The organism is Samsonia erythrinae, assembly GCF_004342665.1.
GTDB classification, from domain to species: domain Bacteria; phylum Pseudomonadota; class Gammaproteobacteria; order Enterobacterales; family Enterobacteriaceae; genus Samsonia; species Samsonia erythrinae.
Genome location: NZ_SMBY01000002.1, coordinates 115,344 through 173,014, shown reverse-complemented (window position 1 = coordinate 173,014; position 57,671 = coordinate 115,344). Strand labels below are relative to the sequence as shown.

The 57,671-nt window shown below is 53.6% G+C and carries 51 protein-coding genes, 1 tRNA gene, 2 pseudogenes and 1 CRISPR repeat array (2 of these 55 cut by a window edge); of the genes and pseudogenes, 24 read left to right on the top strand and 30 right to left on the bottom strand.

Translation table 11 applies throughout. The features are described from left to right. The 3 genes from EDC54_RS05185 to EDC54_RS05170 all read left to right on the top strand — a co-directional run. On the top strand, positions 1 to 33 hold the 3' end of the coding sequence (locus EDC54_RS05185; RefSeq protein WP_132453962.1) for an HNH endonuclease. 759 nt of this gene lie to the left of the window's left edge; the window shows 33 of its 792 coding nt (coding positions 760–792); the start codon falls outside the window, past its left edge; its stop codon occupies positions 31 to 33. Positions 34 to 324: 291 nt separating this feature from the next. Beyond that, positions 325 to 594, top strand: a complete 270-nt coding sequence (locus EDC54_RS05175) for a hypothetical protein (RefSeq protein WP_132453958.1) — start codon at positions 325 to 327, stop codon at positions 592 to 594. Between the two features lie 14 nt (positions 595 to 608). Then, positions 609 to 953, top strand: coding sequence for a type II toxin-antitoxin system RelE/ParE family toxin (locus EDC54_RS05170; RefSeq protein ID WP_132453956.1), 345 nt, complete (start codon positions 609 to 611; stop codon positions 951 to 953). Positions 954 to 987: 34 nt separating this feature from the next. Here the strand turns inward: EDC54_RS05170 and fos are convergent, their stop codons facing one another. Beyond that, positions 988 to 1,404, bottom strand: coding sequence for a fosfomycin resistance glutathione transferase (gene fos / locus EDC54_RS05165; RefSeq protein WP_132453954.1), 417 nt, complete (start codon positions 1,402 to 1,404; stop codon positions 988 to 990). A 138-nt stretch (positions 1,405 to 1,542) separates the two neighbouring features. Here fos and EDC54_RS05160 point away from each other — a divergent pair, with 138 nt between their 5' ends. Together EDC54_RS05160 and EDC54_RS05155 are read left to right on the top strand one after the other, a co-directional pair. Continuing rightward, positions 1,543 to 2,796 (top strand): hypothetical protein, encoded by a 1,254-nt coding sequence (locus EDC54_RS05160; RefSeq protein WP_132453952.1) that lies wholly within the window; start codon positions 1,543 to 1,545, stop codon positions 2,794 to 2,796. 454 nt (positions 2,797 to 3,250) lie between these two features. Then, positions 3,251 to 3,531: pseudogene (locus EDC54_RS05155) on the top strand (hypothetical protein). A gap of 241 nt (positions 3,532 to 3,772) precedes the next feature. Here EDC54_RS05155 and EDC54_RS05150 read toward each other — a convergent pair. From EDC54_RS05150 to EDC54_RS05140, 3 genes are read right to left on the bottom strand one after another with little or no spacing between them, the layout of a single operon-like run. Then, the gene (locus EDC54_RS05150; RefSeq protein ID WP_132453950.1) at positions 3,773 to 4,603 is read right to left on the bottom strand and encodes a hypothetical protein; all 831 of its coding nucleotides are present in this window, start codon (positions 4,601 to 4,603) and stop codon (positions 3,773 to 3,775) included. After that, complete coding sequence (locus tag EDC54_RS05145; RefSeq protein ID WP_132453948.1) at positions 4,600 to 6,240, bottom strand: hypothetical protein; 1,641 nt, start codon at positions 6,238 to 6,240, stop codon at positions 4,600 to 4,602. The genes EDC54_RS05150 and EDC54_RS05145 overlap by 4 nt, the downstream gene beginning before the upstream one ends. A gap of 17 nt (positions 6,241 to 6,257) precedes the next feature. Further along, positions 6,258 to 7,778: an OmpA family protein gene (locus EDC54_RS05140; protein ID WP_132453946.1), complete on the bottom strand. Its 1,521-nt coding sequence runs from the start codon at positions 7,776 to 7,778 to the stop codon at positions 6,258 to 6,260. A 732-nt stretch (positions 7,779 to 8,510) separates the two neighbouring features. Between EDC54_RS05140 and EDC54_RS05135 the strand changes: the two genes are divergently transcribed. Together EDC54_RS05135 and aspA are read left to right on the top strand one after the other, a co-directional pair. Then, positions 8,511 to 9,506, top strand: a complete 996-nt coding sequence (locus tag EDC54_RS05135; protein WP_132453944.1) for a LysR family transcriptional regulator — start codon at positions 8,511 to 8,513, stop codon at positions 9,504 to 9,506. 258 nt (positions 9,507 to 9,764) lie between these two features. Continuing rightward, the gene (gene aspA, locus EDC54_RS05130; RefSeq protein WP_132453942.1) at positions 9,765 to 11,204 is read left to right on the top strand and encodes an aspartate ammonia-lyase; all 1,440 of its coding nucleotides are present in this window, start codon (positions 9,765 to 9,767) and stop codon (positions 11,202 to 11,204) included. A gap of 103 nt (positions 11,205 to 11,307) precedes the next feature. Here aspA and EDC54_RS05125 read toward each other — a convergent pair whose 3' ends face one another. The 3 genes from EDC54_RS05125 to phnW form a co-directional block, all read right to left on the bottom strand. Continuing rightward, entirely contained in the window at positions 11,308 to 12,429 is a 1,122-nt protein-coding gene (locus tag EDC54_RS05125) for a ribosomal protein uL16 3-hydroxylase (RefSeq protein ID WP_132453940.1), read from the bottom strand. A gap of 190 nt (positions 12,430 to 12,619) precedes the next feature. Next, positions 12,620 to 13,429 carry a phosphonoacetaldehyde hydrolase gene (phnX, locus tag EDC54_RS05120; protein ID WP_132453938.1) on the bottom strand — a complete coding sequence of 270 codons (810 nt, stop codon included), beginning with the start codon at positions 13,427 to 13,429 and terminating at the stop codon, positions 12,620 to 12,622. Between the two features lie 9 nt (positions 13,430 to 13,438). Next, entirely contained in the window at positions 13,439 to 14,542 is a 1,104-nt protein-coding gene (phnW, locus tag EDC54_RS05115; RefSeq protein WP_132453936.1) for a 2-aminoethylphosphonate--pyruvate transaminase, read from the bottom strand. A gap of 139 nt (positions 14,543 to 14,681) precedes the next feature. Here phnW and phnR point away from each other — a divergent pair, with 139 nt between their 5' ends. From phnR to phnV, 5 genes are all read left to right on the top strand, one after another. Continuing rightward, complete coding sequence (phnR, locus tag EDC54_RS05110) at positions 14,682 to 15,401, top strand: phosphonate utilization transcriptional regulator PhnR (RefSeq protein WP_132453934.1); 720 nt, start codon at positions 14,682 to 14,684, stop codon at positions 15,399 to 15,401. A gap of 256 nt (positions 15,402 to 15,657) precedes the next feature. Next, positions 15,658 to 16,674: a 2-aminoethylphosphonate ABC transporter substrate-binding protein gene (gene phnS / locus EDC54_RS05105; RefSeq protein WP_132454432.1), complete on the top strand. Its 1,017-nt coding sequence runs from the start codon at positions 15,658 to 15,660 to the stop codon at positions 16,672 to 16,674. Positions 16,675 to 16,678: 4 nt separating this feature from the next. Then, entirely contained in the window at positions 16,679 to 17,788 is a 1,110-nt protein-coding gene (gene phnT, locus EDC54_RS05100; protein WP_132453932.1) for a 2-aminoethylphosphonate ABC transport system ATP-binding subunit PhnT, read from the top strand. A gap of 2 nt (positions 17,789 to 17,790) precedes the next feature. Next, positions 17,791 to 18,651 (top strand): 2-aminoethylphosphonate ABC transporter permease subunit, encoded by an 861-nt coding sequence (gene phnU / locus EDC54_RS05095; protein WP_132453930.1) that lies wholly within the window; start codon positions 17,791 to 17,793, stop codon positions 18,649 to 18,651. A 2-nt stretch (positions 18,652 to 18,653) separates the two neighbouring features. Then, on the top strand, positions 18,654 to 19,451 hold the full coding sequence (gene phnV / locus EDC54_RS05090) for a 2-aminoethylphosphonate ABC transport system, membrane component PhnV (RefSeq protein ID WP_132453928.1): 798 nt from the start codon (positions 18,654 to 18,656) through the stop codon (positions 19,449 to 19,451). Positions 19,452 to 19,660: 209 nt separating this feature from the next. Here phnV and EDC54_RS05085 read toward each other — a convergent pair. From EDC54_RS05085 to lptF, 4 genes and pseudogenes are all read right to left on the bottom strand, one after another. Then, a pseudogene (locus EDC54_RS05085) lies at positions 19,661 to 19,912 on the bottom strand (Arm DNA-binding domain-containing protein); the annotation flags it as partial. 219 nt (positions 19,913 to 20,131) lie between these two features. Beyond that, positions 20,132 to 20,216 (bottom strand) — tRNA-Leu (locus EDC54_RS05080). A 209-nt stretch (positions 20,217 to 20,425) separates the two neighbouring features. After that, positions 20,426 to 21,502, bottom strand: a complete 1,077-nt coding sequence (lptG, locus tag EDC54_RS05075) for an LPS export ABC transporter permease LptG (protein ID WP_132453926.1) — start codon at positions 21,500 to 21,502, stop codon at positions 20,426 to 20,428. Then, the gene (lptF, locus tag EDC54_RS05070; protein WP_132453924.1) at positions 21,502 to 22,617 is read right to left on the bottom strand and encodes an LPS export ABC transporter permease LptF; all 1,116 of its coding nucleotides are present in this window, start codon (positions 22,615 to 22,617) and stop codon (positions 21,502 to 21,504) included. Before lptF ends, lptG begins: the two co-directional genes overlap by 1 nt. Before the next feature lie 476 nt (positions 22,618 to 23,093). Here lptF and pepA point away from each other — a divergent pair, with 476 nt between their 5' ends. From pepA to EDC54_RS05050, 4 genes are all read left to right on the top strand, one after another. Beyond that, the gene (gene pepA / locus EDC54_RS05065) at positions 23,094 to 24,605 is read left to right on the top strand and encodes a leucyl aminopeptidase (protein ID WP_010284628.1); all 1,512 of its coding nucleotides are present in this window, start codon (positions 23,094 to 23,096) and stop codon (positions 24,603 to 24,605) included. A 103-nt stretch (positions 24,606 to 24,708) separates the two neighbouring features. Continuing rightward, positions 24,709 to 25,158, top strand: a complete 450-nt coding sequence (locus tag EDC54_RS05060) for a DNA polymerase III subunit chi (protein WP_132453922.1) — start codon at positions 24,709 to 24,711, stop codon at positions 25,156 to 25,158. A gap of 12 nt (positions 25,159 to 25,170) precedes the next feature. Further along, entirely contained in the window at positions 25,171 to 28,026 is a 2,856-nt protein-coding gene (locus EDC54_RS05055; protein WP_132453920.1) for a valine--tRNA ligase, read from the top strand. Positions 28,027 to 28,204: 178 nt separating this feature from the next. Further along, positions 28,205 to 28,855, top strand: coding sequence for a DUF421 domain-containing protein (locus EDC54_RS05050; protein WP_132453918.1), 651 nt, complete (start codon positions 28,205 to 28,207; stop codon positions 28,853 to 28,855). 26 nt (positions 28,856 to 28,881) lie between these two features. Here EDC54_RS05050 and EDC54_RS05045 read toward each other — a convergent pair whose 3' ends face one another. From EDC54_RS05045 to EDC54_RS05020, 8 genes are all read right to left on the bottom strand, one after another. Next, positions 28,882 to 29,094 (bottom strand): hypothetical protein, encoded by a 213-nt coding sequence (locus tag EDC54_RS05045; RefSeq protein WP_132453916.1) that lies wholly within the window; start codon positions 29,092 to 29,094, stop codon positions 28,882 to 28,884. Further along, positions 29,091 to 29,261 (bottom strand): hypothetical protein, encoded by a 171-nt coding sequence (locus EDC54_RS18005; protein WP_165904273.1) that lies wholly within the window; start codon positions 29,259 to 29,261, stop codon positions 29,091 to 29,093. Before EDC54_RS18005 ends, EDC54_RS05045 begins: the two co-directional genes overlap by 4 nt. Continuing rightward, a complete protein-coding gene (locus tag EDC54_RS18220) occupies positions 29,243 to 29,383 on the bottom strand; it encodes a VENN motif pre-toxin domain-containing protein (RefSeq protein WP_165904272.1) in 141 nt (46 codons plus the stop codon). The genes EDC54_RS18005 and EDC54_RS18220 overlap by 19 nt, the downstream gene beginning before the upstream one ends. A 66-nt stretch (positions 29,384 to 29,449) precedes the next feature. Then, positions 29,450 to 29,713: a hypothetical protein gene (locus EDC54_RS05040; RefSeq protein ID WP_132453914.1), complete on the bottom strand. Its 264-nt coding sequence runs from the start codon at positions 29,711 to 29,713 to the stop codon at positions 29,450 to 29,452. Then, positions 29,697 to 30,524 (bottom strand): VENN motif pre-toxin domain-containing protein, encoded by an 828-nt coding sequence (locus EDC54_RS05035; protein ID WP_230514470.1) that lies wholly within the window; start codon positions 30,522 to 30,524, stop codon positions 29,697 to 29,699. The genes EDC54_RS05040 and EDC54_RS05035 overlap by 17 nt, the downstream gene beginning before the upstream one ends. Positions 30,525 to 30,569: 45 nt before the next feature. Next, a complete protein-coding gene (locus tag EDC54_RS05030; RefSeq protein WP_132453910.1) occupies positions 30,570 to 30,824 on the bottom strand; it encodes a hypothetical protein in 255 nt (84 codons plus the stop codon). Continuing rightward, positions 30,821 to 37,807, bottom strand: a complete 6,987-nt coding sequence (locus EDC54_RS05025) for a hemagglutinin repeat-containing protein (RefSeq protein ID WP_132453908.1) — start codon at positions 37,805 to 37,807, stop codon at positions 30,821 to 30,823. Before EDC54_RS05025 ends, EDC54_RS05030 begins: the two co-directional genes overlap by 4 nt. Positions 37,808 to 37,876: 69 nt before the next feature. Continuing rightward, on the bottom strand, positions 37,877 to 39,529 hold the full coding sequence (locus EDC54_RS05020) for a ShlB/FhaC/HecB family hemolysin secretion/activation protein (RefSeq protein WP_230514469.1): 1,653 nt from the start codon (positions 39,527 to 39,529) through the stop codon (positions 37,877 to 37,879). Between the two features lie 7 nt (positions 39,530 to 39,536). Between EDC54_RS05020 and EDC54_RS17865 the strand changes: the two genes are divergently transcribed. Beyond that, positions 39,537 to 39,899: a hypothetical protein gene (locus EDC54_RS17865; RefSeq protein WP_165904269.1), complete on the top strand. Its 363-nt coding sequence runs from the start codon at positions 39,537 to 39,539 to the stop codon at positions 39,897 to 39,899. A 3-nt stretch (positions 39,900 to 39,902) separates the two neighbouring features. Here EDC54_RS17865 and EDC54_RS05015 read toward each other — a convergent pair whose 3' ends face one another. Together EDC54_RS05015 and EDC54_RS05010 are read right to left on the bottom strand one after the other, a co-directional pair. Continuing rightward, entirely contained in the window at positions 39,903 to 41,522 is a 1,620-nt protein-coding gene (locus tag EDC54_RS05015; RefSeq protein WP_132453904.1) for a methyl-accepting chemotaxis protein, read from the bottom strand. A 212-nt stretch (positions 41,523 to 41,734) separates the two neighbouring features. After that, on the bottom strand, positions 41,735 to 42,814 hold the full coding sequence (locus EDC54_RS05010) for an alpha/beta fold hydrolase (RefSeq protein ID WP_132453902.1): 1,080 nt from the start codon (positions 42,812 to 42,814) through the stop codon (positions 41,735 to 41,737). Between the two features lie 371 nt (positions 42,815 to 43,185). Between EDC54_RS05010 and EDC54_RS05005 the strand changes: the two genes are divergently transcribed. Next, a complete protein-coding gene (locus EDC54_RS05005; protein ID WP_132454430.1) occupies positions 43,186 to 43,689 on the top strand; it encodes a GNAT family N-acetyltransferase in 504 nt (167 codons plus the stop codon). A gap of 191 nt (positions 43,690 to 43,880) precedes the next feature. On the opposite strand, the gene rraB is transcribed toward EDC54_RS05005, so the two are convergent. After that, positions 43,881 to 44,306 (bottom strand): ribonuclease E inhibitor RraB, encoded by a 426-nt coding sequence (gene rraB, locus EDC54_RS05000; protein WP_132453900.1) that lies wholly within the window; start codon positions 44,304 to 44,306, stop codon positions 43,881 to 43,883. A 283-nt stretch (positions 44,307 to 44,589) separates the two neighbouring features. On the opposite strand from rraB, the gene argF reads away from it, so the two are divergent. Further along, positions 44,590 to 45,597 (top strand): ornithine carbamoyltransferase, encoded by a 1,008-nt coding sequence (argF, locus tag EDC54_RS04995; RefSeq protein WP_132454428.1) that lies wholly within the window; start codon positions 44,590 to 44,592, stop codon positions 45,595 to 45,597. Positions 45,598 to 45,644: 47 nt separating this feature from the next. On the opposite strand, the gene EDC54_RS04990 is transcribed toward argF, so the two are convergent. Further along, entirely contained in the window at positions 45,645 to 46,112 is a 468-nt protein-coding gene (locus tag EDC54_RS04990; protein WP_132453898.1) for a YhcH/YjgK/YiaL family protein, read from the bottom strand. A gap of 460 nt (positions 46,113 to 46,572) precedes the next feature. On the opposite strand from EDC54_RS04990, the gene pyrB reads away from it, so the two are divergent. From pyrB to nrdG, 5 genes are all read left to right on the top strand, one after another. Beyond that, positions 46,573 to 47,508, top strand: coding sequence for an aspartate carbamoyltransferase (gene pyrB / locus EDC54_RS04985; protein ID WP_132453896.1), 936 nt, complete (start codon positions 46,573 to 46,575; stop codon positions 47,506 to 47,508). 15 nt (positions 47,509 to 47,523) lie between these two features. Beyond that, positions 47,524 to 47,988, top strand: coding sequence for an aspartate carbamoyltransferase regulatory subunit (gene pyrI, locus EDC54_RS04980; protein ID WP_132453894.1), 465 nt, complete (start codon positions 47,524 to 47,526; stop codon positions 47,986 to 47,988). A 96-nt stretch (positions 47,989 to 48,084) separates the two neighbouring features. Then, positions 48,085 to 48,471 (top strand): 2-iminobutanoate/2-iminopropanoate deaminase, encoded by a 387-nt coding sequence (ridA, locus tag EDC54_RS04975; RefSeq protein ID WP_132453892.1) that lies wholly within the window; start codon positions 48,085 to 48,087, stop codon positions 48,469 to 48,471. Between the two features lie 421 nt (positions 48,472 to 48,892). Continuing rightward, positions 48,893 to 51,031: an anaerobic ribonucleoside-triphosphate reductase gene (gene nrdD, locus EDC54_RS04970; protein ID WP_132453890.1), complete on the top strand. Its 2,139-nt coding sequence runs from the start codon at positions 48,893 to 48,895 to the stop codon at positions 51,029 to 51,031. Positions 51,032 to 51,109: 78 nt separating this feature from the next. Next, a complete protein-coding gene (gene nrdG / locus EDC54_RS04965) occupies positions 51,110 to 51,574 on the top strand; it encodes an anaerobic ribonucleoside-triphosphate reductase-activating protein (protein WP_132453888.1) in 465 nt (154 codons plus the stop codon). Between the two features lie 9 nt (positions 51,575 to 51,583). Here the strand turns inward: nrdG and EDC54_RS04960 are convergent, their stop codons facing one another. The 7 genes from EDC54_RS04960 to cas7e all read right to left on the bottom strand — a co-directional run. Then, a complete protein-coding gene (locus EDC54_RS04960; protein WP_132453886.1) occupies positions 51,584 to 52,237 on the bottom strand; it encodes a Rossmann-fold NAD(P)-binding domain-containing protein in 654 nt (217 codons plus the stop codon). A gap of 53 nt (positions 52,238 to 52,290) precedes the next feature. After that, complete coding sequence (locus tag EDC54_RS04955) at positions 52,291 to 52,743, bottom strand: YhbP family protein (protein ID WP_380895342.1); 453 nt, start codon at positions 52,741 to 52,743, stop codon at positions 52,291 to 52,293. A gap of 246 nt (positions 52,744 to 52,989) precedes the next feature. Continuing rightward, a CRISPR array of direct repeats spans positions 52,990 to 54,665; the repeat unit is 29 nt; unit sequence CGGTTTATCCCCGCTGGCGCGGGGAACAC. 84 nt (positions 54,666 to 54,749) lie between these two features. Beyond that, positions 54,750 to 55,043: a type I-E CRISPR-associated endoribonuclease Cas2e gene (cas2e, locus tag EDC54_RS04950; RefSeq protein ID WP_132453882.1), complete on the bottom strand. Its 294-nt coding sequence runs from the start codon at positions 55,041 to 55,043 to the stop codon at positions 54,750 to 54,752. Next, positions 55,044 to 55,961, bottom strand: a complete 918-nt coding sequence (gene cas1e, locus EDC54_RS04945) for a type I-E CRISPR-associated endonuclease Cas1e (RefSeq protein ID WP_132453880.1) — start codon at positions 55,959 to 55,961, stop codon at positions 55,044 to 55,046. It lies immediately after the preceding gene. 27 nt (positions 55,962 to 55,988) lie between these two features. Beyond that, entirely contained in the window at positions 55,989 to 56,636 is a 648-nt protein-coding gene (gene cas6e / locus EDC54_RS04940) for a type I-E CRISPR-associated protein Cas6/Cse3/CasE (RefSeq protein ID WP_132453878.1), read from the bottom strand. Further along, positions 56,636 to 57,370 carry a type I-E CRISPR-associated protein Cas5/CasD gene (cas5e, locus tag EDC54_RS04935; RefSeq protein ID WP_132453876.1) on the bottom strand — a complete coding sequence of 245 codons (735 nt, stop codon included), beginning with the start codon at positions 57,368 to 57,370 and terminating at the stop codon, positions 56,636 to 56,638. Before cas5e ends, cas6e begins: the two co-directional genes overlap by 1 nt. Before the next feature lie 9 nt (positions 57,371 to 57,379). After that, positions 57,380 to 57,671 carry the end of a type I-E CRISPR-associated protein Cas7/Cse4/CasC gene (gene cas7e, locus EDC54_RS04930; RefSeq protein ID WP_132453874.1) on the bottom strand. Its footprint extends 776 nt past the window's final position, so only the last 292 of its 1,068 coding nucleotides appear in the window; the start codon falls outside the window, past its right edge; the stop codon is at positions 57,380 to 57,382.

Genomic DNA, 57,671 nt, shown 5'->3' with positions numbered 1-57,671 from the left:
CATCGTCAGCATATTTTTTTGGGTCGGGAGTAGGAAGACAAGGGGATCAGTCAGACAAAAACAGAAACCCAACGACGACGACCAGGTGCATAAGTATCTGGCTCGCTTTGAGCTGAGTTGGGAGGGATTGAAAGGGAAATAAATTTGTCGTGGTATTCGATCAGGGTATAAATTTGCCATAAATTTATACCCTGATTTACTGGTTAAGCTATAATCACCACAGTGCCTCCTTAGCAACCGAGAAGATGGAACTATCGCCATCACCCAATAGCGGGAACCTATCGCCTTTAACATTAACCAGTTGTTTTAATAAAGGAAAATGACATGACGGCAACAATATCTCAGAAGCTGGCTCGTGAGAGGCTCGGCAATCCCGAACTGTTCCAAGGCGGTGTTTATGTCACGAAAAATGGTTCTGCGGAGCTCTTCGTGCAGACGGCGGCAGAACGGGAAGCTGAATTGCGAGAGAGAGAAAGGGAAAGACAATCTAACGCGCTTTTGAAGCTGGTGATGACGGCCAAAAAAGAAATTAAAAACGGTCAGGGAATGTCCGCAGAGGAAGCCCTACAAAAATTACGTGAAGCGAGAACGTAATATAAGGAGTCGATGTGGCCAGTTCTTACACTATTAAAGTCGCCCCTGCGGCGGTCTGGTCTTTGCAGGATGCTGAGTCTTATAAATCTCACTATATTGGTATTAAACAAGCTGCTACGTGGTCTGAATCGTTGTTCTTATCATCCATACAGGCCATTTCCCAAGATCCTACACGCTACAGGCACAATGCAATGTTATCCGATAAGGGAATCGCGTTCCGTGAACGTCTCTCAGTAGAAGATGACTTTCGCTGTTTGTATGATGTTGATGAAGAAAATGGCGTCATAGAGATCCTGCTTTTCGTCAGCATGAAACAGGACCTTGAGAAAATGCTTTATCGTTATCATGTATTGAGCTGATTGATGCCGTAGATAGCACCGCTACTAAGCGGGTTCAGTTTGCGAATACCATGCCTTGGTAGGGATTTTCCCGACAGGCAGCTAGCCGCTGTTGGAGATCCCCAACGTGAACTTCCAGCTTGTGGCCGTCAGGATCCAGAAAATAAAACGAATCGCCTTCGCTGCGGTTCGTCTTCCATACGGAAATATTTTCCGCCATAAGCCGAGTGCAGAATGGTAAGAAATCAGCCTGTTCGATGCTAAACGCATAGTGCGTATAGTCACTGTCTTCTTTCGACAAACGCTGGCGAGCTGGATCCAATGAAAGACACAACCACAGATCACCACACGTCAGATAAGCTCCACTTTCCCAGCGTGCGTGTAGCGTCATCTGCAAAAGATTTTGATAAAAATCCAGACTTGCCGCCAGATCGGTTACCGCGAACGTCAGATGATTAAGACCTTTAAGCATAAGAGACCTTATGGAATGCGAGAAATTTTGTAAAAATTACCAATACCTTTACACTGAATACTGTTCCAATAACATTCGAACAATCAACGTATTCATCATACGAGTTTGTATAAAAATCTTTAACAAGGAAGTGTTCACATGGCTACTGAAGTAACGGAACAACATTCCGAAATTATTATCACAATCAAAAAACTCTTACCTCCAGTACTAAAATCATCGTTGACAGTCACCATCTGTTCTATTTCAGTCATCTGGTTTTATCTTTCATCGATGGGACGACTGGATGTTTTCGGTGAAACGATTGGATTTAATACACTACTGGGAATTGTTTTTGGATTCACTCTGGTCGCATTCTCCATATTTTGCACCTTGATATTTATATCTTCACTCATGCTAGTATTAGTTGTAACAGGTTACGAGAACAGCATAGTACCTTACTCAAAATTGAAAAATAACCTTAGTAGAATAGTTTTAGTAAACAGTTTGTCCTTTGGTCCTATCATAATTATTTTATCCTTTCTCTACGATGATGTAGGAAAAAATGGACTTTACTTTTTCCTCATCGGAATTATGCTGATCGCAGTGATTTCATACTTGGCATCCTATTTTATTTTTCATCGTTCAAAAGATAATCGTAATGGAAAAACCAATCTCAATAGTCGGTTTTTTCTGAATGTAATGCTCCCACTCGCCCTGGCCGTTCCATCACTTACACAGATCATCCCTTTATCGCTCCTACTCCCTAAAATGAGTTTTCAAGCTCAAGATGGCGAAATGGTGCAATGCATTTCAGCCATTATAATTTTCATTATTTTTGCGATCATATCTTTTTTCCCCGGTGCATTTTTTATTAGTGGTTACAGAAAAGGAAACATGCAACGCAGTACAATAATAACTGTTGTTACTGTGCCTTTATGCATACTGGTATTGTCTTCCTTTATTCCTGTTATACCAATAATGGTGACCAATGCCGCGATGAACCTTTCAGGGATTGCCGATTGGCGAGCGCACCATTACACAATTAAAAACGATGTCTATCCACACAGTATGTTTTCTGGAAAACTGTGGGGAACACATTATTACGCTGATATCCCCGATCGGTTCTTTATTGTAGGAATAGCAATGTTTTCCTTTGGTGATATAAAGTTAATATGTCCTACATCGATCAAACTAGCTCATGAAAAAAACATGCAGTTCGATCCTAAAAATAGTAAAGAGAACCAGAAAAAAAGCGAAACCTTCAAATCTGCCGCAATGCAATGTTTCCCTATCGATAAGAAAGATATCAAACAGTGGGATAGTCCATTAAGCGATCCTATTTTTTATGAAAAAGTGCGCTTAACAACACCTCACTCTCCTACTGATATCTTTCAGTATTTGAAAAAAAATTAGAAACAGAATAAAAAATCAATTGGCCACACCTCTTCCTCATTTCAGGGGAAACACGGGGGGGGAGGTTCCCGCGGGGGGCCTCCCCCTGTGGTCGCTCCGTGTATCGCGGTCTACTCGCATCAGCCTTTCCGACCATTTCTGCGAACTTCATTCCAAAACGCGTTGTAACTCTACTGTAAATCCATCCACCCTATTTCACGTTTTCCGTCGTTGGAATAGAGTCTCCGTGCTGCGGCAACATCCGCAACCGGGCTTGGAACCCCGAACTCTCAAGACTGAAAAACGCTTAGTTTTTTCAGGGGCTGCGTGCACACTCTTTATGGTGACGCAGGCAGGGCAACCGCAAGGTTGACCGGTCTTCTTGACAGCCGGGGTTCCAATCCTGTCTGTGTCACCCCCCAAGTTTGGAACCTTGTGTGGTGGCGGACTTAATTATCTCAAGGAAAAAATGACCATGATGGACACTCACGCCACACCCGCAGACAGCACCATTACCATTTTCCGCGATCTGATCGCCAGCCTGCCTTTCGCGCAGTTAGATGATATTCAGCTCTGCGACCTCGGCGCGATTGCCTCCGAATCGGTCGAAGGCCTATGCTACGGCCTGCATTACCTCGGCGACACGCTGCAAAATGACGTTGAACTGCCGTAAGAAAGCCTCAGCCAGCTCGGCGCGTACTCCAACACCACCGCGCACCTGATTCCGGCGCTGCTGGAATGTGCGAACAGGCGTAGCGCCATATGCGCACAGTAACGCCAGTGAGTAGTGCGTCTCTTATTACACAGTAAAAACAATTTATTAGGTCAAATAGAGGATAGCATTTTCCCTCGAACTTGCTCTCAATAAGGGAAGGGAACAGGCTAGGTATTTATCCTCAACTGAACGAAAAAAGAGCCGAATCGGTGATGCAGACCCGCTGAAAACAAAAAAGGGGCTAATGTCATTCATACATTAGCGCCTTTCAGTAGGAAAAAATTACTTAAGATCGATAGTCAGTTCAGGCGCACCGAAACTCACCACGGTAGCTTTAGACGCTGCGAAGTATTGCCGCCAGAAGACTTCAAGCTGCTGCATGATCTTGCCGGATCGATAGCTATTTTTCGAATCCGTATCGATCAGCCCCGCTCCTGCGATATACACATTCGCACCAGCGAAATCTGCCACCAGATTTTGCTTCTCGGCACGTGCCATCTCTTTTTCCGGCGCTAACAAACGAATACGGTTATTGCTGTAAAAGCTGCCAAATTCGCTATTTTCCAGCATATCGGACACCAGCAGAATTGTTTTACTGGTAGAAGAGGTCTCTTTCAGATCATCACCAATGCGCTTGAGACTATCCATAATCTCGCTTTTGGCGATGTTATCCCCGCGTTCAGCGAAACTTTCTGCCATTTTCTTCCCGATGTTTTGCGCAAAAAACTGCCTTTGCTGCACAAGACACCCATCCAATGATTTCAGGCTGTCCATCCCTAAGCTGTTGCGTACCTTCTGATCGGTAAACGGCATTTCCAGCTTGCCGTCAAATACGCGCTTCATGTAGTTATCCTGCAATAGCGCCGAAAACTGATACATCACAACATGATCGCCAGGCTGCACGTAACGAACCACTTGATTCCAGACCGATTTTTTCAGATCAATAGGCACCTTGACCGTCTGGTCGACAATCACCACCAGTTCCCGACCGCTGTCAGCCGGGCGATGTTGATCCAGTTTGGCAAAGCTATAGCAACTAGGGATATCGTTACGCTCTGCGGCCTGCGACACACAGGCTGCCCCCAGTAGCAGCAGCGAGAGTAGCATCCTCATACGTTCTCCTTCGGACGCGCCTTATTCAGTAACGCCTGCACGCGCTGACGTTTCTTCAAGGACTCCAACGACAGCCCCTGATCGTCAGCAATCAACTGTAGTTCTTCCTCGCTGAACAACGTCAAATCACCCAGTTCATGGATACGTTGTTTCTCATCATCGCTCTCCGACGTATTGACTGCTGCCGCAGTGACCGGCTGAGCAGGTTCAATGACCGTTGCTGTCGGTACGTGTGCCGCAGGCTGGCTAACCACCTCAGCAGGTACAGACTCAACGTGCTGAACCGCAACAGGTTGAGCAACAGGCGCGGGCTGTACCGGTTCGTTTTTCGTTTGTAAATGCGCAGTCAACTCTGCGTTTGAGCGTGCTTTATCACGCAGCTTGCCACTAATGTAATCATCAAACGTCGGTAGCGTGGTAAGCGGTTCACTCTGGCTATTGGTGCGCTTCATCATCAAACGATTTTGCAACGCGGTTAGCTTTTCTTGCCCATCGCGTTCCACACGCTCACGCCGCATCGCATGCCACGATGCAAACTCCTCAGAGCCGCTGAAGTTGCCGATATATTTCGCCGCTGCTTTGGACTCGATACCCGCAAATGAACGATAAATGCCAATCAAAATGCCTATCAGCTGTACGCCAACAAAAATGACGGACAGGATAATGAACGTCAGCTTGGAAGCAAATACGCGGTTGTCCACGATCTCTTGTGACGCCTGCATATCCGCTTTGGCATTGTCCGCTACCGCACCCGATGGCAGGTCAAACGGTGAAGCATCACTCGTTTGCACAACCTGTGAGAACGGCGAGCCGTTTACCGCCTGCGTATCCATAGCATTGATGGTCGCAGCACGTACCAGATAAGCGCCGACGGAGAAGAAAATGATCAGCGCCAATGCCACCGCCGTTGCCCAATACTGTGGCTTAACGTGTACATTGTGAGTTACGCGGTTCAACATCTGGATGTAGTTTGGTTCGTTGTCATCCAGACGAGTATTTTCCAGCGAGATTTCGTGGTTCTTACTCAACCCTTTCGCAGAGCCGCTGTGGCGCGCTTCCGAATACCAGTAGCGGATCTTCTTCAGCAACGTATTCTTATGCAGCTCGGCGCCCATCAGGTGGGTTGCGGGCACCAGTACCACGCCGATCAAGACAGAGATCACAACCGCCGAGAATTCAGCCTGGTTGGCGGAGATGTTATTGGCGATAAACGGCGACAGTACCAGCGCGAAGATAAACGCTTCCAGCAAAACCAACACCACGCTGCAACACCACAAAATCACCCCCGTTGGCTTACGTCCACGTTCATCCACCTTGTTCAGGTAGTTAACGCAGCGCAGGTAAAAATCCGCGTCCAGATTAGAGGTTTTATAGTACTGCCAATATTTGGCGCAGATCGCCTCTTCCGCCGGATACCATGCCAGCCCTCCGGTGCCATTGCGGCGTGGTTCGTTCGCACGTGACAGACGGGAAACATGGCCGATAAGCGGCAAGCCGCTCATGAGATTAAGGAAAAAATAGCTGACCTGATCCCACCAACGGATAAAAATCAGAACCAGCGCCATCAATGCCAATAACGGCCAGAAAATATAGCGGTAAAGCGAAATCGCCTCGGCGATGCTTTGAAATAATTCCATTATCAATACCTTCTAAATTAACTACGCACCGGGGTGTAGCTCGCGATGTATTCTTTACTGTGGTTGTTGTAAAACAGCTGACCTTGCTGCGCCTTACCGGCATTTTTCGGCACTAACAGATCTATGCAGGACAGCGCCTGTTGTGCCTCATTTTGCAGGTAAACCCGATACAAAATGCTGTCTTCGCCTTCCCAAGCATTCGCCACCGCATTTAATGGCGCATCTTCTTTGCGGTTACTTTTGGACTGGTAATCGCGCGTGACATAAACCTTAGGGTTTTCCACTACCGTGGCGCTATCACTCAGCACCTTCACCGGTGAGAGCGTCACCAAGTGGTTATTCACCAGCCCTGCCCAGGCGCGCCCGTTCATGCCCGGCAAATACTCACGGGTTTCATGGGTGTCTAATACCTTTCCGCTGGCCAGATTTTTAGCTTGCCCGCTGACGCGCACATTATCCGCCGCACAGCTTTTTAGCATGCTGCTGGCATTCGCTTCTGGAATCAGGCTAAACCCGCTGCTGCGCGGTTTGAGGCTCGCCGCCAAAACCGGTATGGAGGAATTGACTGGCTGCCCGCCAAAATCAACAAAGTTCTTGCTATTGGCTGGCTCGGCGGCTTTCTTCGTCGCTAGCGCGACTGACGGCTTCGTTTCTGTTGCTGACGTTACTGCCGCAGTCTGCGTTTCTGCTTTACGCGCGGAATCAGCTTTACGATTTGAAGATGATGGAGAAGGTTTCGCCTTGCGGCTTGATGTAGAGGAAGAACGCGCTGTCGACGTAGTCTGCTCAGCCGTGCCATAACGCAGATAAGCAAGGTTACTGCCTTCCTGTTCAAGACGCTGTTTTAACAGGGCTTCATTTGCCAGCCCTACAATTTCGACCCGCCGGTTGGCAGTCCGGCCTGTTACCGTGGCGTTATCGGCTACCGGACGAGCAGAGCCCGCGCCCTGAAAATACAATTTTTTCGCGTTCAGACCGGACTGCTCAAGTACCCGGCCGACATTCTGTGCGCGCTGTTCTGAAAGGCGCTGATTCCATTCTGCGCTCCCGGTGGCATCGGTATGTCCGACGACCAGAATCACACCACTCTGATCCCCCTCCTTCATCGCGACGGCTATTTTCCTGACCTGCCGTAAACCGTCGGCGGAAAGCCGCGCGCTATTGACATCGAACATGCCGCTGTCTTCAACCTGCGCCACCAGCCCGACGGTTTCAGTGCCGCTTTTCTCCTGAGACTTCAGCGAACGCGTGGTAATCGCGATATTTTCTTCCTGCGCAATTTTTGCCAGCGCTTCCTCTCGGTTCTGCCAGACATTCCCCAACGCACAGCCCGCAGCACCGCCTAACAGTCCGCCCGCGACGGCTTTTTTGGCATCGCCGGTAACCAGATAGGTAATTCCACCGCCTAACGCCGCCCCGCCAATACAGCCGATCGCCGTGCCATAGTTGCGGCCCGCTTCATGAAACGTCGCACAGCTCGTCGTCAGCGTCACAATGGCTGTCAGCAGGCTAATTCTTCTGACCTGATAATGCTTCACTTCGTATCCCTCATCCTTAGCCATCCCAAATGCGAAAAAATCCCGGCAAGCGGAATTATTTATCCTTTAATTAACCTATTCTTATGCCATCTTTTTTTGAGACACACCGCCAAGCAGGGTGAAATACCCCGCCGTTGTGCCTTCTGATAATCAGAATGGTTAATTAATTCAGCATAATTTTTCCGTACCCTTGCCTCCGCGCAGACTTCGCCGGACGGATAGACTACGAAAATCTGTTTTATATTTATCTCATTGAACAGGCATGAAAAATTGAAAAAACATGCCTGCGGATACAAGAAAGTCAAGAGAGTATTTCGTATTGTAACAAAGGTGTCAACACGCCCTTAAGGGGAAATGTTCGGGCTTAGTTCATTGAAATACAGACGCATTTTCTCCTGTTTCGCGGAAAATCAGCCGCTGTTTCCCCCGCAGCAACTTTCCTGCTCGCCGTTCCCGAATAAGGGGTGCTCAGGTGTTGCAAATTCGCCCGGTTTCCGCCGGGAACATCGACTTTTCCTTACTCGTTCGGAGACCGTAAAACACACACCACCGGATAGCTTCAGATCCGCTAAAGCTAGAAATAAGAAAAAATTAATCAGTGACGCAACCTGTATTTTTTCTGAAGTTAGCAGACTATTCTAGCCTCAGTTAGCGAGGTCGTCGTCAGCGAGATAAGGTAGACTAGCGCTTCATCTTTCGACGACATTCACCTTGCAGCGTAGGCAAACTCACATGGTTAAACGCACAGTGTCCGCCAATAAATCGATCGATATGTACGCCGTCTATGTTTTTGTGACGATGGCGGAAGCAGGCAGCATGACGGCCGCCGCCGCACGGTTAGGCCTGACGCCCTCTGCCATTTCGCAGACGATCCGGTTATTGGAAGAAGATTTCGGCGTCAAATTGGTTAACCGGGCCCGTCGCCCCTTTGTCCTGACGCCCTACGGCATTGCGTTGAAAAACCGCGGTGAAATCCTGACGGAGGAGATCGCGAACCTGAAGGCTCAGGTGCTGGAAGCGGGAAAAGGGATTAAGCCCGACTTACGCATCGGCCTGGTGGATTCCTTTGCCATCACCTGCGGTTCGGTGTTTACCAAGAGTTTGATGAAGAGTTCATCGCAATTGCTGATTCGTACCGGGCTCAGCCCGCAGCAGGGCGAAGCGTTAATGCGCCGCGAGCTGGATATGATCGTCACCAGCGATCCGTTGATCGACAGCGATAGCGTGGTGCGCCATCAGCTGTTTTCCGAGGGCTATTTCATTATCACGCCGCCGGATTACCGCAAACGCATCAAAACCGTTGAGGACATCCGCGAACTTTCCGCCGCGCTGCCGCTGGTGCGCTTTAATCGGAATTCGCAGCTTGGGATGCAGATTGAGCGCTATCTGCGCCGCATTGATATCCGCGTACCGAACATGCTCGAATTTGATAATGCGGATACCTTAACGTCGATGGTGGCGGCGGGCATCGGTTGGGCGGTAACCACCCCGCTCAGTTTCCTGCAATCCATTGCCCACTCCCGCGAGGTGCTAACGCATATGCCGGAACAGCTGAACATCAAGCGCTCGCTATATATCGTCGGTCATCGTGATGAATACAGCGCATTCTTTGAAGAAGCCTGCGATGTCACGCATGACATTATTAAAACGGTATTTATTCCGAAACTAAAAACACTGAACCGCGGAATAGAGAAGCTGATTGAGATCAGCCCGGAGAATACAAAATAGCATTCAGGTGTCAGGTATAACTATTCACGATTGGGAGACAGAACAAAAATGGAGGAATATATCCCCCCGTAGCCATTTAACGATGTTTATTCAACGTTCGTCTCCCCCGAGAACGCTTTTTGCCACGATTTTAGCAAAATCGTAATGGGTTCGTGTTGCCTGAAAACGAGAAACAGGACAGACGATCCATAAGAAAATGATAGCGTTAATATTGAATCGATGTCATGCGCATCGAAAATAGAGAAAAGGAAGAAACCTATGTCAGCCAATATTCGTATTGAAGAAGACCTGTTAGGTAGCCGAGAAGTTCCTGCCGATGCGTATTACGGTATCCATACGCTGCGTGCGATTGAAAATTTTTATATCAGCAATAATACCATCAGCGATATTCCAGAATTCGTGCGCGCGATGGTCATGGTAAAAAAAGCGGCCGCACTGGCGAATAAAGAACTGCAAACCATCCCGCGTAAAATTGCTGATACCATTATTCAAGCGTGCGATGAAGTGCTGAACAACGGTAAATGTCTGGACCAGTTCCCTATTGATGTCTATCAAGGCGGTGCGGGGACGTCAGTCAACATGAACACCAACGAAGTGCTGGCGAATATCGGTCTGGAATTGATGGGCCATCAGAAAGGTGAATACCAATACCTGAACCCGAACGACCATCTGAATAAATGCCAGTCCACCAACGATGCTTACCCGACGGGCTTCCGTATCGCGGTGTACACCTCTATTCTGAAACTGGTCGAAGCGATTACCCAGTTGAGCGATGGTTTTGAGCGTAAAGCGAAAGAATTCGAAAATATCCTGAAAATGGGGCGCACCCAGTTACAGGACGCGGTGCCGATGACGCTTGGTCAGGAATTCCACGCATTCAACGTGCTGCTGAAAGAAGAAAACCGTAACCTGCTCCGCACCGCCGAATTGCTACTGGAAGTAAACCTGGGCGCCACCGCCATCGGTACGCGCCTGAATACGCCGGATGAATACCAGAAACTGGCCGTTCAGCATCTGGCAAAAGTCAGCGGCCTGCCTTGCGTGCCGGCTGAAGACCTGATCGAAGCCACTTCCGACTGCGGCGCTTACGTGATGGTGCATAGCGCCCTGAAACGCGTCGCGGTTAAACTGTCGAAGATCTGTAACGACCTGCGCCTGCTCTCTTCCGGCCCACGCGCTGGCCTGAACGAAATCAACCTGCCGGAATTGCAGGCGGGCTCGTCCATTATGCCGGCCAAAGTCAACCCGGTTGTCCCCGAAGTCGTTAATCAGGTGTGCTTTAAAGTCATCGGTAACGACACCTGCGTTACCATGGCAGCAGAAGCCGGTCAGTTGCAGTTGAACGTCATGGAGCCGGTGATCGGTCAGGCGATGTTCGAATCCATCCAGATTTTGTCTAACGCCTGCTACAACCTGCTGGAAAAATGCGTCGACGGCATCACCGCGAACAAAGACGTGTGCGAAGCCTATGTCTTCAACTCCATCGGGATTGTGACCTACCTGAACCCGTTCATCGGCCACCACAATGGCGATATCGTGGGTAAAATCTGTGCTGAAACCGGTAAGAGCGTGCGTGAAGTCGTACTGGAACGCGGCCTGCTTACGGAAGATCAGCTGGACGACATTTTCTCCATCCAGAACCTGATGCATCCGGCTTATAAAGCCAAGCGCTACACCGACGAAAACGAAGCGATATAATTATCGTCTCCCCGTTATCGCCGAGCCCAGGGTTGAAAAACCCTGGGTTTTTTAATACGTCGCGCCGTGCCTTCACGCCACAATGCGCCGACGGCGCAGAACATTATTCGTCGAAAAACCAATACCCCTGATTCACCAGCCCGGTTAATTCAGCCACAAAAGCCGGATTCTCCAGCGCCTTACCCAGCTCGTTTTTACCGAGAACGGTGTAACGACATAACGCATCAGCCGCTTCCGGTTCGGCCATCTCCAGCGGTTCGCTGTTAATGAAGTAGCTACCGCCCACTTCCAGCACTCGCAGCCCGCTCAGACGCGTTAACACATTGCCGTCCATCAGCGCCCCTAAAATCTCATCCGGCTCGTAAGGCGGTTCTGCCGGTGCGATATCCAGCTCATGGCGCGGCGTCGTGACAAAGCGACCGAACCACTGCTTAAGCACTTCCGGCTGGTTAATTACGTCGATCATCATCTCGCGCAAGCGGTCAAACTCATACGCCTCAACTCGCCCCGGATGTTCCCGACAAGTTAAATCAGGATCGCTATAGTGCTCACCGCCCAGATCGTTTTCCAGCACGTAGTCGGCAAAACTACTGATTAAATCCCTGCCGTTCGGCCCGCGGAACCCCACGGAGTAATTGAGCGCGGTTTCATGAGTGAAACCATCATGCGGGAATCCGGGCGGAATATAGAGAATATCGCCCGGCTCAAGATCTTCATCAATGATTGGCGGGAAAGGATCGACATGCAACAGCGCGGGATGAGGGCAGAATTGACGCATCGGCAGTTTGTCCCCCACGCGCCAACGCCGTCTGCCCATCCCCTGAATGATGAATACGTCGTACTGATCGATATGCGGCCCAACGCCGCCGCCCGGTACAGAAAAGGAGATCATCAGGTCATCTAAACGCCAGTCCGGCAACACCCGGAACGGGCGAACAAGTTCAGCAGACGGCGAATGCCAGTGATTCACGGCCTGAGCCAATAGCGACCACCCGGTTTCACCCAGATGATCAAAATGTTCAAACGGCCCGTTGCTGGCCTGCCACTGCCCCTCTTTATGGCTGACCAGACGACTATCTACCTCCACTTCCATTGCCAGACCGGCAAGCTCATCCGGCGTAATCGGATCGACAAAATCCGGGAAGGCGTTCTTCAATACAACGGGTTGTTTTTGCCAGTATTTTTCTAAGAATTCGGGCCAGTTAAGGTTAAGTTGGTAAGCCATGCGTTCACACCAGTGAGAAGATAAACAGGCGAATTATAAAGAAGATAATGACAGCACCGCTTTGTCATTGGTCAAGCCAGAGCCTTCAATAAGGCAAAAACGAAGACAGTGATAATAGTCATTTTTAACGCATTCCCGGGGCACTTCATACAGGGGCAGGCAAGGCGTTTGCGCCGCCACCCGGGAAAATCTACGGGCGCTCGCCTTGCGCCAGACGGCGATTAATGTCGGCAATCACATCCGGTAAGTCCGCCAGCATCTCCACCACATAATGCGCTCCGGCGGCGTAGAGCTTCTCGGCGGCATGTTTGCGGCGGATGGCGATGTCTTCGGCGCTCATCTGCTGATATTCCTCCCATGTGGCACCGAATTCATTACCGGAAACCGCCAGACCCACACTCCACATGCCGGCGTTTAACCCTTCGGTAATTCCAGGGGCGGAATCATCGACCTTGACGCAGTGGGCAACCGAATCGATGCCCAGCGCAATGACGTTTTGCAGCGCCATCCACGGGCCCGGACGTCCCCCGACGGCGAGGTCGTCCGTCGCCACCCAATAGTCAGGCGCATATCCCTGCCCGGCAGCAGCGGGCACCAACTTTTCCATTACAAGGTGCGGATAGCCGGAACAAGAGCCAATCTTTATACCTTCAGCGCGCAGTGCGGCAATTGTGTCGACAACGCCAACGATTGGCGCAGAAAAATCGACGACTTTAGCGATTTGCAGCGGCATAAAGGCGGCGTAAATTGCGTCGATATCCGCAGCGTTCATCGCGCGGCCAAACCTAGCCTGCCAGCGGGCATTCACGGCAGGAAGTTTACCCAGCGCTTCAATATGCTGCCATTTACCGAGGCCCATCGGCACCCGCGCCTCTTCGAGGGTAATCTCCATATCAAAAGCCTGCCGGAAGGCGTCAACGAAAATCTGCGTCGGTGCAAAGGAGCCAAAGTCGACGGTGGTGCCTGCCCAATCAAGAATAACGGCGTTAATACGGTTCATGGCGGTTCCTTAATGTTGCCAGTACATGGCGTTTTTGATGGCCGCCAGCAGGGCGGTGATGTCGGCGTTGTACACTTCGCCGATGTTGCCGATACGGAAGCAGTTGCTTTGCGACACCTTACCCGGATAGATCACGAATCCCTGATCTTTGAGCTGCTGATAGAAATCATCAAAACGGTACTGCGGCGCATCCGGGGAGTAAAACGCGGTGATGATCGGTGAATGAAGGCTATCGTCGAGCAGCGGCTGAAAGCCTAACGCGCGCATTCCCGCCACCAGGCGACGCTGGTTAGCGCTGTAGCGCTGATAGCGCGCACTCACTCCCCCTTCTTCCGCCAACTCCTTCAGCGCTTGAGCAAAGGCCAGCACGGTATGGGTCGGCGAAGTGAAGCGCCACTTGCCGTGGTTATCTTCCATGCAGCGCCACTGGGCGAAGAGGTCAAGCGACAGCGAGCGAGAACGGCCTTCGCAGGTTGCCAGTTCAGCTTCTCGTGCAATCACGAAGGCAAACCCCGGAACCCCCTGGATACATTTGTTGGCGGAGCTGATCAGATAATCGATATTCAGCGCGGCCACATCCATGGGAATGCCGCCAAAGCTACTCATGGCATCGACGATATAGCGTTTGTCATAGCGTCGGGCCAGTACCGCTACCTCATCAATTGGATTGAGCATCCCGGTCGTCGTCTCACTGTGTACCATCGCAATATGCGTGATCGCCGGGTCGGTTTGCAGGATCTGTTCGATCGCCTCCGCGTCCGGCCGCGCGACTTCGCCGCAGTCGTAAGAATGGTGCGCGATGCTCATCAGTTGCGCCATCTCGATCATACGTGCGCCATAGGCGCCATTGCTGATAATCAACACTTTTCCCTGCGCACCAATAGCGCTCCTGAGCACCGCTTCAACCGCATAGCTACCGCTGCCTTGCAGCAGCACTGAGGTGTAGCCGTCGGCAGGCGTCGCCAGCTTAACCAAGCGTTGGCGGATGTCCTGAACCACGCCGAGGTTGTAGTCGTCGTCCCAGGTGCAGCTATCAAATAACATCGCCTCTTTTACTGTACGAGAAGTGGTCAGCGGTCCGGGAGTTAGTAGCAAATAGTTTCGTAAAATCATTGTCGTCACATTTGGTATATACCAGATGCGTTTTATAATGACGATCGTCCCCTGAAAAGGTCAAAGGGAAAGTCGCGCTGCAACAAAAAATTCATCTGATTATGTATAATGACCGCATCAAATTCGGCCGCGAGCAAACATGAAATCACCCTCTGGCGAGACGCCGCAGTATCTGCTGATCAAAGCGCAACTTCAGGCGCGTATTCAAAACGGCGCGTTGAAAAGCGGCGACAAACTGCCGTCCGAGCGCGAGCTGTGCGCGCTGTTCAATACCACGCGTATTACCGTGCGCGAGAGTCTGGCGCAGCTTGAGGCCAGCGGCGTTATTTACCGCGCCGACCGCCGCGGCTGGTTTGTTACGCCGGAGCGTCTGTGGCTCGATCCGACGCAGAACACCAACTTCCATAAGCTGTGTCTGGAGCAGGGGCGGGAGCCGAAAACGGTGTTGCTGGAAGGTCGTTTAGCCGCCGTTCCGCTGGATGTGATGGCGCCGCTGGCGCTGCAACCGTTCGACCAGGTTTACCTGCTCACCCGCTTGCGCTATGCCGACGGGCGGGCGATCTGCTACTGCGAAAACCACTGTCTGCCCGCCAGGGTTCCGGAGCTGCTGCGCCACGATCTTAACGGCAGCCTGACCGAGATTTATCAGACCCGCTATGACCTGATATATACCAGTATGCATCTGTCGTTCTATCCTACCTCAATGCCGCCGCAGGCCGCCGAAGCGCTGGGGGTGATGGAAGGACGTCCGGCACTGCTGTTGCGTCGCCTCAATTACGATCAGCACGGGCGAATTCTTGATTACGATATCGAGTACTGGCGTCACGATAGCCTGCGTATTGAAGTCGATACCCATTGATTTAGCTGGTTCCATTTGTGGGATCTCCCCCGTGGCGCTGCGCTGTCCGGGCTATCTTCTGCAATCGGCTAGCCCGGACAGGCGCGTAAAGCGCCGCCTCCGGGGAAATCCTTAGCACAGGTTCAATACGCCTAAGCCGCCCTCCCGCTTTAATCCTTTCGACACACTTCATTCATTGTCTTGTCATAAGTCCCCGGTAGCGTAAACACTAAACTGGTATAGACCATAAAAATCACCACTCGATGAGATTGATATGATGAAACGACTCACCCGACTTGCTCTGCTATCCGTTACCGTACTCGCCAGCGCCCCGGTTTGGGCCGATGGCGTGGTGACCGTTTATTCCGCCGACGGCCTGCACGATGGCGACAACAGCTGGTATCAGAACCAGTTCGACACCTTTACGAAGACAACGGGCATTAAAGTGCAGTACGTCGAAGGCGGCTCCGGGGCGATTGTTGAGCGCCTGTCAAAAGAGCGCACGAATCCGCAGGCTGACGTGCTGGTCACGGTACCGCCGTTTATTCAACGCGCTGCCAAAGAGCAATTACTGGCCGAATTTAAACCACAAAGCAGCGAGTACATCCCGGGTGTCCACGATCGCTACTCGCCGCTGGTTAACAACTACCTGACCTTCATCTACAACAGCAAGCTATTGAAAGCCGCTCCGGCGAGTTGGCAGGATCTGCTCGATAGTCGCTTCAAGAACAAACTACAGTACTCGACGCCGGGCCAGGCGGGCGACGGTACTGCGGTGATGTTGCAGGCGTTTCACAGCCTTGGTGGCAAAGATGCAGGGTTCGACTATCTCGGCAAGCTCCAGGCCAATAACGTTGGGCCGTCTGCCTCCACCGGTAAGCTGACCGCGCTGGTCAACAAAGGCGAGCTGTACGTCGCTAACGGCGATCTGCAAATGAATCTGTCGCAAATGGCGCGTAACCCGAATGTGCAAATCTTTTGGCCAGCGGATGCGAAAGGGGAACGCAGCGCGCTGGCGCTACCCTATACCATCGGTCTGGTGCAAAACGGTCCGAACAGCGAGAATGGTAAAAAGCTGATCAACTTCCTGCTCGACAAACCCGCTCAGGCCAGCGTAAGTGCGCTTTCCTGGGGGCTGCCGGTGCGCAGCGACGTGGCTCCGGAAGACGCCAACTTTAAGGCGGCGAAAGCCGCGTTGAACGGCGTGAAGAGCTGGGAACCCAACTGGGACGATGTTGCGACTTCACTGTCGGCGGATATTGCCCGCTGGCATACAGTGACGGACAGCGAGTAGCGTGATGTTGATGAAAACGACCGCCTCTTACTCCCCGTCGCTGGCGGGAACGTCCGGGATTACTCTCGACTCGCTACGCGTTTCTTATCACGGCAATGTGGTACTGAAACCGCTGACATTATCCATTGAACCCGGCGAAGTGTTGGCGCTCATCGGCCCCTCCGGCTCAGGAAAAACCACGGTGCTGCGGGCGATAGCCGGGTTTGTGCAGCCCGCCGGCGGTCGGATTTTGATTGGCGACACCGATGTCACCCACCTGCCGCCGTATAAACGCGGTCTTGGCATGGTGGTGCAAAACTACGCCCTGTTCCCCCATATGAAGGTAGAAGATAACGTCGCCTTTGGCCTGCGGGCGCAGAAGCAACCGAAAGCGTCAATGGCGGAACGGGTAAATGAAGCCCTGAAAATCGTCGGCATGGCGGATTACGCCAGTCGCTATCCACACCAGCTTTCCGGCGGCCAACAACAGCGAGTCGCCATCGCCCGCGCCATCGCCGTTCGTCCGCGCGTATTGCTGCTTGATGAGCCGCTCTCAGCGCTGGATGCGCAAATCCGCCACAATATGGTGGAAGAAATTGCCCGTCTGCACCACGAACTGCCGGAGTTGACGATCCTCTATGTCACCCACGATCAGACTGAAGCCCTGACCCTGGCGGACAAGATTGGCATCATGAAAGATGGCTCGCTGATTGCCCACGGTGAAACCCATCAGCTTTACCACTATCCGCCCAATCGTTTTACAGCCGAGTTTCTGGGGCGCGCTAATATCCTGCAGGCGATGGTGTTAAAAGAGACTGCTGGGCCAGGATTGGTTAGCGTCAGCTGCGGCGGCAGATTAATTAACGCCTTCAGCCATGGCGGTCAGCGCGGCAGCAATAAACTGCTATGCATCCGTCCTCAGCATCTGAGCCTAGCGCCAAGAACGGCTGTCAGCAACCAGCTTAACGCGACCCTGTCGTCGGTGCACTGGCAGGGAGATTTGACCCACCTGCTATGCGACGTGGCGGGAGAAGCGGTGCGCATCGTGATGACCCACGTGAACCCGCTGCCGCGCGCGGGGGACCATCTGGCACTCTATTTTGAACCCAACGATGCGGTTCTGATCGAGGTATAACCATGTCGCAAACACTCACGTTTGTGCGCCCAGCCCTGAACCTGCGGCCCACTCTGTGGCTACTGCCGCCGCTGCTGGTGCTGGCGACCCTATTCTTCAACCCGCTACTGCTGATCGCCGAGCAGGCGCTGCGCGATACCAGCGGCACCCTGAGTATGGAAACCTTCTGGCAGGTGGTGGCCTCCCCGCGCTTTATCAGCGCATTACTCAATACCCTGCAAATCGCGGTTTTCGCAACGCTGGGTTGCCTGCTGCTCGGCAGCGTGCTGGCGCTGATTCTGGTGTTTATCCCGTTTCCTGGTAACCAGTTGATTAGCCGGGTGATTGATACCTTTATTGCCCTGCCGACTTTTCTCATCACCCTGGCTTTCACCTTTATCTACGGTTCGGCGGGACTGCTTAACGGCACGCTGATGTCGTTGTTTGCTTTCGAACTGCCACCGGTCGATTTTCTCTACTCCATTCACGGAGTGATCCTGGCGGAAATCACCGTTTTCACCCCGCTGGTGATGCGCCCACTGATGGCCGGGCTACGGCAGATTGATAAAAGCCAGCTAGAGGCGGCAAGTATGCTCGGTGCCCATCCGTTGCGAGTTATCGGCCAGGTGATTTTTCCGGCGGTACTTCCGGCGCTGATGGCGGGCGGCAGCCTGTGCCTGCTGTTGACCACTAACGAGTTCGGCATCGTGCTGTTTATCGGCGCCAAAGGGGTCAATACCCTGCCGATGATGGTTTACAGTAAGGCTATTCTCGAATCGGACTACAGCGTGGCCTGCATGATTGCACTGATTAATATTCTGCTTTCGCTGGGGCTGTTCACGCTCTATCGGCTGGCTGCCGCACGTACCGGCATGAGGAACTAACGATGTTGATTTGGTCGCGTAAAGGCCGTACGGTAGCGGGCGCACTGGCGGTGACGCTGTTTACCGGTTTTTTTCTTTTGCCGCTGGCGGTGATTTTGATGTCCAGTCTGAGCCAGCAGTGGAACGGCCTACTGCCGTCCGGCTTTACCCTCGGGCATTTCGTTAACGCATTTCGTGGGGCGGCGTGGGATGCACTCTTTTCCAGCCTGATAGTCGGTTTTTGTGCCAGCCTGTTCGCGCTGCTATGCGGAATGTGGGCGGCGCTGGCTCTGCGCCAGTACGGTGCGAAGCTGCAAAAATACCTTGGGCTAGCGTTCTATTTGCCGAGCGCCATTCCCTCAGTGTCCGTGGGGCTAGGTATTCTGGTGGCTTTCAGTCACGGCCCGCTACAGATGAACGGCACCTTCTGGATCGTACTGGCGGCGCACTTCGTGCTGATTTCAGCATTTACCTTCAGTAACGTTTCTACCGGTCTGGCGCGGATTCCCGCCGATATCGAACATGTCGCCTCCAGCCTCGGGGCATCGCCGTGGTATCGCCTGCGTTATATAACGCTGCCGCTGATGAGCCCGTGGATGATCTCCGCGCTGGCGCTGAGCCTGTCGCTGTCGATGGGCGAACTGGGCGCGACGGTGATGATCTATCCACCGGGCTGGACGACGCTGCCGGTCACGATTTTCAGCCTCACCGACCGCGGCAACATTGCCGATGGCTCGGCGCTGACCATTGTATTAGTGGGCGTTACGCTGTTGCTGATGATTAAGCTTGAGCGCATCGCCCGCCGGCTTGGCCAGAGATAAAAGCGCAAAACGGTCGAACAATGCCCTTGTTGTTGGGTGATGACAGGGGAAAACGATCTGGCGGAAATGCGGCGGGGATATACAGAACTGTTGGTCGGCGATCGTCGGTAAGATCCGTTTATCTGCTCCCTTGATGGCTTCATCTCTTCTAACAGAACGAATGCCTGTCGGGATAACGGCACCAGATGTTCAGGCACTTCTTTGCGCTTTCCCGCTGGGTGTCTTCCCTTCAACAGTGGCAATTGTATCTCATCCCGTTGCTCTCTGGCCTTCGCCAGCGAGATCGGCGGATAGGCACCGAACGCAATCCGGCTTTCCTTACCTTCAAAGCGGTAGTTGAGATACCAGCTCTTAGAGCCGTTAGGACTCACCAAAAGATACAGGCTATGCGCGCGCGTCCGCAAGCTTATAGGCTTTATCATGGGCTTAGCGGTACGGGCAACAACGTCAGTCAGTGCCATAATTGGGGGGCAACTCATAATCGAAGTGAATTGACCCTCATCTTGACCCCCAAATCCTCTGGATGTCAATGGACGAAAAAAGACCACTGTGGATAAAACAGACAAAATCGCAGAGAGGAGAATGAAATTAAAATCTTTATATTACAGGTATATGTGGACGTTATTGAACGATTATGGACATAAAAAAAGCCACCCTGAGGTGACTTGATTTTCATACGATGGTGCCGAAGGCCGGACTCGAACCGGCACGTATTTCTACGGTTGATTTTGAATCAACTGCGTCTACCGATTTCGCCACTTCGGCACGAAGAGGTATGCGGAAAACGGGTGCATTATACCGTTTGACGGCCCATGCGCAACGTTAATCCACTCGCTGTCGAGTTAAGTGCTGAAAAAATCATCTTTGCGCCGCGTGTTGACCCTATCGCTTTCTACATCAACCGGTAACCTGATGACAAATAAAAAACGCAGGGCAGTTAACTCACCACCCTGCGCTTTCTGACTCGTTTGATGCTATCGGCGTTTTAGCAGCAGCATGATGCTGATAATCAGGAATACTGCACTGGGCAGAATCGCGCCGATTATTGGTGGGATGCCATAGACCAGGCTGAGTGGCCGGAAAATCTCATTTAGCAGGTAGAAGAGGAAGCCGAAACTGATGCCTATCACGATACGTGAACCCGCGGAGACGCTGCGCAGCGGGCCAAAGATGAAAGAAACCGCCATGAGCATCATCACCGCGACGGAGACGGGAGCAAAGATTTTGCTCCACATGTTCAGCTGGTAGCGGCTCGACTCCTGTCCGCTTTGTTTCAGATAGTTGGCATAATCATGCAACCCGCGGATCGACAGCGCATCCGGCTCCAGCGCCACGACACCCAGCTTATCGGGCGTCAGGTTGGTTTTCCATTCGCCGCTGAGCGTCTGGCTGCCGCCAATCTGTTTACCGTCGCTCAAATCCGATTCATCGACCTGTGACAGCTTCCAGACATTCCTGTCTTTTTCAAACTCGGCGGAGGCTGCGTAGCGCACAGAGAGCAGTTTGTTGCGATCGTCGAAGTGGTAGATATTGACGCCAGACAGCGTTTTATCGCCGACGACGCGTTCAATATAGATAAAATCATTGCCGTCTTTTGCCCACAACCCGCCCTGCGTAGAGATCATCGACCCACCGGAGATCATCTGCGAACGGTAGTTACGCGCCATCTGTTCCCCTTGCGGCGACACCCACTCGCCAATCGCCATCGTCAGCAACACCAGCGGGATCGCGGTTTTCATCACGGCGCTCGCAATCTGCAAGCGGGTAAAGCCGGAAGCCTGCATCACCACCAGTTCACTGCGGGTCGCAAGCTGACCCAGCCCGAGCAACGCGCCAAGCAGCGCTGCCATCGGGAAGAAGATCTCAATATCTTTGGGTACGCTGAGCAGCGTGTACAGCCCCGCTCCCAGAGCTGTGTACTCGCCCTGCCCGACTTTACGTAGTTGATCGACAAACTTGATGATGCCGGAAAGCGATACCAGCATGAACAGCGTCGTCATGATGGTGGTGAAGATCGTTTTACCAATATAGCGGTCCAAGACACCGAACATCAGGCCGCTCCTTGTGTTTTAAGGGGGCGAGGCGCAAAGCGAGCACGTAATTTACGCATCGGCACGGTATCCCACAGGTTAAGCATGACCGCGATACCGAAGTACACCAGATTCGTCAGCCATATCCATATCATCGGATCGATTTTTCCTTTACCGGCGTTAGACCGCAGCGAGCTTTGCAGCAGGAAGAAAATCAGATACAACAGCATCGCGGGTAACATGCTCAGCACCCGGCCCTGACGTGGGTTCACCACGCTCAACGGCACGACCATCAGCGCCATGATCAGCACCGAAAGAATTAACGTCAGTCGCCAGTGGAACTCGGCGCGCGCATCGTGGGCATTCGAATGCCAGAGCGTTCGCATATCCATTTGCTGCACGTCGCTATTATTCAGCGTCACCGTTTGGTGACCAATCACGGCCTGATAGTTGGTGAAATCCGTGATACGAAAATCACGCAACAACGCCGTGCCTTCGTAGCGCGAACCGTTATCCAGCGTCACAACCTGCGCACCGTCTTCGTTTTGTTTGATGTGACCGCGATCGGCCACGACAACCGAAGGCCGCGCGTTACCGCTTGGACGCAACTGTGCCAGAAAGACGTGCTCAAACGCCGATCCTTTGACATCACCGACAAACAGCACCGCGTTGCCGCCCTGAGCGGACTGGAACTGCCCTTCCACCAGCGCCGCCATACCGGGGTTCGCCTTCGCTTCAGCCAGTACTTCTTCCTGATGCCGCGACGACCACGGGCTGAGCCACGTGACGTTAATGGTTGCCACGATCGCGGTTAGCACCGCCAGAACTAAAGCGGCTTTCAGCAGCACGCGTTTGCCCAGCCCGCAGGCGTGCATAACGGTGATCTCGCTTTCTGTGTAAAGGCGGCCAAACGTCATCAATACGCCAAGAAACAAACTTAATGGCAGGATGAGTTGCACCATCTCCGGCACGCCCAGCCCCAACAGGGAGATAACCAAATTTGTCGGGATTTCGCCATCAACGGCCGCGCCCAGTATCCGCACTAATTTCTGGCAAAAGAAAATCAGTAACAGAATGAAAAGGATGGCCAATTGGCTCTTAAAAGTTTCCCGTACCAGATATCGAATGATGATCACGCTTAATTACGCCTGTGAAAACTTGTCTTTTTGCAGGAAAATCGATAGTTTCTTCGCTAACGCGCCATTTATACTCATTTTTGGCAGCCTTCTTAACTAAAACTATACCTTAAATAATTCGAGAGGCATGAAGGCGGCGACACAATCTCCCCCAGACGCTCATCAAAGCCAAAGCGACTGGGATGAGCAAGGACGAATCGGCTAAGCCGATTTGAACGCCGCCTGCGGCGGCCTGTCAGGGCGGGACTCAGAGATGAGCCGAGTATCGCCAACGCACATACAGCTTGAAATATAATGGGTATATTAGAACATATTGCGTTTGAGCTGTTGTATCAGAACCTGCTTATAGTCGCCAAACAGGTTCGTTATGTCGTTAAGATTAACACAGGTTATGTTAACGCAGCGGCGGGAAAGTATCACGGAATGTCACATTTTAACCGTTTCCCCGCCTTTGTCCTTAAGATTCAGGAGAGTACATGGAGTTCAGCGTAAAAAGCGGTAGCCCGGAAAAACAACGCAGTGCCTGCATTGTCGTCGGCGTGTTTGAACCGCGTCGTCTGTCCCCTATCGCCGAACAACTCGATAAAATCAGCGACGGCTATATCAGCGCGTTGCTTCGCCGTGGTGAACTGGAAGGCAAAGTAGGGCAATCACTGCTCTTGCACCATGTACCCAACATTCTTTCCGAGCGCATTTTGCTGATTGGCTGCGGTAAAGAGCGCGAGCTCGATGAGCGTCAGTACAAACAGGTCATCCAGAAAACGATCAACGCCCTGAATGAAACCGGCTCAATGGAAGCCGTCTGCTTCCTGACCGAGTTGCATGTGAAAGGTCGCAACACCTACTGGAAAGTGCGTCAGGCGGTCGAAACCGCGAAAGAGACGCTGTACACTTTCGATCAGCTCAAGAGCAATAAGGTCGAATTGCGCCGTCCGCTGCGCAAAATGGTGTTTAACGTGCCGACGCGCCGTGAGCTGACCAGCGGCGAACGCGCCATTCAGCACGGTCTGGCGATTGCGGCAGGGATCAAAGCGGCGAAAGATCTCGGTAACATGCCGCCGAATATCTGTAATGCCGCCTATCTGGCTTCACAAGCGCGTCAACTGGCCGACACCTACAGCCAGAATATTATCACCCGTGTGATTGGCGAACAGCAGATGAAAGAGCTAGGCATGAATGCCTATCTGGCGGTTGGTCAGGGCTCACAGAATGAATCGCTGATGTCCGTGATCGAATATAAAGGCGATCCGAACCCGGAAACCCGTCCAATCGTGCTGGTGGGTAAAGGGCTGACGTTCGATTCCGGCGGCATCTCCATCAAACCTGCCGACAGCATGGACGAAATGAAATACGACATGTGCGGCGCGGCGACGGTCTACGGCGTGATGCGCATGGCGGCGGAACTGGCGCTACCGTTGAATATCATCGGCGTACTGGCGGGGTGTGAAAACATGGTCGACGGACGCGCATACCGTCCGGGCGATGTGCTGACTACAATGTCCGGTCAAACGGTAGAAGTCCTGAACACCGATGCGGAAGGCCGTTTGGTCTTGTGTGATACGCTGACCTACGTTGAACGCTATGAGCCGGACGTGGTAATTGACGTGGCGACGCTGACCGGCGCGTGCGTGATTGCGCTGGGACACCACATCACCGGGCTGATGGCGAACCACAATCCACTGGCGCACGAGCTGTTGAGCGCGTCCGAGCAGTCTGGCGACCGCGCATGGCGTCTACCGCTGACCGACGAATTCCAGGAACAGCTGGAGTCCAATTTTGCCGATATGGCGAATATTGGTGGCCGTCCTGGCGGGGCGATTACCGCCGGCTGCTTCCTGTCGCGTTTTACGCGCAAGTACAGCTGGGCGCATCTGGATATCGCGGGCACCGCATGGCGTTCCGGCAAAGCCAAAGGCGCGACGGGTCGTCCGGTGGCGCTGCTATCACAGTTCCTGCTTAACCGTGCGGGGCAGAACGACGTAGAATAAGGCTTTCACGTCAACGACGGTGACCAACGCCGGCGATTGCCTTATCCTTATAAGTAACTGTCTTATGGGCCGGACTCTCCGGCCCTTATCAATAGTGTAAATCATGAAAAACGCAACGTTCTATCTTCTCGAACACGACAGCAAAAGCGGTGAGCTCAGCGCCCATGAGGCGCTGGCATGCGATCTGGCGGCAGAACGTTGGCGAGCAGGAAAGCGCGTACTGATTGCCTGCGAAGACGAGCAGCAGGCCATCAGGCTGGACGAGGCACTGTGGCAACGCGACCCCAACGCGTTCGTGCCGCATAATCTGGCTGGCGAAGGGCCGCGTCAGGGTGCGCCGGTCGAACTGGCATGGCCGCAGCGACGCGGCAATGCGCCACGGGATCTGTTGATCAGCCTGTTGCCGCAGTTCGCAGATTTTGCCACCGCTTTCCATGAAGTGATAGACTTTGTCCCTTACGACGAATCCTTAAAACAGTTGGCGCGCGACCGCTATAAAGCCTATCGCAGCGTCGGCTTCCGATTGACCACGGCTACGCCGCCAACTCACTGAATTTTGAGCATAATGGAAACGAAATATAACCCGCAAGATATCGAGCAGCCGCTCTACGAACACTGGGAAAAGCAAGGCTACTTCAAGCCGCACGGCGATACGAGTAAAGACAGTTTCAGCATCATGATCCCGCCGCCCAACGTCACCGGAAGCTTGCATATGGGCCATGCTTTTCAGCAAACCATTATGGATACGTTGATCCGCTATCAGCGTATGCAGGGCAAAAATACCCTGTGGCAGGCGGGCACAGACCACGCCGGTATCGCCACGCAGATGGTCGTTGAGCGCAAAATCGCCGCAGAAGAAGGCAAAACTCGCCATGACTATGGTCGTGACGCATTCATCGACAAAATCTGGCAGTGGAAAGGCGAATCCGGCGGCAACATTACCAATCAGATGCGTCGTCTGGGCAACTCCGTTGACTGGGAGCGCGAGCGCTTCACGATGGATGAAGGCCTGTCCAACGCAGTGAAAGAAGTTTTCGTCCGTCTGTATAAAGAAGACCTGATTTACCGCGGCAAGCGTCTGGTGAACTGGGATCCGAAGCTGCGCACTGCGATTTCCGATCTGGAAGTTGAAAACCGCGAAATGAAAGGGTCGATGTGGCACCTGCGCTATCCATTGGCCGACGGTGTGAAAACCGCTGAAGGGAAAGACTATCTGGTCGTCGCCACCACCCGCCCGGAAACCATGCTGGGTGATACCGGCGTCGCCGTTAACCCGGAAGATCCGCGTTATAAAGATCTGATCGGCAAAGAGGTGATCCTGCCGCTGGTTGGTCGTCGTATTCCGATCGTTGGCGATGAACATGCCGATATGGAAAAAGGCACCGGCTGCGTGAAGATCACGCCGGCGCACGACTTCAACGACTACGAAGTCGGTAAACGCCACCAGTTGCCGATGGTCAACATCCTGACGTTCGACGGTGACATCCGCCAGAGTGCTGAAATTTTTGATACCAATGGCGAAGTCAGCACCGTTTACAGCAGCGAAATTCCGGAAGCCTTCCAGGGTCTGGAGCGTTTTGCCGCACGCAAAGCGCTGGTAGTCGCCTTTGATGAGCTCGGCCTGCTGGAAGAGATCAAAGCGCACGATCTGACCGTTCCTTACGGCGACCGTGGTGGCGTCGTCATTGAACCAATGCTGACCGACCAGTGGTACGTGCGTGCTGCCGTGCTGGCTAAACCGGCGGTGGAAGCGGTGGAGGATGGTCGCATCCAGTTCGTGCCCAAACAGTACGAAAACATGTATTTCAGTTGGATGCGCGACATTCAGGACTGGTGTATTTCTCGTCAGTTGTGGTGGGGTCACCGTATCCCGGCCTGGTACGATGCCAATGGCAACGTCTACGTTGGCCGTAACGAAGCGGAAGTACGGAGTGAAAACCACCTCGCTGATGATGTCGTACTGAATCAGGATGAAGACGTGCTGGATACCTGGTTCTCATCCGGTCTGTGGACGTTCTCTACGCTGGGTTGGCCGGAGCAAACGCCGGAGCTGAAAGCCTTCCACCCAAGCAGCGTGATGGTCAGCGGCTTCGACATCATCTTTTTCTGGATTGCCCGCATGATCATGCTGACCATGCATTTCATCAAAGATGAAAACGGCAACCCGCAGGTGCCTTTCCACACCGTCTACATGACCGGTTTGATCCGCGATGAAGAAGGTCAGAAAATGTCCAAAACCAAAGGGAACGTTATCGACCCGCTGGATATGGTGGACGGCATTTCGTTGGAAGCCCTGCTGGAAAAACGTACCGGCAACATGATGCAGCCGCAGTTGGCGGAGAAAATCCGCAAGCGTACCGCAAAACAGTTCCCGAACGGCATCGAGCCGCACGGTACAGACGCCCTGCGCTTCACGCTGGCGGCGCTGGCCTCCACTGGCCGCGATATCAACTGGGACATGAAGCGTCTGGAAGGCTATCGCAACTTCTGTAACAAGTTGTGGAACGCCAGTCGTTTTGTGCTGATGAATACTGAAGATCAGGACTGCGGCTTTGGCGCTGGCGAGAAAGTGCTATCGCTGGCTGACCGCTGGATTCTGGCGGAATTCAACCGCACGGTAAAAGCCTATCGCGAGGCGCTGGATAGCTATCGCTTTGATATTGCGGCCAACATTCTGTATGAATTCACCTGGAACCAGTTCTGTGACTGGTATCTGGAACTGACGAAGCCCGTGATGAACGGCGGCTCGGAAGCGGAGCTACGCGGTACGCGTCATACGCTGGTGACCGTACTGGAAGCGTTGCTGCGTCTGGCGCACCCGATTATTCCGTTCATTACCGAAACCATCTGGCTACGCGTTAAGGCCCTGAAAGGCATCAACGCCGACACCATCATGCTGCAACCGTTCCCTGAGTTCGACGCCGCGCAGGAAGATACGCTGGCGCTGAACGATCTGGAGTGGATCAAGCAGGCGATTATCGCGGTACGTAATATTCGTGCGGAAATGAACATCGCACCGGGTAAACCGCTGGAAGTCTTACTACGTGATGCCAACGCTGAAGCACAGCGTCGAGTGGAAGAGAACCGCAGCTTTATCCAAACGCTGGCGCGTCTGGAAAGCATTACGCTGTTGCCTGCGGGCGACAAAGGTCCGGTTTCCGTCACGAAGCTCATCGATGGCGCCGAGCTGTTGATCCCGATGGCGGGCCTGATCGATAAAGCGGCAGAGCTGGATCGTCTGGCGAAAGAAGTGGCGAAAATCGAAACCGAGATTGGCCGCATCGAAAGCAAACTGTCCAACGAAGGCTTTGTGGCACGCGCACCGGAAGCGGTTGTCGCCAAAGAGCGTGAAAAACTGGACGGCTACGCCGTAGCAAAAGCCAAACTGCTGGAACAGCAAACGGTAATCGCTGCGCTGTAATCCCCCCCCTTCTGGCCCTGATAGCGATGTCAGGGCTTTTTTGTCTGCCAAATCCGTCGACTTCAATCCTCCCCATTCCGCGTAACCTTGCTATAGTTAATCGAGTGATACCTATCACATTGTCCACGTCACATCATGACAAAATAAAAACACGGTCAGGGTCGCAGCGGGGAAGAACATGGAATATTACGGGTATGTGTTATTAAAATTCATTATCGGCTTTACCATTGTCATTACCCATTTAAACTTATCGGGTAAAACTCAGCTGTCGCAAATGACCCCGGTTGACTTTATCGGTAATTTTATATTGGGGGGTATTATTGGCGGTGTTATCTATAGCGATAACATTCCTCTCTATCAATACATTCTTGTATTACTGATTGGCGTCAGCCTTATTTCCCTTTTAAACTCCATCAGCAAAAGAATCTATTTCTTCCGCTCCGTCAGCATTGGTGACCCCATTCCTATTATCAAAAAAGGCCAATTCCTGATGGAAAACATTCTGCAAAAGAAGAATAAAATAGACATCATCAACGTGGCTTCACAACTTCATGTTCAAGGGATCAGCGCTTTCCAACAGGTGAACTATGCCCAAATCGAACCCAATGGGCAGCTTAGCGTAATTTGTGAAGGTACGGAAATGCCATCGGTGATCGTGATTAAAGATGGTAAACCCAGAAAGAATGATTTATGCCGAATCGAAAAAGATGAGGATTGGCTCCTAAACGAAATCGCACAGCGAAGTATCGAACTAGATAATATCTATTTGGCTGAATTCTGGAAAGGTGATCTCATGTTTATATTATACGATGGCACCGTCGTCAAATAGCTGCGGGGAGCGTTCAGCATTCTGTGTCACGGTAAAATCATTACAGCGACGTTATTCAGTCGCCCGTCAAAATAGATGGCTAACTGCGACAATGTCAAATTCCAGTTCTGGAGCGGTATTGTCCACTTCTCATATGCATTCATCAGTTCTTTTGTCACCGCTTCACCATATTGAACCTGCATATCGGCGGCGTAGATTATCAGATAGCTGGCCAATTCGTTACACTCAGCGGCAGTCATAGCGCCCGGATCACCGAACACGCTTCTGTTCTCATTCCAGCACATCGCTGTGCCTTGAACTCCTCCGCCGCTGCAACGATCTGTTTCTGCCCGTTCTGATCCTTATCTTCCTGCGGAACACCAGCGACTTTTTTCTCAATGATGTCACTCAGCGCATTAATTTCCACCGCATTTTGCCTGACTGTGCACCCGCGACCGCGTTGGTGGTTGAGTCACCCACTGTACCGGCCGCCAGACCGCCTGCCAAAGGCAAAAGGGTCGTGACTATTGGGCGTGGTAAACAGGTCATTGAGACGAAACTGAGATTTTGACATACAGCTAAAAAACCCCGACCTGTTTTAGGGGCCGGGATTTTTTATTTTTGATCAGAAGGAGGCATTTTTCGGGCTTTGCGCTCATCCATTTTAGCCAAAATCCACGATCTAAAAGCAGCCGCTGTTCCTGCAATAAGACTGGCGACTAAAACATGTTTAATATCTGCTTGTTCGATACTCACTTTATGACTAATGATGAACTTTACAGTTACCAAAGCCAGAGAAAAAAAGATTAAACAACAGAAAACCATGTACGCAATGCTTAGAAACAGCAAACCTACAGTAGGCTTATTTGTTTTTTTCATTAATTTCATCCTTGACTGTGTTGCTTATAAATTCCCCGCCTATCGCACCGATAATATCACCAACAGGTGCTGAACCAGAACCTAAGACAGGATCAAATAAAGGTGGTGCAATTAAACCAACTGTTGTACCAAACACCCATCCAGCACTTGTGCCAGTAAGAGCCCCTTTATCCGGCCCATCAGTAAATAAGGTTCCCCCTGCGGCGATTCCTAAGTTAGCCCATATTCCACGACCCGGCGCCAGCCCACCGGTCACTAACGCCGCCGTGGTGCTCCAGTAATCATAGGTTTTGTTTTCATTACCCGGTTGGCTCAGGTCATACCATTGATAGGCCGCATTCGCACCACCACTCAGTGCCGAACCAACGGCTACTTTACCTATTGACGCTGCCGGGCCCAGATACCAGGCATCGGCAATCAGTACCCCGTTCGTATAACCGTCCACTATCGCTTTCGAGATATCCTGCCCTTCCGGCATCGTTCCCGTTACCAGTTTATGCATCGCGTATTGCCGTTCTTCTTCCGTTATCGGGTTCAGCACATTCCCGTTTTCATCCACCATGTTGGTATTGGCGTAAAGTGACGTCATCGATGCCCCGACATCCTGCAATCCCTTCGGTGCAATCGCGCTCAGATTGAAGTTGTTATTCTCCACCGCATTCTGACCTGCCTGCGCACCCGCGATCACGTTGGTGGTTGAGTCATCCACTGTACCGGCCGCCAGACCGCCAGCCAGAGGCGAAAGGGTCGTGACCATTGAGCGCGGTAAACAGGTCATTGAGACGAAACTACGGTTCTGACTGACTGACAAAAACCGGCCTGTTTGAGGGGCCGGGTTTCATGTATTAATTTGAGCTCATGGATCAGAATGCTTTGATTTACGAGCTTTATGTTCATCTATTTTTGCAAAGATCCATGAACCACTACCAGCTGCGACTCCTGCTATTCCACTCATAATTAAAGTCTTAAATATCGCGTCCATACCAATATGAAAATTACCCGCATACATATAAGTAATGACTAATCTCAAAACTATTCCCAAGAAGAAAAAGCATATAGTCCCATATAAAATGCTTAAGATAAGATGCATGAAAGTTGTTTTTTTTCTCATTTTTTATCTCCCTTCTGGCTAATTGCATCTTTAGTAGCATCTCCCACCACTTCAGATGTAAACGTGCTACCGATCTCAGCCCAAAAACCAGATGAGGAACCTAATGCCGGTCTAAGTAAATCAGGAGCATATTTACCCACTAATCCGCCACTCCATGCACCCATGCCCGCACCAATAATAGCTCCCTTATCCGGCCCGTCCGTAAATACCGCGCTTCCCATTGCTATACCGACGTTCGGTAAGATATTACGCCCCGGCGCCAGTCCACCCGTAACCAAGGCTGCCGTGGTACTCCAGTAATCATAGGTTTTGTTTTCATTACCCGGTTGGCTCAGGTCATACCATTGATAGGCCGCATTCGCACCACCACTCAGTGCCGAACCAACGGCTACTTTACCTATTGACGCCGCCGGGCCCAGATACCAGGCACCGGCAATCAGTACCCCGTTCGTATAACCGTCCACTATCGCTTTCGAGATATCCTGCCCTTCCGGCATCGTTCCCGTTACCAGTTTATGCATCGCGTATTGCCGTTCTTCTTCCGTTATCGGGTTCAGCACATTCCCGTTTTCATCCACCATGTTGGTATTGGCGTAAAGTGACGTCATCGATGCCCCGACATCCTGCAATCCCTTCGGTGCAATCGCGCTCAGATTGAAGTTGTTATTCTCCACCGCATTCTGACCTGCCTGCGCACCTGCTACCGCGTTGCTGGTTGAGTCGCCCACCGTGCCTGCCGCCAGACCGCCTGCCAGAAGCGAAAGGGTCGTGACCGTCTGTTTCTCGCTTTCCGTCATCTCCGAGATGGCTTTACCCGGATACAACCTGTCGGCAATCACTCGCGCTGCCAGCTCACCCGTCGCCGCACCGGCGGCACCCGCCAGCGCACTGTTGCCGCTCGCTTCCGCCACAATTCCACCCAGCACCGCGTGCGCGACCGCATTGGCAGCTATATTGACGTTATTATTTGCATCCGTCGTCGCTTTCTTGATTTCTGTTGCCAGATACGGTGCCGCCGCGCCCGTTATCGCCTGCGCAACGTTACCGCCGGCCAGCCCCTGCACCGCCGCCGAAACCGCCATAATACCCTGACGTATCGCTCCACCCGTGCCAAAACCAGAACTGTTTAATGCCTGAGTATAGGCTTTGTCATACGTCGTCTGATAAATGTATTGCTGAAGCTCGGCCTCTGTCGGATTCAGGTTTGGCTTATCCCCTGTCGCAAGCGCGTCTCTGGCTATCTGTCTATCAGTAGCAGAGAGATCTGCTGCTTTCGCTTCTGCCTCCGCTTTCGCGGCTTTCGTCGCAATGATTGCCCCCTGCGTACCGGCAATATCGATCACCTGACTGCTGATTTCTGCAATCACCTGCATTTGTTGCAGACGCTTCTGCTCTTTCTCTTTGTCAAAAATCGGGCTCAGCGTCTGGTTGGCATGTGCAACATCGTTACTCAGCTGCGCGACGTCCTGACGCTGGTTGGCTTCATCACGAATGACCAATTGCCCATGGCTCACCGCCGCTCGCGTGGTGCTCGCCGCATTACCGTCATTATTGCCGCTGATCAGCGAGTTGGACGCCAGGTTGCTCAACATCTGCATGCCAACCGGCCCGCCGGTGCTGATACCGACGCCGCTGTGCGAGGTCTCAAACGCTGCCCGGTTCTCGATGTCGCTAAAGCCCAGCGTCCCGGTATCCAGTCGGTTTTTCGCGGCCTCTGCCGTGGAGCCAATCACCGCGCCATCAAGCTGTGTATGGTTGCCCACCTGTACATCGTAGCCACCCTGCCCGGCAAACAGCCCGGTCTGCTCCTGCACACTGCGATAGTCGCTGTACATTTTGTCTTTGCTCATGTTGAAACTGGCTGACGCGCTTCCCGCACCATAAATCGGAATACTGACGCCTGCACTCATGCTCTGCTGTTTGCTGTCGTAAACGTCACTGTCCTGTTCACTGCGCAACAGCAGATCGCGCCCAACGCGTGCAGTGATCTGCTGGCCGCTAACCTGAGCCCCCTGCAACGTGGTATCACGGCCGCTGTTTAGCCGCACCTGACGCCCCGCATCCAGCAGCGTTTCAGTGTGACTCAGCCCTTCGCCCAGCTCGCTGCCTTTCGCTTTATTCATGCTGGCGTTCACGCTCAGGCTGAAGCCGCCGCTGCCAGCACCCAGGCTCAGGCCGACGCTGCCGCCTTTGCTCTTGTTGCTCCCTTGCGTGTGCTGACTGTTTTGTGCAGACAGCAGATGGATATCACGTGCGGCATCCAGCGCCACATCCTGACCGGCGCGCAGTTCGCTTCCCTGTACCCGAATATCATCACCTGTTGCGGTCAGAGACAGGTTCCTACCCGCGTTCAGGCTACTACCCTGCGCGGTGCGCTGCTCCACCGTTTGCTCGGATTTCGAAGACTGGCTTCCCAACGAGACGCTGACGCCGACAACATTGTTATTCGTGGGATCCTCTTTACCCTGCAACGCTGCCAGATACGCGGCCTGCCCTGCTTGTACGCCGCTCAGCGTCGCTTTCACGCCCTGTAAGGCTTGAAGGCGGCTATCCTCCGTCTCTTTCGCCGTCTGCGCTGTCTGCACCGCCGTATTCACCATACCGCCAACCGTGCCGCTCAGCGCCAGCGTTAATCCACTCTGCTTCTGTTCATAGGTCTGGCGCTGCGTCTGACTGTTCTCCGCTGCCGACACGTCTATCGTCTTACCTTGCAGCGTCAAATCCTGTCCGGCCACGACGTCGCTGCCTTGCACGGTCAGTTGATTACCCGCCAGCAGCGTGGTGTTGCCTTTTTCACTGCCGATGATGCTGGCTTTCTCACTCCTGCCATCGGCATCAGTCGTGCTCTTTTGGCTGGCCTGCCCAATGCTAAACCCGATGCCGCCGCTGCCCATCAGACCGGATTTCTTCTCTTCGCGCAGGTGCGTTTCCTGATGATTTTCCTGCGCCGTAGTCACGGTAATATCACGCCCGGCGGTAATACCGACATCCTGCGTGCCTGCCACTGAGCTCCCTGCAATCTCCACACGGTTGCCCGCCCCAATCGCCACCGTCTCGCCGCTGAACGAGCTGCCCAGCGCCGATTGATGCTGAATGCTGTCATGGCGTTCGCTGGACTGCGCAGAAAGCAGGCCGCGGCTGCTTTGCTTGCTGTGTTCCGTCAACGTGTAGGATGACTCGCCGCTGGTCAGGGTAATGTCATTGCCTGCCTGAACCTGTAACCCCTGCTGCGCGGTGACGGACGCCGCCGTCGCATTCAGGTTTTGCCCTGCGCTCAACGCGATCTGTCCATTGGCGGCAATCTCGCTACCGATGTCTTCACGGGCCTGATAATGGCGATAGTTGTTACTGTCCCAGTCGCTATTCAGCGTTTCCGTGGTCGTCAGCGTCGCCAGATTCAGGTTATTCCCCGCGCCGATCAGCGTGGCGCTGTCCGTGCCCGAGTTAATCACCTGACTGCCGGTCAGATTGATATCTTTGCCCGCCACCAGCGTCAGTTCACCCTGATCATTCTGGACGTACATGCCCGCGACGCGATCCAGAATACGGTTATCCTCACCCCCGCTCAGCGTGCTGGCGCTGTTGATATTGCCGCCCGCCAGTGCCGTCAGTTTGTCTTCTGCCTGAATGACGCCACCGATATTATTCAGGTCGTTGCGAACCTGTAGCTGTACCTGTTTACCCAGCAGTGAACCGCCCTGATTATCCAACGCCTCCGACGAGATAAACAGGGTATCACGCGCGGCGATGCGCCCGCTGTTCAGCATGCCTCCCGCCATCCCGACGGAGATCGTATTCCCCGCCAGCAGGCTGCCCGCGCCGATTGGCTCATTCGACCGCACTTTGGTGTAAACCTGCGGGACGAGCACCGTCTGCGAGGAACCATCCGGCAAGGTCACCGATTTTTTCACCATCCAGACCATGTCAGTGGTGAGCAACGCCATCTGCTCCTGCGTCAGCGCCACCCCCGGCGTCAGTGAAAACTGGCGACCAAATGCGATACCCGCATCCATCAACGCTTTGTATTGGGCTTCATCGCTGTTATAGCCCGCCAGATAGCGCTGGCCGGTTAATTGTGTGATCTGTTCGCGCACTTCCCGCTGTTCGTAGAAGCCATCGCCCAACCGCTTCTCCTGCCCTTCGGTACTGAAGGCGCGCAGCATATAATCCGAGCTAAGCCACTGTTTCTGGTTGGTGAAACGCGCATCGGTTTCCACCAGATAGCGGCTTTCTGCGGCGGGTTGCAGCGTAAACAAACTACTGCTTGGAAGCGTCGCCGTCGGCGTGCCGACATGCTGACCGACGTGAGCGGCACGCAGCGCCGTCACCGCATAGCCCGATCCATTGAACGCGGCCTGCTCACGCCAGTCGTGCACGTTCAGGTCGATCGTTTCGACTTTAGCGGCAGGCGCATAGTTATCGCCGTCAATCCCCTGTGAGGTTTTTGTTACGCCGCGCCAGTTCTTTTTCTTTTTGGCATACCAGCGTTCCTGACGTCCCCGATCGGTGGTGGTACGTTCGCCCGGCGTCGCCAGATTGCTCAGTTCCTTCACACCGTCAATCAACAGGCCTGCCGCAATCACCCGGCTGTCGTTGTTGGTCATGCGCGCCGCGGTGAGATACAAATTACCGCCGGACAGAATCTGCCCCGGATCGCTCTCTTTCACGTGCGTTTCATTAACCGTGCGAGTATAGGTGTAGCGATAGAAATTATCGTCGGCGTATCCATCCGGCATATGCGCGGTGTGTACGCCGTATTTATTGTCTGTCAGCCAGATATCGCGCCAGTTGTAACGTGTGGTGTGTCCACGCAGCACGGCTTCATCGATGTGAGCCGTGCTGGTAACGATTTCCGTCACCAGATTATCGTTAACGTTATGAATCTGGTTGGCGGAGAGCGCCATATCGCCGATGGACTCAATGGTCGCGCCGTGGTTATTGATCGCCTCAGCCTGACCTGTCGCTATGCCTTCTGCATCCAGATGACGTCCCAACGCCATCACGCCATCGCTGTAAATCAGGCCGTGCTGGTGGTTATTGAGCGTGCCGACCCCAAGATCCAGACGCCGGCGCGCGGCGATCGTCGCTCCCGTTCCGGCTTCATTAAGGTTGTTCAGCGTCTGTGCTTGCAGGCTGATCCCGTCGCCGTACACGCGACCGCTGCCGATATTGTTTAGCGTGCCCGCATCAATTCGGGTTAGCTCTCCATCGATCAGGCCGCGATTGGTTAACGAATCCGACAACGTCAACTGCGTCTTGTAGCTGCTGATTTCACCGCTGGCCTGATTATCGAGACGCGCCGCCGTCAGCGTCAGCTCGCCGCCAGACTGGATTTTCTGACGGTTGGTGACATCGCCGGCCACCGTGAGGTCGAGCTTACCGTTTGCCATCACCTCGCGCTGGTTGTCGAAGCCCTGTGCGGCAGTGAGCGACATGTCACCCAGTGACAACAGTTGACCGTCGCCGCTCAGGCTATCAGCCTGTACATCCAGTTTCTTCCCGGCGATAAGCGTGCCTTCGGTGTTATTGACGGCTTTCGCCGCTGTTACCTTGAGGGTGTTATCCGCGCTAACGGTCGCGTTACGGCTGGAAACCGATCCGCTGCTCGCGTTGAGCGTCACAGCGGTCGCCTGCGTCTGACCGCCGTCGGTATTGACCTCTGCTGCCGCCATCGTCAGAGCCCCGCCCGCGAGTTGCTGACCGTTGGCATCGGCACGCTGGCTGGCCGTCAGAGATAAATTGCCCGTTTGCGCCACCGAGCCGTCGCTGTTGATCCCAGCCCCCAGCACCGCGCCTTTCTGGTTGCTAATGTTTGCGGCCTGTATTGTCGCATTGCGTTGCGCGGCCAGCACGCCACGGTTAGCGGTCTGTTGCTGTGTGCTAACGCCTACATCTCGCTGGGCGTAAACCTTGCCGCGATTATCCAGCCCACGCCCCGCTAGTTGTACATCCTGTAAGGCATTAATGCTGCCGCTGTTCTCAATGCGACCGTCGGCAGAGATTGTCACGCTTCCTGCCTGTGCGCCAATCGCACCTGCGTTACGTACTCCAACGCCTTGCTCCGTACCAATGAGCTGGATCTTGCCTGCGTACATACCGCCAAGTTGCGCCACGTCTACCGCCAGCTTCGGCTCTGTGCGTTCCGTTGACGTTGAAGCCGTGGTGGCTTTCTCAATTTCTTGCTGTTCGGCGTCAACCTTGTTACGTCCGGTTGTCACTTTCAGGTCATTCGCCCACAGCCCGGCGTTAATCTCTACAGTCTGTGCAATCAGGTCGGTATAATCCTGACGGCTGGAGTCCATCCCCGCCCCCTGAACGCGAATATGACCTTTCTCAACCTGATAGCCCTTAAGCTGGCCGTTTTCCATCATCGCCTTGCCGGTCGTCAGCGTCGCGCGGTTAGCATTGATGAAACCACAGCCGTCACAGGTGATACCCGACGGGTTGGCAATCACCACCTGCGCTTTTTTCCCCGCGACCTCGACATAGCCGTTCAATTTGCTGGGATCGCGAGAATTCACTTCATTCAGGATGATCTTCGCTTCGCCTTTCGCCAGCCACGGGTTGCCAGCCACCCAGCCGCCTTGCTGTGTTTGCACCTGATCGCGAGAATTATTGAGAATGGCGCCTTTCTGGTTCACATCGAACTGGCTGTAAACGTTACGCGATACGCCGCCTGCGCTTGGCGTTTGAATATTGACCTGCGGCGTTCCGTTGGCGGTTTGTAGGACGGTAGGTTTCTGATTACCGGGCGCGTTGCGATCCGCCACAATGTTTGCCTGCACCGCCGGTACGAGCGTGACGAACCCCATGGCGCTCAACAGCAGAAACGTCAGCGGGGAGAGTCGCCCTGTGATCTGACTCAGCGTCGGCCCAGGGCCGGACGAGGCCGAACCTTTAACACAGCCGCGACATAGCTCAGAAACCACCATCAATACGCCGCGAGCGCGATTAAAGACGATGCGATACAGGTGCTTATTCATTCTTGTTATCCATTCACAGAAAGTTTTTTCAACAAACAGGTTTACGACGGCCACATACCAACGGATGCCTTAGTACTGCCAGTTCAGGCTGAAACCGAATACCGCCGGGCTGGTGTCAAAACCATCCGGCTTAGAAAGCGGAATGCCGGCAAACAGGTCATAGCCCGTGTTAAAGACATTGCCGCGTACCCCGATGACACCGCCAGCCAGATGGTTCCCAATCAGCCGCTCTTTGCTGTCGTTGCTGACCTCGCCGTAATCCACGCCCAGATACAGCTCCTGATTCTGAAGCGGCGTGCGCCAGGCCAGCTCGTTGCGCATCAGCCAGCCGTCACCGGCATTGAGCGTGAGCTCGCCGTCAAAACCGCGTACCGTCCAGCGGTTACCGATGGAGAACTGATCCTGTGCCGTCAGGCGAGTTTTCGCGAGCTGGCGACGGTATTGCACGTTGTAGCGGAAGGTTTCATTGAACGCGGAGAAAGGAACATCCAACTCGGAGGAGAACTGAATGATTTTTGACAGTCCGGTTCCTTCATCGTTGGCTTCTTCCGGGATCGGTTGCGCGCCAAACCAGCGCGTACCACGCTGATAGCTGACGGCGGCATCCAGCGTCGCCTGAGAAATATAGTGACGATGCTGTAAGCCCAGACGCCATCCTGCCGTTTTGCGGCGTTGCACCTCAATTTCGGTATCATTAATGAAGTTACGTGATTCGCGCGTCATGACCTCATAGCTCACAGAGGTTTTCTGACTGCCGCTGCGGTGCAATACCCGGCTTAGCTGGACATTGAGGCTCTCGCTTTCACCCCGGTAGGTATAATTTTCATTTAATCCGGCTATCGTCTGGTGGTAGTCATAGCCGCTGGCCGTCACACCGGCCTGCCAGTAGCCAAACGGCACAGAGTAATGTGCGACGTAGCTCTTACTGCCTTTGCTCCCGCGCCCTTGTAAATCGTGGCCGCCGTAGAGGTAGAAGGTATCACTGAGCGAGAGCGGATTATCGAGGAACAGCGTCAGGCCGCCCTGATAGCGTCCTGTACTTTTGGTACCGGAATCGTCCAGCGTCGCACCGAGTCGCCAGTGCTTGGCTTGTTTATAGCCAACGACGATATCGCTTTCCCCCGGCTTTTCTCCCGGTACCAGTTGCATCTCGGCCTGCGCCGTCGGCACGCGCTGCAAATTCTCCAGCCCTTGCTCAATATCGCGCAAATCCAGCAGTTCACCTTCACGGGCAGGCATAGCGCTGTAAAGCTGGACATAACGGTCACTGTCAGGCGACAACGTTATCTTGCCGACCTTGCCTGCCATCACCACCAGTTTCAGCGTACCGCTTTTCAGATCCTGAGCGGGCGCCAGCACGCGGGCAGTCACATAGCCATGATTCACCAGACGGTTTTGCAGCGCACTCATCAATAGGTTAATGCCCTTCCCGCCCAGACATTGATTGACCGCCTGATCGGCCAGCCGCTGCAACGGTAGCCATCCGGGGAAATCGTCCGTTCCCTGCAATTCCACCTTTTGGATGGGAAAACAGGGCGTCATCTCGACGGGAAAATGCAACCGCGTCAGAAACGCGCCGGGCTCTTGCAGGCGAACATCCGGCGTATGCGGGGCAAGCTGACGCGCTTGCGCCCGTTGCCGTTCCTGCTGGTTAATTTGCTGCTGGTTAATCTGACGTTGATCGAGCTGTTGCAGCTCCGCGGGCGTCGCGGCATGAGCCATCACGGTAATGAAAGGTAAAGGCAGCGTGAAGAATAGAGGACGAAATAACGGGGTGAAACATGAGGATAAACTCTTCATTTTCAATGAAGAACAAACAGATAACGCTATCCCTGCCATGACAACAAACCTAATTATGCAAATAATTAGTTACATTCTCATATCAGTAAAAATCATTATGAATGAGAAATATCTCATTCGATATAATCCTTGCCTGACAAGACGGGACGACGCGGAAAACCGGCAGAGATGGGGAAGCCTCCAAAAGGCCTGGGCAGCAGAAACAATGTGTGAGCTTGCGGGGTTTGACGGGATAACCATCTGTTTTCCTGCCCGAAGCAGACTCGTGAAAACAGATGGCCCAATCATTTAAGCACTAGCGGGCGTCAACCAGCGCAATATTCTGATGTGCAGCGGGCAATATGTTCTCTATTGCCGCGTTGTCTTTTCCGATCTGGAAACGCGAAACGGACTGCTGAAGATTGATAACCTGCTCCTGAAGCGCATTCGCCGACGTCGCCACTTCCGATACCAGCGAGGCGTTTTGCTGAGTCACGCCATCCATTTGATTAATGGCGATATTGATCTGCGAAATGCCGCGGCTCTGCTCACTGGAAGCCAGCGTGATCTCATCCATGATGTCGACCACTTTTTTCACATCCATCAACACTTCTTCCATGGTGTTGCCAGCCACCTCAACCAGCCCCGCGCCTTTTTCAATGCGGCTGAGGGAATCATCGATCATGGTGCCGATCTCTTTCGCTGCCGTCGCGCTACGCTGCGCCAGCGTTCTTACTTCTGACGCCACCACGGCAAAACCTTTACCGTATTGACCAGCACGCGCAGATTCCACCGCGGCGTTTAGCGCCAGCAGGTTGGTCTGGAAAGCGATGCCGTCGATCACGCCCACAATGTCGGAAATCCTCGCGGAGCTCTGCTTAATCGAGCGCATGGTTTCCACCACTTCGGAGACGATATTCCCACCGCGAGACGCTGAACTGGAAGCTTGCTGAGCGAGATCGTTGGCTTTGCGCGTGTTGTCTTCGTTGTTTTGCACCGTCGACATAATCTGTTCCATGCTTGACGCGGTTTCATCCAGCGAAGCCGCCTGCTGCTCGGTGCGGCTGGAGAGATCGATATTGCCAGAGGCAATCTCTTCCACCCCGACGCTAATGGCATCCGTTCCTTTGCGCACAACGTACACCATATTTTCCAGCCCGTCGCGCATACGCTGCACCGCGGCAAACAGCTGAGCGATTTCATTTTTTCCGCTGCTATCAATCTGTGCCCGCAGGTCGCCTTCGGCAATCCGGTCAAAAACGCAAATCGCCTGATTCAGGGGTTTCACGACCAGATTCGTCATTACCGACCAGGCCAGCGCCGCCAACAGCAACGCGCAGGCAATCGCACAGTACAAGATGATTTCCATGAACTCCACGCGACCATTTGAATCGGCATAGGCTTCATCAATACTCTTCAGCTTGAAGGCGACCAGTGCTTTAGACGCTTTATCGAACGCGGCATACAGCACGGTGGATTTCCCGGCACGCTGGCGATATTCATCCAGATTCCCGGCGTTAAGCGCCGCAAATGCCGGATCGATAAACGCTTGCATCAGCGTATTGCGCTTCTCGGCCATGTCCGCAGAAATGACTTTTTCCTCTTCGGACTGTGGGTATTTCAGGTATTCCTGCCATTTCGCGCTGGCGCCGTCGACCTTGCTTCTGGCGCGCCCCAGTGCGACTTTCGCCGCCTCGACATCCCCTTTGCCCATTAATGACTCGTACAGACGCAAATCCAACCGACCGCGCAACAGCAGTTCGGAACTGTCATTCAATGCGACCAGCCCTGGCAGGACTTCCATATCGACACGGGCAAAGGACTTGTTCCCTGACTGCAACGCAACCAGCCCTAAAACACCGACCAAAAGTAATAACGCCGCGAGCGAAAATACCATCATGCTAAGCGCGGTACGGATCTTTATCTGACGAAACATAAATTATCCCTGTCGCCTGAGAAATAAGAAAGAATAAGCTCCACGCCAACGCGGAACCGTTAAGTTATTTACGTAATAATCGTTATCCTGCCATTTTCAGGCAGATTAAATTGCGATGCTCTGAAATAAATCTGTTATCAGACCGTAATAAAATAAAGACAAATAATAAAATCATCATGGCCGGCATAAACATTTACGCCAGCCATTAAAACTTATTTTTTATTTTCGCTATCGGAATGAACACCGGCTAAAAAGCGTTTCAGCGCTTCACTATAAAATTTCGCCGACATTGTCGTGCCGTGCCCGCTGGTTTCCTGACTGGCAGGAATAAGGTGCAACGTAGCCTGCTTAACCTTTTTGAGTTCATTGTCCAGAATACCGGTTTCTACAGGATTACGCTCATCATCCGCCGAGTTAATCACCAGAACCGGCGCCTTAATTTTATTCAATTCCGGTGCGGCGTTATAGTTCGCCGACGATCCCCAGAGATAAATAAAATCATTGGCATCGCTGGTCGAAGGAGAGGCAAGACGCGCGTCCACCAGTTTGTCCGCCTGCGCACGCGTCGGCGCCTTGTTCTGGTAGGCCAACGTGCCGCCCGTGGTAGCGATACTGAACATGATGCTGGCCGTTTTCAGCGTCGGCGGTTGTTGGGTGTAGTTACCCTGGTTCCAGGCCGGATCGTTTTTAATGGATTCGATCAATATACGGCGCATCATCCAGTTACGGCCAGACAGCTCATTGGGTAGCGATGCCATCGGCACCAGCGCATCCATCATATCCGGGTATTTTTCGCCCCAGAGCCAGGTTTGCATGCCGCCCATCGAATATCCCATCACCAGACGTAAATGGTGGATACCCAGCCCTTCTTTGATTAAACGATATTGCGCCCGCACCATATCGTTATAATCGTACTGTGGGAATTTCATGCGTAAACCGTCGGAAGGCTTGGACGATTTTCCAGACCCGATGCTTTCCGGCATAATAATAAAATATTTACTGCTATCCAATGCCTGACCCGGCCCGAACAGCTCTCCGCCAAATCCGTTGGCTAATAGCGCTTTAATCGGCTGGTTTGTGCCATGCAATAATAATACGGCAGGGTTTTCCGGTTCACCTAACGTGTAATAATGAATACGTAAGTCTTTTAATTTTTCGCCGCTGTTAAAAGTAAATTCGGACGCAATCCAATCACCTTCTTTTGGCACGGGGAAATTGGCCTGTGCATACGTTAATGATGACAGCATTAACAGAAATGTGCCCACCATCCCTGAGAGTATTCGATTAACCATTGACAGCTCTTCGGTGATCATAAAATTGTGAAGATGCGATTTTAATGTTTATTAGGAAAAATCCCAATAAACATCATCAGGCCAATAATAAAAAGATATTATTAACTGATTTTTTTATTTATAGCGGGATATTATGAATTCGGTTTTCAATAAGAAAAGATTTAACGCATCCTGCGCCATTCTCCAAGACTTCATCCCACGCATTGCTGTCAATAACGGCGCGTAAAGACAGCCAAAAGAACAAACTGACGAATGCGTTTGCCACACAGCGCCGCTGTGAGCATAGGCGTTGCATCCACATGGGCTGAAATGGTATTACAATCGACAAAAATGGCGATATATCGCAAACCGCAAGAACAAGAGTACGTATGATGACAACCGCTACCTCCGTCAATCTTCAGATTCGCCCCCTCACGGCGCAGGACGATGCGGCGATCGCACAGGTGATCCGCCAGGTTTCTGCCGAGTTTGGCCTGACGGCCGACAAAGGCTATACCGTCTCCGATCCCAATCTGGACGCGCTGTTTGCGCTGTACAGCCAGCCGAAAAGCGCCTATTGGATCGTAGAATATAACGGTCGCGTCGCCGGCGGGGGCGGCATTGCACCGCTGGTCGCCGGCGAAGAAGACGTGTGTGAATTGCAGAAGATGTATTTCTTACCGGCCGTCCGCGGCAAAGGGCTGGCGCGTCAATTAGCGATACAGGCGCTCAATTTCGCCCGTCAGAACGGCTTTCGCCGCTGCTATCTGGAAACGACCGGCCACCTGACCAGCGCGATTCGGCTGTATCAGTCGCTGGGCTTTGAGCCGATTCCCTACGCCATGGGCAACACGGGCCATACCGACTGCGAAGTCACCATGCTGAAAATGCTGTAAAAGTCGTATCGATTGTTTCAGGCTCGAGATACCGGGGCGACCACGGTGCGAGGTGTCCCTACGGGAACCTCATCACCGTGTTTCCCCTAAACCCACGCTTAAGCTATCGGCATGACAATCAAGTAAAAAACCAAAAAGACGCCGCTGGATATTCCTGCGGCATTCAGTGAGGCTGGGTTCAAGCTCAATGATCAATGGCGTTTGCCGTCATCATCTTCGTCGTAAAAATCTTCGTCGTCCCCGTCTTCATCCCCTTCGCCATCCGGGTCTTCAAAGTAGGTTCCCCAACCGTCGTAATTTACGCCGTAACGCTCGGCCAACGCCAGTAGTTGTTCTACCTGCGCGTCGATGAGCTCCGCATTCAGCGCCACTTCGCTGATGGCATCGCAGCACATCAGCAACACGCCGTTTTCCACTTCCAGCTCTTCCGCGTCCGTCACTTCATAACCCAGCTTGAAGGCTTCCACGGCAACGTTTTCCAACACGTCAAATTTCTCAGCAGAAAAATGGTGCTCGATGGTATAGAGCGCGTCAGGATCGCTGCCATCTTCCAGCAATTCTTCAATGATCTGGCGCGTCTCTTCCCGTTGTTCTTCCAGTAGTTCGCGGTTTGCCATGCCTCAGTCCTCATTCATCGACATTATATTGCGTTATTGTCCCACAGCCCTGTGGCTTGCTCCACCACAAAGTTTGACACCACCACTTGAATTTGAATAATTACACATATAAAGTGAATTTTAATTCAGGCAATGTTTTTTAATTCAATCGATATCCCCCTAATCATTCGAGTGACGTCAAAGCAACAATCGGGCAGCTCGGCTCAGACAGGTCAGCGTCACCAACGCGCCGGCAGCTTGAAGGATGACGGGTATCATGTTGAACCACATGGAGAAGTACATCATGCAACCGTTCTATCAACGCCATTTTTTAAGGTTAATGGATTTTACACCCGCTGAATTAACCCATCTTTTAACCCTGTCAACGAAACTGAAAGCCGATAAAAAAAACGGGACGGAAGACCGCCACCTACAGGGTAAAAATATCGCACTCATCTTCGAAAAAGATTCGACACGTACTCGCTGCTCTTTCGAAGTTGCTGCATACGATCAGGGCGCGCGAGTGACCTATCTCGGTCCCAGCGGGAGCCAAATCGGGCATAAAGAATCCATCAAGGATACGGCCCGCGTACTGGGAAGAATGTACGACGGCATTCAGTATCGCGGCTACGGCCAGCAGATTGTCGAAACGCTGGCGCAATACGCAGGCGTTCCCGTGTGGAACGGGCTGACGAACGAATTCCACCCCACGCAGCTATTGGCGGATCTGTTGACGATGCAGGAGCACCTGCCGGGCAAAGCCTTCACTGAGATGACGCTCGTCTACGTCGGCGATGCACGCAACAACATGGGCAACACCATGCTGGAAGCGGCGGCGCTGACCGGGCTGGATTTACGCCTCGTTGCGCCAAAAGCCTGCTGGCCGGATGCCGGTCTGGTGGCGGAGTGTCAGGCGGCGGCCCAACAAACCGGCGGCAGCATCACGCTGACGGAAGATATCGCCGCCGGCGTCGCGGGCGCCGATTTTATTTATACCGACGTTTGGGTTTCCATGGGGGAAGCGAAAGAAACCTGGAAAGAGCGTATCGCGCTGCTGAAACCGTATCAGGTGAACATGGCGATGATCGCCGCGACGGGGAATCCACAGGTGAAGTTCCTGCACTGTCTGCCCGCCTTCCACGACGATCAGACGACGATGGGCCAGCAAATGGCGGAACAGTATGGTCTGCACGGCGGAATGGAAGTCACGGATGAAGTCTTTGAATCCGCGCACAGCATCGTGTTCGATCAGGCGGAAAACCGTATGCACACCATCAAGGCCGTGATGGTCGCCACGCTGGCGCAGGATTAAGGTTTGCGTCCCTCCCCGGCGCGGGGAGGGCCAGACTTCCCGGTGGTTTAGACCACCAGCGAGGCGTCGATTTTTACCACGGCCTTACGCACGTGGGCAGGTGCGCCAACCGCGCACAGAGGTTTGTGCACTTCCCCGGGGAAGAAGACGATAAAATCCCCCTCCTGCATCACAAACTGTTTTTCCTGCTCGCCCGCAGGCAGAAAGGCAATGTCTTTATCCGCCAGCCAGTCGGTATCCGGCTTGCCCGCAGGCAGGTTGCTGAACGTCATTCCCTCCACGCCGGACAGCACAATCTGAATGTCGAGATATTTGGCGTGATACTCGGCGCGGCGCTTTTCCAACTGGTCAGTGCTGTCATTGGAAATCAACACAAACACGCGGTTACCCTCAATATCATGTTTGCCCAACGGCGTATCCGCCGTGATGTTTTGCTTCACGTATTCAATCGCTTCACGCAGCTTGGCAGGCAGATAAGGAACCAGTTCAAGGTGGTGGACATTGCCAGTAATCATAAGAACCTCGTCAATATAAAAATGAAACTGTGTTTTATAATCCTTATACACGCCAAATGTCACGCCTGCCAGCAGGTTAATACGAAAAAGTGAACGGCCCGTCACGCTTCTCAATCCGTCCTTTCATACTCACGAACATCATCCCCGCCGCGAGTCATCCGCAACCGATTGCGATGCGTAAAAAACCACGTTTTCTGCTTGAAATAGCCTAATCGGCGCGTATAATTCCCGACAGTTTGCCGGGAGGGGTCATGCACTGTTACGCCAGAAAATCCGCTGCTGATGTTGGTTCTCAACCACAACTGCCATCCGGCAGCCAGCCAGCGTTTTCCTTTCCGTTGCTCAACCATTTCATTAAGAAAGCCCCTCAATGAGGGGCTTTTTTTTGTGCCCTATCGTCCACGACAGCCCGGGCAGCCAGACACGACATTTCCTGTTTACGCGTTAGGAGAAAGACAACATGGTCAATCCGCTCTATCAAAAACATATTATTTCGATTAACGATCTCAGTCGGGAAGATTTGGAACTGGCGCTGCGCGTCGCCGCCAGCCTGAAAGCCAGCCCCCAGCCTGAGTTGTTAAAACATAAAGTGATTGCCAGTTGCTTCTTCGAGGCTTCCACCCGCACGCGTTTATCCTTTGAAACCGCGATGCATCGTCTCGGCGCATCCGTCGTGGGGTTCGCCGACAGCAATAACACGTCGCTGGGGAAAAAGGGCGAAACGCTGGCCGATACGATCTCCGTCATCAGCCAATACGTTGATGCCATCGTGATGCGTCACCCGCAGGAAGGCGCGTCCCGCCTTGCGACCGAATTCTCTGGCGGCATTCCCGTGCTGAACGCGGGCGACGGCGCGAACCAGCACCCGACGCAGACGCTACTCGATCTGTTCACCATTCAGGAAACGCAGGGCAGACTGAACAACATCAATATTGCGATGGTCGGCGATTTGAAATATGGCCGCACCGTGCATTCGCTCACGCAGGCGCTGGCGAAATTCGAAGGCAACCGCTTCTATTTCATCGCCCCGGACGCGCTGGCGATGCCGGACTACATTCTGAGCATGTTGAAAGAGAAAAACATTACATACAGCCTGCATACCAGCATTGAAGACGTGGCGAGTGAGCTGGATATCCTGTACATGACGCGCGTCCAGAAAGAACGCCTTGATCCGTCTGAATACATCAACATCAAATCTCAGTTTGTGCTGCGCGCCGCCGACCTGCATAGCGCCCGTGCGAATTTAAAAGTGCTGCACCCGCTGCCGCGCGTGGATGAGATCACCACGGATGTGGATGCCACCCCCTACGCCTACTATTTCCAGCAGGCCGGCAACGGCATATACGCCCGTCAGGCGCTGCTGGCGCTGGTCCTGAATCGCGAACTGGTTCTGTAAGAGGAAGAAACCATCATGACACACGATAATAAATTACAGGTTGAAGCAATCAAACGCGGCACGGTGATCGACCACATCCCTGCGCAGGTGGGGTTTAAACTGCTGACGCTGTTTAAACTGACCGCGACAGACCAGCGCATTACCATCGGCCTGAATTTGCCGTCCAACCAGCTCGGACGCAAAGACCTGATCAAGATTGAAAACGTGTTCCTGACCGAACAACAGGCGAACCAGCTCGCGATCTACGCGCCGCAGGCGACCGTCAATCAAATTGATGACTACGACGTGGTACGCAAACTGGTGCCGACGCTGCCGGACAACATTACTGGCGTGCTTACCTGCCCAAACAGCAACTGCATCAGCCGCAGCGAGCCCGTTTCATCGTCATTCGGCGTTAAGCAGCGCGACGGCGACGTTCACCTGAAGTGTAAATATTGCGAAAAAGAGTTTGAACGTCAGGCGGTGCTGCAAGATCGTTAATTTTCGCGTCTTCCCGACATGAACATTGCCTGTCGCGGGGCTTTTTTGAATAATGGCAGCGTTCGCGTTCTTTTAAGCCCCCATCAAGGAGATACCATGTCACGCACTATCAGTACTGAGCACGCCCCTGCCGCCATCGGCCCTTATGTCCAGGGCGTCGACCTCGGCAGTATGATCATGACTTCCGGCCAGATTCCGGTCAACCCGCAAAGCGGTCTGGTCGCGGACGACATCACCGCCCAGACGCGTCAGTCATTGGAAAACGTTAAGGCGATTGTGGAAGCCGCGGGCTTGAAGGTTTCCGATATCGTAAAAACGACCGTATTTGTGAAAGATCTGAATGACTTCAACCTCGTGAACAGCACGTATGAAGCGTTCTTCGCCGAACATGAAGCCTCCTTCCCGGCCCGCTCCTGCGTTGAAGTCGCCCGTCTGCCGAAAGACGTTAAAATCGAAATCGAAGCTATCGCCGTCCGTCGCTAAAAGCGGCTGAGGCATCGTCAAAGCGCACGGCGACAGGTGCGCTTTTGCTATGTTTCGAGCACCCGAAACGAGGTTATTACCCTCTGACGCTTTATCCATCGCAATACGATCGACCTCTTTTGCTATCCAAAGCGCTTACCGGAACCCTCAATCCCGCGTCTCACAAGCCCTCCCACGTCAGCCTGTTTTTCTGATGCTTTTTTCATCAAGGTTAAAATCCCTACGACAGTAAAATTTCATTGTTCTATATCAATTTTGCAGCGATAAAAGCGCAAACACTCCTGGCCAAATTCAATATATAGTGTCTATTCTATAAACACAGTCTATATATAGCGTTTATCCACAATATCATCCACAGCCCTCTGTAGCCCTTGCCCGCTATGGTTTTCACCTGTGGATAACCTTTCGAGAGGAAGAAAACGTGAAACCAGTAGTGATTAAACGGGACGGTTGCCAGGTGCCTTTTGACGAAGTGCGAATCAAAGAGGCGGTCGAACGTGCGGCGCATGCGGCCGACGTCAATGATGCAGACTACTGTGCAACTGTGGCCTGTGCGGTCGCTCAACAAATGCAGGGGAAAGCGCGCGTGGATATCCGTGATATTCAGGACGCCGTGGAAAACCTGCTGATGTCCGGCAATTACAAACAGCTGGCACGGACCTACATCGAATATCGTCATGACAGAGACATCGCGCGGGAGCGTCATGGTCGTCTGAATCAGGAAATTCGTGGCCTGGTTGAACAAAGCAACATGGCGTTGCTCAATGAAAACGCCAACAAAGACAGTAAAGTGATCCCAACCCAGCGCGATCTGCTGGCTGGCATCGTCGCCAAACACTATGCCAAACAGTACATCCTGCCGCGCGATGTGGTGCTGGCGCACGAGCGCGGTGAAATTCACTATCACGACCTCGACTACTCGCCCTTTTTCCCGATGTTCAACTGCATGCTCATCGATCTGAACGGCATGCTGACCAACGGCTTCAAAATGGGCAATGCGGAGATCGAGCCGCCGAAGTCTATCTCAACCGCCACCGCCGTCACCGCGCAGATTATCGCGCAGGTCGCCAGTCACATTTACGGCGGCACCACGATCAACCGCATTGATGAAGTGCTGGCGCCGTTTGTCGCCGCCAGCCATGCCAAACACAAAGCCATTGCAGCGGAGTGGCACATTCCAAATGCGGAAAGCTATGCCCTCACCCGCACGGAAAAAGAGTGCTACGACGCCTTTCAGTCGCTGGAATACGAAGTCAATACGCTGCATACGGCCAACGGTCAGACACCGTTCGTCACCTTTGGCTTTGGGCTGGGTACATCCTGGGAGTCGCGTCTGATTCAGGAATCGATTCTGCGTAACCGCATTGCCGGGCTGGGAAAAAACCACAAAACGGCCGTGTTCCCCAAACTGGTCTTCGCGATCCGCGACGGCCTGAACCACAAAGCGGGCGATCCCAACTACGATATCAAGCAGCTCGCGCTGGAGTGTGCCAGCAAACGCATGTATCCCGATATTCTGAACTACGATCAGGTCGTGAAGGTTACCGGCTCGTTCAAAACGCCCATGGGCTGCCGCAGCTTCCTTGGCATCTATGAAGAAGAGGGCCGACAGATCCACGACGGACGGAATAATCTGGGCGTGATCAGCCTGAACCTGCCGCGCATCGCGCTTGAGGCCGAAGGCGATGAAACGCGCTTCTGGACGCTGCTCGATCAGCGTCTCGTACTGGCGAAGAAAGCGCTGATGACGCGTATTGCCCGGCTGGAAAATGTGAAGGCGCGCGTTGCGCCTATCCTGTATATGGAAGGCGCCTGTGGGGTTCGCTTAAAAGCCGACGACAGCATTGCCGACATCTTCAAGAACGGACGCGCCTCCATTTCACTCGGCTATATCGGCGTACATGAAACCATTAATGCGCTCTTTGGCCGTCAAACGCACGTGTTTGATGACGATACGCTGCGCGCCAAAGCCGTGGCGATCGTCGCTCGCCTCAAAGCCGCGACCGAACAATGGAAAGAAGAAACGGGCTACGGCTTCAGCCTTTACAGCACGCCGAGTGAGAACCTGTGTGACCGCTTCTGCCGGCTTGATACCGCCGAATTTGGCGTCGTGCCGGGCGTCACGGACAAAGGCTATTACACCAACAGTTTCCACCTCGACGTGGAGAAAAAGGTCAACCCGTACCAAAAAATCGATTTCGAACTCCCCTATCCGCCGCTGGCTAACGGCGGGTTCATTTGTTATGGCGAATACCCGAACCTGCAACACAACATTAAAGCGCTGGAAGACGTGTGGGACTACAGCTACAGCCGCGTGCCTTACTACGGCACCAACACGCCGATTGATGAATGCTATGAGTGCGGCTTCACCGGTGAATTTGAGTGCACCAGCAAAGGCTTTACCTGTCCGAAGTGCGGCAACCACGATTCAGCCCGCGTTTCCGTCACGCGCCGCGTCTGTGGTTACCTCGGCAGCCCGGATGCACGCCCGTTCAACGCCGGTAAGCAGGAAGAGGTCAAACGCCGGGTCAAACACTTAGGCAACGGTCAGTTGGGGTGATCGCCGTCGGGCCACCGCCAGGCGGCCCGGAGCGCACGGCACTGTCATCCCCCATCTCCACGACATGGCTCTACACGTATGAATTACCACCAGTATTACCCTGTTGACGTCGTCAACGGCCCCGGCACCCGCTGCACGCTCTTTGTCGCGGGCTGCGTGCATGAGTGCGCCGGGTGTTACAACAAAAGCACCTGGCGGCTGAATTCCGGTCAGCCGTTTACGCAGGCGCTGGAAGCGCAGATCATCGCCGACCTTCAGGATACGCTAATCCCCCGGCAGGGAATCTCACTGTCTGGCGGCGACCCGCTTCACCCACAAAATGTGCCAGACATTCTGCGGCTGGTGAAACGGATACGGGCGGAGTGCCCTGACAAGGATATCTGGGTCTGGACAGGTTACGTGCTGGCCGACATCACCCCGGAACAGCAACAGGTGGTCGATCTCATCAACGTGCTGGTCGACGGGAAATTCGTGCAAGATCTAAAAGATCCGGCGCTAATCTGGCGCGGCAGCAGCAATCAGGTTATCCATCGCCTGCGTTGATCTGCCGGATTACTGAAGCGACGGCTGTTTACCCAGCGAACGCAACTGATCGGATTCCAGCACCGTGACTCGCGCTTTGGGTTCGGGCGAAAATGCCTGATTCAGCAGCGCCTGCGCTACCGTTCGCCCCTCGATTGCCCGCCACTTTGCCGGGAATAGTCGGAACAGCGGCGCCGTCAGCGTTTCCAGCGGACGGCTGTCTTCCCTTTCCCCCAACAGCATTGATGGCTGCGCCAGCGTCAAATGTTGCCAGCCCTGCTGTCGGAGAGATTTTTCCGTCTCCCCTTTCACTCGCGAGTAGAAAAAAGGCGAAGCCGCGTTAGCGCTCAGAGAGCTGACGGCCAAAAGATGTGTTGCCCCCAGTGCCAGCGCGACTTTTGCCCCTTCCACCACGAGCGTATAGTCCACGTAGCGAAAAGCCTGTTTACTGCCCGCCCGCTTTAGCGTCGACCCCAGACAGCAGAATGCAACATCAACAGGATCGGTCAGTTGCGCCAGCGCCGCGGATAAATCGGGATTGTGCGGGTTAACCACCTTATCTGAAGGCGTCAGCGGCTTACGAGTCGGTGCATAGATCGTCTCAACCCGATTATTGGTTTTCAGCAATTGCAACAGCTCATGCCCTACTAACCCCGTCGCCCCCAATAACAGCACCCGACTCATACATTCCCCCCTTGTTCTGCGTCTTTACAATCCCGTCTTATACGTTTCTGTTGTTATCGCTGGCACACCTGTTCATCGCGCCGCCAGTGGCGTTTTTTGCCGAACCCCAACGTGTTGTCCGTCATTTTTATCTCTGTCAGATCGAGCCGCCAAATCGGCGCCTGCGATGCCCGCGCAATGGGAAAACGCGCGTGGTATTGTGCTCTGGCCAGCTCCGCTTCCTCACCCTCCAGACACACTGCCTGCGCCCGGAACTGTATGCCTTTAATCAGCATCACGCTCTTCGGTTGGCCGCTGACCGTACCGGCGACCTGCGGCAACCTTGCCATAATTTCGCCGTGCCGCGTCTGCAATTCCGTCATCAGATAAAAGGCGACCCGCCGATCGTCATAAGTATAGAAGCAACTCGCACACCATAATTCCGAATTTCCCCCCACGCATAATGTCAGCACGTGCAATTTTTTCAAATAGCGGGAGATCGCTTCAAGCTCATTGCCTGTTTCCACCTCTTTCTCCTCAATTGTTCGCCATCATCACAATCATTTCACCCGCGCCATTTTCGGAATAACCCCAAAGCCGACTGAGCGCCTGACACGGCAAAGCACACCACCTAACGGATGATGATAAACCGTTTCGACGTCACTGTGCGCACCATCGGACTTTTGTCGTCCGGCTGAGGTCAACAATGTCCCGGTCAGCAGAAAACGCGCTGGGGCGATCAAAACAGGATGAACCCTCCGCAAGCAGAACAAAGGAAAAACCCCGCTGGCGCGGGGAACACATGTGTAGTGTAGCAACTCAACCGTATTTCAACGGTTTATCCCCGCTGGCGCGGGGAACACTGCGGCAACAGTGATCGCCGGCGCTGACAATACGGTTTATCCCCGCTGGCGCGGGGAACACATCTCCACCTCCCGGACGGTCGGCGCTGTGTGAGGTTTATCCCCGCTGGCGCGGGGAACACTCGGACTTTTTCATCCGAACAAACGCTGAGCACGGTTTATCCCCGCTGGCGCGGGGAACACCTGGCGGTCCGCATCCAGCTCGATTTCCCAACCGGTTTATCCCCGCTGACGCGGGGAACACTCATTGCTCTTAGTGAGTCAGCTATAAAAATCCGGTTTATCCCCGCTGGCGCGGGGAACACAACGATATGTCGAGACATACACTCGCCGTAAACGGTTTATCCCCGCTGGCGCGGGGAACACGCTGGGCAAAGTCCTGCGGGAGAACATAGGCCCGGTTTATCCCCGCTGGCGCGGGGAACACTACATGAAATCCATTTCGCTATTGTTCGTTATCGGTTTATCCCCGCTGGCGCGGGGAACACTATCAGCATTAACATGTACGCGGATTGGTGAGCGGTTTATCCCCGCTGGCGCGGGGAACACTTTAGGGAGGATAAAACGCGATCTCTTTGCTGCGGTTTATCCCCGCTGGCGCGGGGAACACCAGCGCTAAACAACCCACACGCCCGCTCATATCGGTTTATCCCCGCTGGCGCGGGGAACACTCCAGTTACGGTTTCCTGATGGCGCTCCTGATCGGTTTATCCCCGCTGGCGCGGGGAACACAACTCACCATCGCTATAAATATTAGATATATGCGGTTTATCCCCGCTGGCGCGGGGAACACAAGTAAATGTACCAATTTCAGCCAGCAGATTGCGGTTTATCCCCGCTGGCGCGGGGAACACATTATCTTTACCCTCGATAAGGGCGACGATCCCGGTTTATCCCCGCTGGCGCGGGGAACACCCACATTTAGCCCTGGCATCTGCCGGGCTTTTCGGTTTATCCCCGCTGGCGCGGGGAACACTAGGCATGTCGACTGAAGCATTCAACAACAATCGGTTTATCCCCGCTGGCGCGGGGAACACATTTTGCGACACTGGCCCCTGAAATTGATCGCCGGTTTATCCCCGCTGGCGCGGGGAACACCTGTCGGCGTCAAAGACGAGGTGGTAAGCATTCGGTTTATCCCCGCTGGCGCGGGGAACACTTCCCCTCCTTCCTTTCATTGCTGTACTCAGGCGGTTTATCCCCGCTGGCGCGGGGAACACATTTGGGTAAGCAGGGCTACAGCGGGGAAGAGCGGTTTATCCCCGCTGGCGCGGGGAACACCACCCTTCTGTGACTGCCTTGAACCTGACATCCGGTTTATCCCCGCTGGCGCGGGGAACACGTTCGTGTGTAGTCGGCTACGAGGACTACCCGCGGTTTATCCCCGCTGGCGCGGGGAACACTTTTCAATGAGGAACATCCCGTTGCGGATCTGCGGTTTATCCCCGCTGGCGCGGGGAACACCTAAATCCCTCTTCGAGACGGGCGTTGATTCGCGGTTTATCCCCGCTGGCGCGGGGAACACAATACCGCATCAACCTGATAGCCAAAATCGGCCGGTTTATCCCCGCTGGCGCGGGGAACACTCTAAAGGTAGATGTTTGTTTTATAACATTTTTTCTATATAAAGAAATCCTACCGATTTTTCCATATTATTAAAGATCGCTAACTTATTGATTTTCAATAGGTGAAAAAGAGACGAGTCGTAACCCATCCAGATCTACCGGCATTCGGCGGTTTTCACCCCAGGTTTGAAACTCAAAACCGGATTCCGTATTCGTCGCCCAGGCCATGACCACATTTCCCTGCTCCGCCAGTTCAACAATCTGCTGCCAGACCATCTCCCTGATCCGCTTTGAAGTATCACCAACATAGACTCCGGCACGCACTTCCAGTAACCATATCGCTAATCTGCCGCGTAAACGCGGCGGAACATTTTCTGTCACCACCACCAGCATGCTCATTTAGCCCCGTCCCCGGTGACCGCTGTCTCCAAACGGTTCAGGTTCCGGAATGGCCGGCGGTTGCGCATCGTCCGGCGGTAGCGGCGGCGCGCTCCCCCCGGCAGACAGGATCTCTTCAATCAGGGGAATCAGCTTACTCAGCGTTTTCTGACTGCGAAAAATGTCACGGCAGGCAAGCCGTACCTCACGATCCGGTTCCGCAGGATTGCGCGCCGCGATTTCAAACGCTTTGGGCACTACCCCCTCAAATTTGATAACGTCGGCAATGTCGTAAACAAAAGAGAGCGGTTTACCACTGTGGACAAACCCAATCGCGGGCGCATAGCCCGCCGCCAGCACGGCGGCTTCCGTAATACCATACAGGCAGGACGTCGCCGCGCTGATACACTGGTTAACCTTATCGCCACGTTCCCAGTCTTTCGGATCGTAACGCCGACCATGCCATTTAACGCCATACTGCTGTGCCAGCAGCGTATACGTTTGACGCACGCGAGCCCCTTCAATCCCCCTAAGCTGCTCGACTGAGCGGCGGCTCGGAGCAGGCTCGCCGAAGCGCAGCTCGAACATTTTTCGCACCACTTTCAGACGCAGATCTTCGTCCAACGCCAGCCTGGCCTGATAGAGTAATTTGTCTGACCGCGCGCCGCCGGGCTGCCCGGACGCATACAACCGCACGCCGGCCTCCCCCACCCACACCAGCAGTGTTCCGACCGTGGCCGCCAGCCGCACGGCGGCGTGAGAAACCCGCGTGCCCGGCTCCAGCATGATGCAGGCAACCGAGCCAACGGGAATGTGCGTGCGCACGCCGGTTTTATCCACCAGCACAAACGCACCGTCAATGACATCAATCTGCCCGTATTGCAGAAAGATCAGAGAAACCCGATCTTTAAGCGGGATCGGATTGAGCGGAACATACATCGTCAACTCTCCCTGTAACAGAGATGGCTATGCGCGTTTCAGCAACAGCAGGCCACACCCCAATGCCTTACTTTTACCCAGTCCCTGCCGGACAGCTATCGCAAAGCGTTCGACATCCGTAATATGGAGCACCCCGTCATAATCGACGCTGCTGAACATAATCGCCGACGCCTGACCAGGTTTGTTCAGCCGGTGACGCTGATACCCGTCAACCCGGCATCCAGACACCGAAAAGCCGCCATTTTCTCCCTGTCGCACCAGCCAATCGTGAGCGCGCTGCTGCTGATGCCGCCACAGTTCTGCACCGGCTAACCCCGCCACCTTTCCCTGATGACTCGCATCCATCAACACATCGCTACGTTTACCCTCCCGCGTGACTACCGGATTCGCACGCAGTGAAAACGCCAGTGCCATACCGTTATGCCATTGTGGCCGGTACGGCTTAGTTTCCACCTGGAACAGGTTGTGATTCACCTGCGGCTCCTGCTCGGAAAGCAGGTAAAACAAGCTCTTAGTCTCGTGCGCCTGTTCACGGAATAAAAACGAACGCTGTTGCTGTTCAGGAAACAGTTGCCAGAGCCACTGATGGCTGGCATAGCCCCCTGCGTGCAGCCGCTTTTCTGCCATAACGTGCGGTAACTTATCGAGTTGCAGCGTTATTCTGGAAAAAAACATCACTCCTCTCCCTTATCACGGCCAACGTATTGCACGCGGGAAGTGAACTGCCAGCGCTGCCGATCGCCAGGCTGATCGTTGCGTGAAACCCGGTAATACGGTGTAAGCCCCGTATCGCCTTCCTGTTCCCAGTAGCATAGGCCCTCCGCATGCCCGATCGTCTGCAATGTCTGGTCGTTCAGTGCGGGCGTCTGCCTGGCTAACCGCCAGACCTCGGCCAGCGAGCCAGCAAACAGGTGCGGTGCCAGCGGCAGCGCAGGCGGACAGCTTTTACGCCCTAAATAGAGCGTGAACACCGGGGATAACAGGGCATCACGCAGCGCGCTGAGCGAATAGGGCGCATCCGGCGTGGCGCTAATGACGATATGGTAGTAAGCATCACAACGGTATTCGCGTGAGGTCAGCATGGTTTCCAGCGACTGCCCCGCTTCCGGCCGCAGCTCATCGCGTCTGGTATAGCGCGGCACCTTGCGGTTTTCCTTCAGCATCTGCACCGTGTGGTAGTCATTCAGCCAGGTTTCACGATCGGAAAGAGGCCGCACCGCCACGTGATAATGCTGATTGAACACCGTCAGCGCCGCGCGATCGTCACGCCGGATCCCCAGCGCCGCGGCCAGTAGCCCCAGCAGCGCCGACCGGCTGGGCACCGTTGCGGTGTGGCGCACCTCGCCGACCGCCGCCTCTCCCCACGAGACCAGCGGGGCATAAATCTGGAAGACCAGATAGTTATCCATATCAGGCTCCTACTGGCTGACGAAATCGAGCAGTCCTTGCAGCGAACCCCCTTCACCCTCGGCTTCCACGTTCAGCTCATAGGAGGGAACGCCGCCCGCCGAGGCGTAAACCCGGTCGAATTTGCTTTTTTGCGCGCGCAGCAGCGTTATCGCGTCATTGACCTGATCGTCACTGCGAATAGGGTTGAAAAACGCGACGGAAAGCGTGCGCGGCTGATCGGTGCCCTTTTCCGCCAGCGCATAGGTTGCCAGCGCCCGGCTGGCAAAGCTGTTCTGCTTGCCGCCCGGCGAAACGGTCAGC

Excerpts from the sequence above, each read along its gene's own strand:
- EDC54_RS05175 (WP_132453958.1), top strand. The coding sequence starts at position 325 with ATGACGGCAACAATATCTCAGAAGCTGGCTCGTGAGAGGCTCGGCAAT.
- fos (WP_132453954.1), bottom strand. The coding sequence starts at position 1,404 with ATGCTTAAAGGTCTTAATCATCTGACGTTCGCGGTAACCGATCTGGCG.
- EDC54_RS05160 (WP_132453952.1), top strand. The coding sequence starts at position 1,543 with ATGGCTACTGAAGTAACGGAACAACATTCCGAAATTATTATCACAATC.
- EDC54_RS05150 (WP_132453950.1), bottom strand. The coding sequence starts at position 4,603 with ATGAGGATGCTACTCTCGCTGCTGCTACTGGGGGCAGCCTGTGTGTCG.
- EDC54_RS05145 (WP_132453948.1), bottom strand. The coding sequence starts at position 6,240 with ATGGAATTATTTCAAAGCATCGCCGAGGCGATTTCGCTTTACCGCTAT.
- EDC54_RS05135 (WP_132453944.1), top strand. The coding sequence starts at position 8,511 with ATGGTTAAACGCACAGTGTCCGCCAATAAATCGATCGATATGTACGCC.
- aspA (WP_132453942.1), top strand. The coding sequence starts at position 9,765 with ATGTCAGCCAATATTCGTATTGAAGAAGACCTGTTAGGTAGCCGAGAA.
- EDC54_RS05125 (WP_132453940.1), bottom strand. The coding sequence starts at position 12,429 with ATGGCTTACCAACTTAACCTTAACTGGCCCGAATTCTTAGAAAAATAC.
- phnX (WP_132453938.1), bottom strand. The coding sequence starts at position 13,429 with ATGAACCGTATTAACGCCGTTATTCTTGATTGGGCAGGCACCACCGTC.
- phnW (WP_132453936.1), bottom strand. The coding sequence starts at position 14,542 with ATGATTTTACGAAACTATTTGCTACTAACTCCCGGACCGCTGACCACT.
- phnR (WP_132453934.1), top strand. The coding sequence starts at position 14,682 with ATGAAATCACCCTCTGGCGAGACGCCGCAGTATCTGCTGATCAAAGCG.
- phnS (WP_132454432.1), top strand. The coding sequence starts at position 15,658 with ATGAAACGACTCACCCGACTTGCTCTGCTATCCGTTACCGTACTCGCC.
- phnT (WP_132453932.1), top strand. The coding sequence starts at position 16,679 with ATGTTGATGAAAACGACCGCCTCTTACTCCCCGTCGCTGGCGGGAACG.
- phnU (WP_132453930.1), top strand. The coding sequence starts at position 17,791 with ATGTCGCAAACACTCACGTTTGTGCGCCCAGCCCTGAACCTGCGGCCC.
- phnV (WP_132453928.1), top strand. The coding sequence starts at position 18,654 with ATGTTGATTTGGTCGCGTAAAGGCCGTACGGTAGCGGGCGCACTGGCG.
- lptG (WP_132453926.1), bottom strand. The coding sequence starts at position 21,502 with ATGTTCGGTGTCTTGGACCGCTATATTGGTAAAACGATCTTCACCACC.
- pepA (WP_010284628.1), top strand. The coding sequence starts at position 23,094 with ATGGAGTTCAGCGTAAAAAGCGGTAGCCCGGAAAAACAACGCAGTGCC.
- EDC54_RS05060 (WP_132453922.1), top strand. The coding sequence starts at position 24,709 with ATGAAAAACGCAACGTTCTATCTTCTCGAACACGACAGCAAAAGCGGT.
- EDC54_RS05055 (WP_132453920.1), top strand. The coding sequence starts at position 25,171 with ATGGAAACGAAATATAACCCGCAAGATATCGAGCAGCCGCTCTACGAA.
- EDC54_RS05050 (WP_132453918.1), top strand. The coding sequence starts at position 28,205 with ATGGAATATTACGGGTATGTGTTATTAAAATTCATTATCGGCTTTACC.
- EDC54_RS05045 (WP_132453916.1), bottom strand. The coding sequence starts at position 29,094 with ATGACTGCCGCTGAGTGTAACGAATTGGCCAGCTATCTGATAATCTAC.
- EDC54_RS18220 (WP_165904272.1), bottom strand. The coding sequence starts at position 29,383 with ATGACCTGTTTACCACGCCCAATAGTCACGACCCTTTTGCCTTTGGCA.
- EDC54_RS05040 (WP_132453914.1), bottom strand. The coding sequence starts at position 29,713 with ATGAAAAAAACAAATAAGCCTACTGTAGGTTTGCTGTTTCTAAGCATT.
- EDC54_RS05030 (WP_132453910.1), bottom strand. The coding sequence starts at position 30,824 with ATGAGAAAAAAAACAACTTTCATGCATCTTATCTTAAGCATTTTATAT.
- EDC54_RS05025 (WP_132453908.1), bottom strand. The coding sequence starts at position 37,807 with ATGAATAAGCACCTGTATCGCATCGTCTTTAATCGCGCTCGCGGCGTA.
- EDC54_RS05020 (WP_230514469.1), bottom strand. The coding sequence starts at position 39,529 with ATGGCTCATGCCGCGACGCCCGCGGAGCTGCAACAGCTCGATCAACGT.
- EDC54_RS17865 (WP_165904269.1), top strand. The coding sequence starts at position 39,537 with ATGAAAGGTAAAGGCAGCGTGAAGAATAGAGGACGAAATAACGGGGTG.
- EDC54_RS05015 (WP_132453904.1), bottom strand. The coding sequence starts at position 41,522 with ATGTTTCGTCAGATAAAGATCCGTACCGCGCTTAGCATGATGGTATTT.
- EDC54_RS05010 (WP_132453902.1), bottom strand. The coding sequence starts at position 42,814 with ATGGTTAATCGAATACTCTCAGGGATGGTGGGCACATTTCTGTTAATG.
- EDC54_RS05005 (WP_132454430.1), top strand. The coding sequence starts at position 43,186 with ATGACAACCGCTACCTCCGTCAATCTTCAGATTCGCCCCCTCACGGCG.
- rraB (WP_132453900.1), bottom strand. The coding sequence starts at position 44,306 with ATGGCAAACCGCGAACTACTGGAAGAACAACGGGAAGAGACGCGCCAG.
- argF (WP_132454428.1), top strand. The coding sequence starts at position 44,590 with ATGCAACCGTTCTATCAACGCCATTTTTTAAGGTTAATGGATTTTACA.
- EDC54_RS04990 (WP_132453898.1), bottom strand. The coding sequence starts at position 46,112 with ATGATTACTGGCAATGTCCACCACCTTGAACTGGTTCCTTATCTGCCT.
- pyrB (WP_132453896.1), top strand. The coding sequence starts at position 46,573 with ATGGTCAATCCGCTCTATCAAAAACATATTATTTCGATTAACGATCTC.
- pyrI (WP_132453894.1), top strand. The coding sequence starts at position 47,524 with ATGACACACGATAATAAATTACAGGTTGAAGCAATCAAACGCGGCACG.
- ridA (WP_132453892.1), top strand. The coding sequence starts at position 48,085 with ATGTCACGCACTATCAGTACTGAGCACGCCCCTGCCGCCATCGGCCCT.
- nrdG (WP_132453888.1), top strand. The coding sequence starts at position 51,110 with ATGAATTACCACCAGTATTACCCTGTTGACGTCGTCAACGGCCCCGGC.
- EDC54_RS04960 (WP_132453886.1), bottom strand. The coding sequence starts at position 52,237 with ATGAGTCGGGTGCTGTTATTGGGGGCGACGGGGTTAGTAGGGCATGAG.
- cas2e (WP_132453882.1), bottom strand. The coding sequence starts at position 55,043 with ATGAGCATGCTGGTGGTGGTGACAGAAAATGTTCCGCCGCGTTTACGC.
- cas1e (WP_132453880.1), bottom strand. The coding sequence starts at position 55,961 with ATGTATGTTCCGCTCAATCCGATCCCGCTTAAAGATCGGGTTTCTCTG.
- cas6e (WP_132453878.1), bottom strand. The coding sequence starts at position 56,636 with ATGTTTTTTTCCAGAATAACGCTGCAACTCGATAAGTTACCGCACGTT.
- cas5e (WP_132453876.1), bottom strand. The coding sequence starts at position 57,370 with ATGGATAACTATCTGGTCTTCCAGATTTATGCCCCGCTGGTCTCGTGG.